59 protein-coding genes, 1 tRNA gene and 1 riboswitch (1 of these 61 cut by a window edge) are annotated in these 57313 nt (G+C 47.1%); of the genes, 22 read left to right on the top strand and 38 right to left on the bottom strand.

The annotated features are described in order from the left end of the window. Window positions 1-184, top strand: partial view of a hypothetical protein gene (locus BLV22_RS00305; protein WP_091610098.1) — the 3' portion only. Its footprint begins 128 nt before the window's first position; only the last 184 of its 312 coding nucleotides appear in the window; its start codon lies off the left edge, out of view; it ends in the stop codon at window positions 182-184. 36 nt (window positions 185-220) lie between these two features. On the opposite strand, the gene BLV22_RS00300 is transcribed toward BLV22_RS00305, so the two are convergent. The 3 genes from BLV22_RS00300 to BLV22_RS00285 all read right to left on the bottom strand — a co-directional run bounded on the left by BLV22_RS00300 (window position 221) and on the right by BLV22_RS00285 (window position 1632). Continuing rightward, window positions 221-442, bottom strand: a complete 222-nt coding sequence (locus BLV22_RS00300; protein WP_091610097.1) for a hypothetical protein — start codon at window positions 440-442, stop codon at window positions 221-223. Between the two features lie 115 nt (window positions 443-557). Beyond that, complete coding sequence (locus tag BLV22_RS00295; protein ID WP_091610096.1) at window positions 558-956, bottom strand: DUF3942 family protein; 399 nt, start codon at window positions 954-956, stop codon at window positions 558-560. Between the two features lie 448 nt (window positions 957-1404). Then, window positions 1405-1632, bottom strand: coding sequence for a hypothetical protein (locus BLV22_RS00285; protein ID WP_091610092.1), 228 nt, complete (start codon window positions 1630-1632; stop codon window positions 1405-1407). Between the two features lie 142 nt (window positions 1633-1774). On the opposite strand from BLV22_RS00285, the gene BLV22_RS00280 reads away from it, so the two are divergent. Next, window positions 1775-2692, top strand: coding sequence for an aldo/keto reductase (locus BLV22_RS00280; RefSeq protein WP_091610091.1), 918 nt, complete (start codon window positions 1775-1777; stop codon window positions 2690-2692). 45 nt (window positions 2693-2737) lie between these two features. Here BLV22_RS00280 and BLV22_RS00275 read toward each other — a convergent pair whose 3' ends face one another. The 10 genes from BLV22_RS00275 to BLV22_RS00230 form a co-directional block, all read right to left on the bottom strand. Next, a complete protein-coding gene (locus BLV22_RS00275) occupies window positions 2738-4003 on the bottom strand; it encodes an L-lactate MFS transporter (RefSeq protein ID WP_091610089.1) in 1266 nt (421 codons plus the stop codon). A gap of 143 nt (window positions 4004-4146) precedes the next feature. After that, window positions 4147-5202, bottom strand: coding sequence for a Gfo/Idh/MocA family protein (locus tag BLV22_RS00270; protein ID WP_091610087.1), 1056 nt, complete (start codon window positions 5200-5202; stop codon window positions 4147-4149). Further along, window positions 5202-5939 carry a ThuA domain-containing protein gene (locus BLV22_RS00265; RefSeq protein ID WP_091610085.1) on the bottom strand — a complete coding sequence of 246 codons (738 nt, stop codon included), beginning with the start codon at window positions 5937-5939 and terminating at the stop codon, window positions 5202-5204. The genes BLV22_RS00270 and BLV22_RS00265 overlap by 1 nt, the downstream gene beginning before the upstream one ends. A 186-nt stretch (window positions 5940-6125) precedes the next feature. Continuing rightward, window positions 6126-7604: a xylulokinase gene (gene xylB, locus BLV22_RS00260; protein WP_091610083.1), complete on the bottom strand. Its 1479-nt coding sequence runs from the start codon at window positions 7602-7604 to the stop codon at window positions 6126-6128. Between the two features lie 16 nt (window positions 7605-7620). Next, a complete protein-coding gene (gene xylA / locus BLV22_RS00255; RefSeq protein ID WP_091610081.1) occupies window positions 7621-8955 on the bottom strand; it encodes a xylose isomerase in 1335 nt (444 codons plus the stop codon). Between the two features lie 44 nt (window positions 8956-8999). After that, window positions 9000-9821 carry a carbohydrate ABC transporter permease gene (locus BLV22_RS00250; protein ID WP_079476017.1) on the bottom strand — a complete coding sequence of 274 codons (822 nt, stop codon included), beginning with the start codon at window positions 9819-9821 and terminating at the stop codon, window positions 9000-9002. A 19-nt stretch (window positions 9822-9840) separates the two neighbouring features. Then, window positions 9841-10719: a carbohydrate ABC transporter permease gene (locus tag BLV22_RS00245; RefSeq protein ID WP_091610079.1), complete on the bottom strand. Its 879-nt coding sequence runs from the start codon at window positions 10717-10719 to the stop codon at window positions 9841-9843. A gap of 96 nt (window positions 10720-10815) precedes the next feature. Next, window positions 10816-12129 carry an extracellular solute-binding protein gene (locus BLV22_RS00240; protein WP_091610078.1) on the bottom strand — a complete coding sequence of 438 codons (1314 nt, stop codon included), beginning with the start codon at window positions 12127-12129 and terminating at the stop codon, window positions 10816-10818. A 64-nt stretch (window positions 12130-12193) separates the two neighbouring features. Further along, window positions 12194-12787 (bottom strand): YesL family protein, encoded by a 594-nt coding sequence (locus tag BLV22_RS00235; protein ID WP_091610076.1) that lies wholly within the window; start codon window positions 12785-12787, stop codon window positions 12194-12196. A 24-nt stretch (window positions 12788-12811) separates the two neighbouring features. Next, window positions 12812-13984, bottom strand: coding sequence for an ROK family transcriptional regulator (locus BLV22_RS00230; protein ID WP_091610075.1), 1173 nt, complete (start codon window positions 13982-13984; stop codon window positions 12812-12814). Between the two features lie 248 nt (window positions 13985-14232). Between BLV22_RS00230 and BLV22_RS00225 the strand changes: the two genes are divergently transcribed. Continuing rightward, window positions 14233-15855, top strand: a complete 1623-nt coding sequence (locus BLV22_RS00225; protein WP_091610073.1) for a glycoside hydrolase family 43 protein — start codon at window positions 14233-14235, stop codon at window positions 15853-15855. 51 nt (window positions 15856-15906) lie between these two features. Here the strand turns inward: BLV22_RS00225 and xylE are convergent, their stop codons facing one another. Continuing rightward, window positions 15907-17286 (bottom strand): D-xylose transporter XylE, encoded by a 1380-nt coding sequence (xylE, locus tag BLV22_RS00220; protein ID WP_091610071.1) that lies wholly within the window; start codon window positions 17284-17286, stop codon window positions 15907-15909. A gap of 210 nt (window positions 17287-17496) precedes the next feature. Between xylE and BLV22_RS00215 the strand changes: the two genes are divergently transcribed. The 3 genes from BLV22_RS00215 (at window position 17497) to BLV22_RS00205 (ending at window position 18808) form a co-directional block, all read left to right on the top strand. Then, entirely contained in the window at window positions 17497-17943 is a 447-nt protein-coding gene (locus BLV22_RS00215; RefSeq protein ID WP_091610069.1) for a hypothetical protein, read from the top strand. A gap of 149 nt (window positions 17944-18092) precedes the next feature. Next, a complete protein-coding gene (locus tag BLV22_RS00210; RefSeq protein ID WP_143030934.1) occupies window positions 18093-18410 on the top strand; it encodes a class I SAM-dependent methyltransferase in 318 nt (105 codons plus the stop codon). A 215-nt stretch (window positions 18411-18625) separates the two neighbouring features. Next, on the top strand, window positions 18626-18808 hold the full coding sequence (locus BLV22_RS00205) for a hypothetical protein (RefSeq protein WP_091610065.1): 183 nt from the start codon (window positions 18626-18628) through the stop codon (window positions 18806-18808). A gap of 28 nt (window positions 18809-18836) precedes the next feature. Here BLV22_RS00205 and BLV22_RS00200 read toward each other — a convergent pair whose 3' ends face one another. Further along, on the bottom strand, window positions 18837-19529 hold the full coding sequence (locus BLV22_RS00200; protein WP_091610064.1) for a Na-translocating system protein MpsC family protein: 693 nt from the start codon (window positions 19527-19529) through the stop codon (window positions 18837-18839). 308 nt (window positions 19530-19837) lie between these two features. On the opposite strand from BLV22_RS00200, the gene fdhF reads away from it, so the two are divergent. The 3 genes from fdhF (at window position 19838) to BLV22_RS00185 (ending at window position 24127) form a co-directional block, all read left to right on the top strand. Continuing rightward, on the top strand, window positions 19838-22792 hold the full coding sequence (gene fdhF, locus BLV22_RS00195) for a formate dehydrogenase subunit alpha (RefSeq protein WP_091610062.1): 2955 nt from the start codon (window positions 19838-19840) through the stop codon (window positions 22790-22792). Next, a complete protein-coding gene (locus tag BLV22_RS00190; RefSeq protein ID WP_091610061.1) occupies window positions 22792-23328 on the top strand; it encodes a helical membrane plugin domain-containing protein in 537 nt (178 codons plus the stop codon). Before fdhF ends, BLV22_RS00190 begins: the two co-directional genes overlap by 1 nt. A 109-nt stretch (window positions 23329-23437) precedes the next feature. After that, on the top strand, window positions 23438-24127 hold the full coding sequence (locus BLV22_RS00185) for a phosphatase PAP2 family protein (protein ID WP_091610059.1): 690 nt from the start codon (window positions 23438-23440) through the stop codon (window positions 24125-24127). A gap of 45 nt (window positions 24128-24172) precedes the next feature. Here the strand turns inward: BLV22_RS00185 and trhO are convergent, their stop codons facing one another. From trhO to BLV22_RS00170, 3 genes are all read right to left on the bottom strand, one after another. Then, the gene (gene trhO / locus BLV22_RS00180) at window positions 24173-25147 is read right to left on the bottom strand and encodes an oxygen-dependent tRNA uridine(34) hydroxylase TrhO (protein WP_091610056.1); all 975 of its coding nucleotides are present in this window, start codon (window positions 25145-25147) and stop codon (window positions 24173-24175) included. 326 nt (window positions 25148-25473) lie between these two features. Next, the gene (locus tag BLV22_RS00175) at window positions 25474-25734 is read right to left on the bottom strand and encodes a holin (protein WP_091610054.1); all 261 of its coding nucleotides are present in this window, start codon (window positions 25732-25734) and stop codon (window positions 25474-25476) included. A gap of 163 nt (window positions 25735-25897) precedes the next feature. Beyond that, a complete protein-coding gene (locus BLV22_RS00170) occupies window positions 25898-26164 on the bottom strand; it encodes a hypothetical protein (protein WP_091610053.1) in 267 nt (88 codons plus the stop codon). A 239-nt stretch (window positions 26165-26403) separates the two neighbouring features. Between BLV22_RS00170 and BLV22_RS00165 the strand changes: the two genes are divergently transcribed. Together BLV22_RS00165 and BLV22_RS00160 are read left to right on the top strand one after the other, a co-directional pair. Then, window positions 26404-26814 (top strand): RrF2 family transcriptional regulator, encoded by a 411-nt coding sequence (locus BLV22_RS00165; protein WP_091610051.1) that lies wholly within the window; start codon window positions 26404-26406, stop codon window positions 26812-26814. 102 nt (window positions 26815-26916) lie between these two features. Further along, the gene (locus tag BLV22_RS00160) at window positions 26917-27282 is read left to right on the top strand and encodes an IDEAL domain-containing protein (RefSeq protein WP_091610049.1); all 366 of its coding nucleotides are present in this window, start codon (window positions 26917-26919) and stop codon (window positions 27280-27282) included. Between the two features lie 75 nt (window positions 27283-27357). Here BLV22_RS00160 and BLV22_RS00155 read toward each other — a convergent pair whose 3' ends face one another. Then, a complete protein-coding gene (locus BLV22_RS00155) occupies window positions 27358-28185 on the bottom strand; it encodes an STAS domain-containing protein (protein WP_143030933.1) in 828 nt (275 codons plus the stop codon). Between the two features lie 73 nt (window positions 28186-28258). Further along, entirely contained in the window at window positions 28259-29149 is an 891-nt protein-coding gene (locus BLV22_RS00150) for an SDR family oxidoreductase (RefSeq protein ID WP_091610046.1), read from the bottom strand. Window positions 29150-29383: 234 nt separating this feature from the next. Further along, a riboswitch (purine riboswitch) is annotated at window positions 29384-29481 on the top strand. 39 nt (window positions 29482-29520) lie between these two features. Between BLV22_RS00150 and BLV22_RS00145 the strand changes: the two genes are divergently transcribed. Continuing rightward, window positions 29521-30873: a 5'-deoxyadenosine deaminase gene (locus tag BLV22_RS00145; protein WP_091610044.1), complete on the top strand. Its 1353-nt coding sequence runs from the start codon at window positions 29521-29523 to the stop codon at window positions 30871-30873. Window positions 30874-30958: 85 nt separating this feature from the next. Next, window positions 30959-31444 (top strand): macro domain-containing protein, encoded by a 486-nt coding sequence (locus tag BLV22_RS00140; RefSeq protein WP_091610043.1) that lies wholly within the window; start codon window positions 30959-30961, stop codon window positions 31442-31444. Between the two features lie 63 nt (window positions 31445-31507). Here the strand turns inward: BLV22_RS00140 and BLV22_RS00135 are convergent, their stop codons facing one another. Further along, on the bottom strand, window positions 31508-31729 hold the full coding sequence (locus BLV22_RS00135) for a hypothetical protein (protein WP_091610041.1): 222 nt from the start codon (window positions 31727-31729) through the stop codon (window positions 31508-31510). A 213-nt stretch (window positions 31730-31942) separates the two neighbouring features. Between BLV22_RS00135 and BLV22_RS00130 the strand changes: the two genes are divergently transcribed. From BLV22_RS00130 to BLV22_RS00110, 5 genes are all read left to right on the top strand, one after another. Continuing rightward, complete coding sequence (locus BLV22_RS00130) at window positions 31943-32584, top strand: methyl-accepting chemotaxis protein (RefSeq protein WP_176967574.1); 642 nt, start codon at window positions 31943-31945, stop codon at window positions 32582-32584. A 57-nt stretch (window positions 32585-32641) separates the two neighbouring features. Further along, entirely contained in the window at window positions 32642-33616 is a 975-nt protein-coding gene (locus tag BLV22_RS00125; RefSeq protein WP_091610038.1) for a DUF4003 family protein, read from the top strand. A gap of 200 nt (window positions 33617-33816) precedes the next feature. Then, window positions 33817-35019 (top strand): DUF1565 domain-containing protein, encoded by a 1203-nt coding sequence (locus BLV22_RS00120; RefSeq protein ID WP_176967573.1) that lies wholly within the window; start codon window positions 33817-33819, stop codon window positions 35017-35019. Between the two features lie 83 nt (window positions 35020-35102). Then, window positions 35103-35993: a YihY/virulence factor BrkB family protein gene (locus BLV22_RS00115; protein ID WP_342706667.1), complete on the top strand. Its 891-nt coding sequence runs from the start codon at window positions 35103-35105 to the stop codon at window positions 35991-35993. A gap of 82 nt (window positions 35994-36075) precedes the next feature. Next, entirely contained in the window at window positions 36076-36849 is a 774-nt protein-coding gene (locus BLV22_RS00110; protein WP_091610035.1) for a Cof-type HAD-IIB family hydrolase, read from the top strand. Between the two features lie 140 nt (window positions 36850-36989). Here the strand turns inward: BLV22_RS00110 and BLV22_RS00105 are convergent, their stop codons facing one another. The 15 genes from BLV22_RS00105 to BLV22_RS00035 form a co-directional block, all read right to left on the bottom strand. Continuing rightward, window positions 36990-37808, bottom strand: a complete 819-nt coding sequence (locus BLV22_RS00105; protein WP_091610034.1) for a glycerophosphodiester phosphodiesterase — start codon at window positions 37806-37808, stop codon at window positions 36990-36992. A gap of 283 nt (window positions 37809-38091) precedes the next feature. Then, window positions 38092-38340 (bottom strand): hypothetical protein, encoded by a 249-nt coding sequence (locus BLV22_RS00100; protein ID WP_091610032.1) that lies wholly within the window; start codon window positions 38338-38340, stop codon window positions 38092-38094. Between the two features lie 197 nt (window positions 38341-38537). Then, window positions 38538-38705, bottom strand: a complete 168-nt coding sequence (locus tag BLV22_RS14860) for a hypothetical protein (RefSeq protein WP_176967572.1) — start codon at window positions 38703-38705, stop codon at window positions 38538-38540. Window positions 38706-38880: 175 nt separating this feature from the next. After that, window positions 38881-38955 (bottom strand) — tRNA-Arg (locus BLV22_RS00090). A gap of 156 nt (window positions 38956-39111) precedes the next feature. Further along, entirely contained in the window at window positions 39112-39579 is a 468-nt protein-coding gene (locus BLV22_RS00085; RefSeq protein ID WP_091610029.1) for a hypothetical protein, read from the bottom strand. Between the two features lie 117 nt (window positions 39580-39696). Next, window positions 39697-40953, bottom strand: a complete 1257-nt coding sequence (locus tag BLV22_RS00080; protein ID WP_091610027.1) for a Glu/Leu/Phe/Val family dehydrogenase — start codon at window positions 40951-40953, stop codon at window positions 39697-39699. A 14-nt stretch (window positions 40954-40967) separates the two neighbouring features. After that, the gene (locus BLV22_RS00075) at window positions 40968-41522 is read right to left on the bottom strand and encodes a cysteine hydrolase family protein (RefSeq protein WP_091610025.1); all 555 of its coding nucleotides are present in this window, start codon (window positions 41520-41522) and stop codon (window positions 40968-40970) included. After that, window positions 41522-42829, bottom strand: a complete 1308-nt coding sequence (locus BLV22_RS00070) for an ArgE/DapE family deacylase (RefSeq protein WP_091610023.1) — start codon at window positions 42827-42829, stop codon at window positions 41522-41524. Before BLV22_RS00070 ends, BLV22_RS00075 begins: the two co-directional genes overlap by 1 nt. Window positions 42830-42986: 157 nt before the next feature. Continuing rightward, window positions 42987-43682, bottom strand: coding sequence for a M50 family metallopeptidase (locus BLV22_RS00065; RefSeq protein ID WP_091610021.1), 696 nt, complete (start codon window positions 43680-43682; stop codon window positions 42987-42989). Continuing rightward, complete coding sequence (locus BLV22_RS00060; protein ID WP_245723983.1) at window positions 43679-44161, bottom strand: DUF6884 domain-containing protein; 483 nt, start codon at window positions 44159-44161, stop codon at window positions 43679-43681. Before BLV22_RS00060 ends, BLV22_RS00065 begins: the two co-directional genes overlap by 4 nt. A 5-nt stretch (window positions 44162-44166) precedes the next feature. Continuing rightward, window positions 44167-47244 carry an efflux RND transporter permease subunit gene (locus tag BLV22_RS00055; RefSeq protein ID WP_176967571.1) on the bottom strand — a complete coding sequence of 1026 codons (3078 nt, stop codon included), beginning with the start codon at window positions 47242-47244 and terminating at the stop codon, window positions 44167-44169. A gap of 83 nt (window positions 47245-47327) precedes the next feature. Beyond that, window positions 47328-47897, bottom strand: coding sequence for a TetR/AcrR family transcriptional regulator (locus BLV22_RS00050; RefSeq protein WP_091610017.1), 570 nt, complete (start codon window positions 47895-47897; stop codon window positions 47328-47330). Window positions 47898-47924: 27 nt separating this feature from the next. Continuing rightward, on the bottom strand, window positions 47925-48662 hold the full coding sequence (locus tag BLV22_RS00045) for a TSUP family transporter (RefSeq protein WP_176967570.1): 738 nt from the start codon (window positions 48660-48662) through the stop codon (window positions 47925-47927). Window positions 48663-48742: 80 nt separating this feature from the next. After that, window positions 48743-49342 carry a hypothetical protein gene (locus BLV22_RS00040; protein WP_091610013.1) on the bottom strand — a complete coding sequence of 200 codons (600 nt, stop codon included), beginning with the start codon at window positions 49340-49342 and terminating at the stop codon, window positions 48743-48745. Then, a complete protein-coding gene (locus BLV22_RS00035; RefSeq protein ID WP_245723982.1) occupies window positions 49339-51360 on the bottom strand; it encodes a thioredoxin domain-containing protein in 2022 nt (673 codons plus the stop codon). Before BLV22_RS00035 ends, BLV22_RS00040 begins: the two co-directional genes overlap by 4 nt. A 157-nt stretch (window positions 51361-51517) precedes the next feature. Here BLV22_RS00035 and map point away from each other — a divergent pair, with 157 nt between their 5' ends. Then, complete coding sequence (map, locus tag BLV22_RS00030) at window positions 51518-52258, top strand: type I methionyl aminopeptidase (RefSeq protein WP_091610009.1); 741 nt, start codon at window positions 51518-51520, stop codon at window positions 52256-52258. Between the two features lie 114 nt (window positions 52259-52372). Then, a complete protein-coding gene (locus BLV22_RS00025; RefSeq protein ID WP_091610007.1) occupies window positions 52373-54031 on the top strand; it encodes an alpha-keto acid decarboxylase family protein in 1659 nt (552 codons plus the stop codon). A gap of 52 nt (window positions 54032-54083) precedes the next feature. On the opposite strand, the gene BLV22_RS00020 is transcribed toward BLV22_RS00025, so the two are convergent. Beyond that, window positions 54084-54509: a MaoC family dehydratase gene (locus BLV22_RS00020; RefSeq protein ID WP_091610005.1), complete on the bottom strand. Its 426-nt coding sequence runs from the start codon at window positions 54507-54509 to the stop codon at window positions 54084-54086. A 391-nt stretch (window positions 54510-54900) separates the two neighbouring features. On the opposite strand from BLV22_RS00020, the gene BLV22_RS00015 reads away from it, so the two are divergent. Together BLV22_RS00015 and BLV22_RS00010 are read left to right on the top strand one after the other, a co-directional pair. Then, complete coding sequence (locus BLV22_RS00015; protein WP_091610004.1) at window positions 54901-55728, top strand: manganese catalase; 828 nt, start codon at window positions 54901-54903, stop codon at window positions 55726-55728. 136 nt (window positions 55729-55864) lie between these two features. Continuing rightward, on the top strand, window positions 55865-56353 hold the full coding sequence (locus tag BLV22_RS00010; RefSeq protein ID WP_091610002.1) for a hypothetical protein: 489 nt from the start codon (window positions 55865-55867) through the stop codon (window positions 56351-56353). Between the two features lie 208 nt (window positions 56354-56561). On the opposite strand, the gene BLV22_RS00005 is transcribed toward BLV22_RS00010, so the two are convergent. Then, window positions 56562-57011: a hypothetical protein gene (locus tag BLV22_RS00005; protein WP_245723981.1), complete on the bottom strand. Its 450-nt coding sequence runs from the start codon at window positions 57009-57011 to the stop codon at window positions 56562-56564. Between the last annotated feature and the right edge of the window lie 302 nt (window positions 57012-57313).

Raw genomic sequence — 57313 nt, 5'->3', positions numbered from 1 at the left:
AGCAGTAGTGTCAGCGGAGAACTGCAGTATTGAAGAAGCGGGTGTTTACTTCTATCAGGAAAAAGCCCAGAATACCTCCGGCGGCAGCCGCACCCTCTTTATTCCTATGCGTTTTATTCTAACAGCAGTGGAGCACTCCGAATCCCGGGGGCCTATCGGCTATACAGATCCAAATACTCTTTAGAACAGCCAAAGGCAGAAAGCTGCGCGCTTCTGCCTTTTACCGCAGAACGTATATATGCCGTCCAAGCTGGATAATCTCTTCATTTTCAGGAAAATACACCCGCTCAAACGTCGGATGAAAACCGCTGTTCTGCATGGAGTGTATATCAGCAACCCATCCCCCTTCCCCCGGCCAAACAAGACAATGCAGCATGTGCCCTTCACTACAGATAATTACCTGCACCTGGCGAATCTGCCGGTCAATATAAACGACCCCCATGGCGTATACCCCCTTAATGACAATATACCCATTCGTGGTGAATCAAGACTTATTTCCCGAGGAATTATTTAATATTTTTCCAAAATAAAAAAAGCGCCGCAACGGGCGCTTTTTTCTATAGTCCGAGTATATCTCCAAATGTATCCCGTAGGTGGTCCCTGACGATATCCATATTAAATTCCTGCTGCTTTTCCTGGCTGTACATTCTGCCATTCTGGACGTATATGACATCGAGTTCTTTCGTCGTATCATCTGTACTCTGCGTTACTTCAATGTGGCAATTGTCGCCGTCTGTTCGGGTTTCAAAAAGCACTTCGCGGTTATCGATGGTCATATAGCTGCGGTGCTTTGAACCGTAGCTGCTGAACGAGTCATTTTTCACTTCGCCGATCTCTTTATTCAAATTATTAAAGTACTTGGCAATTTCCCAGTTTACTTCGTTCATAATATTTGCGTCTTTATCTTCTTCTAAATACTCTTTTGCTTTAGCTACGAACTCATCTTCGAAACTCATTGCCATCACCCTCTTCTTTAAAGTAATTCTCTATTTTACAGATTATACGGGATCTCCACTACCACCACGGAAAAATTATGTAAAAATTATTTATTAAAAAAGAGTTATGTTAACTGCTCACAAAGACAGTTAACATAATTCACTTCACTTCTACTACATACACACCAGCGTCAACATATCGGATAAGCATCAACTGTCCGTTGCCTACCATCGAATCAATAGTTTTCAAAGCAAACGAACTGTCAATGCTGTTTCTATCTTTTAATATAGCGGCGACATCTTTATTAGTCAGTGGCTTTTCATTGTCCTGAATAATATTCTTTATTGTTTTAGCCCCTCTGGTTTGTAATATAATGTTCACCCCTTTGTTTATCATTAATATCCTATTTCCGAAAAGTCTGCAGGGTAATCATCAAATTATTACATTTTTGAATCCATGGGTATAGAATTACTGGTCGCTCTCGTGCAGGTGGCTTTCTTTTCCCTGTTTAACCTGTAATTTCCCTCTTCGTATAGCTTCCGTTATGATTAAACACAGCGCTCCCGCCAAAACATGAATGAATGCCCATACATAGCTTTGCAGTACGAGTCCGACAATAATTCCGAGGCCGATATTCCATATGCCGATAATAAGCCAGAATAAGATAAAATAACTGTTTATTGTTCTTCGTTTCATTTCTGACACCCTTTAATGTTTTTCTACAAATTACCATATTTATGTGTAAAAGTCATTTTTCATGTTTTTTGACAGCGTTATCATGCCCGTTGCACACCCGTCATGTTACACTATTCTTATCCTGAAAAAAAGAGGTGCTCAGATGAAGCAAATGCAGTTAGGCAGCAGTTCTCTTCACGTATCCAATATAGCACTCGGGTGTATGCGTATGAATGAGCTTTCCATTAGTGATGCTGAAAAAGTTTTCCGTACCGCTCTTGATGCTGGCGTGAACTTTTTTGATCATGCCGACATTTACGGTGGCGGGGATTCTGAAGATATTTTTGCCAGGGCAGCCGGTATGAACGATGACCTCCGTGAAAAAGTGATTCTTCAGTCCAAAGCAGGCATCCGCGGGAATTCTTTCGATTTTTCCAAATCGCATATTTTAAACACCGTCGATGAAAGCCTGAATCGTCTTCAGACAGATTATCTGGATGTACTGCTTCTTCACCGCCCCGATGCGCTCATGGAGCCTGAAGAGGTAGCGGAAGCGTTCGACAGTCTCCAGGCCTCTGGAAAAGTCCGGCATTTTGGTGTCAGCAACCAGCATCCAATGCAGATTGAGCTTTTAAAGCAGCACGTTAAGCAGGATCTGATTGCCAACCAGCTGCAGTTTGGTCTGATGCACTCCCTCATGATAGACCAGGGATTGAATGTAAATATGAAAAATGATGCAGCGGTCATGCGTGAAGGCGGGCTTCTTGAATACAGCCAGTTGAACAACATGACCGTCCAGGCCTGGTCTCCGTTTCAGTACGGCATGATGGAAGGCGTTTTTGTCGGCAATGACAAATTTCCGGAAGTAAATAAAAAACTCAGCGAATTGGCCGGGCGCTACCACATTACTGAGTCGGCGGTGGCGGCGGCCTGGATTCTGCGGCACCCAGCACGCATTCAAACCGTTATAGGAACGATGAATCCCGAACGGCTGGCAGGCATCGCCAAAGCTTCTGAAATCACTTTGACACGTGAAGAATGGTACGATCTTTATCAGAAGGCCGGCAATGAACTCCCATAAGAATAAAGACCCCTTTCTCCATTATTAAGAGAAAGGGGTCTTTCTTTATGCTTTCGCTGCTTCTGTGCTTTCCTGTTCTTTGTTCTTTCTGACTTTTTTAATATTAAATCGCATTATGATCATAGCTGCCAGGGCAACTACGAGAAGAATATTAAAAAGGGTAAACGATAAGGCGTAGCTTCCTGTAGCCGAAACAATGCTTGAAACAGCTGTCGGTCCGGCCACCCCAGCAAGAGCCCAGGCGGTTAAAAGGAAGCCGTGTATGGCGCCGAGCTGTCTCGTGCCAAACAGGTCACCGATATACGCCGGCAGACAGGCAAAACCGCCGCCGTAGCACGTAATAATAATGAATAAGAGAATCGCGAGCAGCACGACGTTAGTCGTTAACGGGAGCAGGAAAAAGGCTACAATTTGGATAACAAAGAATATTGTAAAAGTATTCGTTCTTCCAAGATAGTCCGAGAGCGATGCCCAGACAATCCGTCCGCCTCCGTTGAAAAAGCCCATTACGCCGACGATAGTAGCTGCTACAGCCGCGCTTGTTCCAGTGATGGACTGGGTCATATTCGATGCAACTGCGAGCAGCATGATTCCTGAAGAAATGTTAATAAACATCACGATCCACAGCAGGTAAAACCGCATCGTCCGGAGTGCTTCTTTCGCTGAAAGCTGCGCCAGATCCCCGCCTTTTTGGTTCGTTTTGAGATCTTCTTTATTATAACCTTTAGGCATCCAGTCTTTTGGCGGCTTTTTCATGTAGCTTGCCCCTGCAAGCATAAGAACGAAGTACGAAGCGCCCAGGATGTAAAACGCTCCCGGGATCGATACAGCGTTCATCAGCCATTCAGCTACGGGGCTTGTGATCAGTGCCCCGGCGCCAAATCCCAATACGGCCATGCCAGTAGCCAACCCTCTGCGGTCTGGAAACCACATCACGAGTGTAGAAACCGGGGATATGTACCCGATACCAAGACCAATGCCGCCGAGAACACCATAAGAACCAATAAATAATGGCAGACTTTCAAGCTGGACCGCAAGCCCGGCCCCCATTGTCCCGGCACCAAACAGCACGGCTGCAATGGCAGCTGAGATTTTCGGCCCATATTTTTCCACAAAGAACCCTAGTGAAGCGGCCGACATCCCCAAAAAGAAAATTGCAATAGTAAATGCGAGTGTTACGTCGGAAATGTTCCAGCCAAGTGACTCATTCAGCGGGTTCTGATACACACTGTATGCATACACCGAACCGATCGATAAATGAATCGCTATGGCTGATAACGCCATCAACCAACGATTTCGATCTGCTTCCATAATTAGTAAGTCCCCCTTCTGTAATAATACAATCCTCCCTTTCCCTCTCTGTGTGCATTCAAACGGCCATTCCTAAAAAAATTGTAAAAATTCTTTATTAAGAATGGCTTTAAAATAATGAAAAAAGCACCCGGATGGATGCTTTAAACTTCGTCGGCATATACATTGTCCAGACGAACACTTTTTCCAGTTCTGCTGCTTTCATAAACAGCTTCAATAATCCGGGTGACACGCAGAGCCTGCTCGGGCTTAACGACGACCTCTGCCTGCCCCAGGCATGCCTCTATGAAGTTTTTCGCCTGCAGCACGTCTTCGCGCTCGGAGTTTGTTAAGTGCGGCTCCGTACTCATCATCGAACCGAATTTTGACTGGTAAAGCTCGAGCGGAAAGACCTGTAGGCCCCCATCCACCCCGGATATGCTCAATTCTTCTTTATCTTCTTTGATATTCGCTGCCCAGGATGACTCCAGGAGCAGCGTCATACCGTTTTCAAACGTAATATAGCCGGTCACATGGTCCTCTACGGAGAAGCTTTCGGCGTCGATAGCTCCCCATTCATTAATCTGGCCGGGGGTTTTACTCAAACGGTCGTATGTTCTTCCGTTCACTTCCACCGGCTGTGGGTCATCCAGGAGCCAGAGAGCCAGATCCAGCAGGTGACAGCCGTAATCAATCAGGCTGCCTCCGCCCTGTAGTTCTTTATTCGTAAATACGCCCCATCCGGGCACTTTCCGTCTTCGCATCGCCTGAAGACGCACAACCAGCGGATCGCCAATTTCACCCTCCACCACCATCTGTCTGGCTGTACTCGACTCCTTCATGTAACGGTAGTGATAACCAATCGTTAACACAGCCCCTGAACGCCTGGATGCATCAATCATGTCTCTGCATTCGGACGTAGTCATCGCCATCGGCTTTTCACAAAGTACGTGTACTCCTGCTTCCAGTGCCTGCACGGCTAGTTCTGCGTGAAATTTATTCGGCGTACAAATGATGACTGCTTCAACATGAGCTAGTAATTCTTCCACAGTGCCGTATACAGCCGGGATATCAAATGCTTCTGCAGCAGCTCCTGCTTTACTGAGGTCTGTATCAAACACAGCAGCTATTTGCGCGTTTTCAATTTGCTGAAAAGCGGGCAGGTGTCTGCCCCGGGCAATGCCGCCTGCACCAATAATGCCTACCTGAAGCTTCCCCATTAGTTCTTCCCCTCCGTATCTTTACTCGAAATGGCTTCAAGAGGCCTGGCATTACCGTATACAGGAACCGGGGTATTTTTCGGGGCCGACCACCGGACAGCGTTTTTAATCACCGTCTGAATGTCTTTGTTGTAATATGTTGGGTACGTTTCATGCCCCGGACGGAAATAAAAAACCTTTCCCCTCCCCCGGGTGAATGTTGCCCCGCTGCGAAATACTTCTCCACCCTCAAACCAGCTGATAAAAACAAGCTCATCCGGTGCGGGAATATCAAAGTGTTCCCCGTACATTTCCTCTTTCGGCATTTCAATATACTCTCCGATCCCTTCTGTAATCGGATGGCCCGGCTCCACGACCCAGAGCCGTTCACGCTCGTCTGCTTCCCGCCACTTCAAGTCACAGCCTGTGCCCATCAACGTACGGAATATTTTTGACAGATGACCGGAATGAAGCACAATCAGCCCCATCCCGTCCAGCACACGGTCCTGAATGCGCGTGACAATGGCATCCTCGACTTCGTCGTGGGCAATATGGCCCCACCAGAGCAGCACATCGGTGTCGTTTAACACTTCTTCCGTAAGACCATGCTCCGGCTCATCAAGTGTTGCCGTCCGTACGACATTCGCTTCTTCTTCCAGAAATTCAGCCAATGCTCCGTGAATCCCCTTTGGATACACCTTTGCAACTTCCGGATTCTTATTTTCGTGTCTGTTTTCGTTCCAAATGGTAATGTTCATGCCATTCCTCCTTTAGTTGTTAAACGCTTACTGAATACGTTACCAACACTAGCTAAAAATTTTTGATCTGATTCACCATTATTAAACCGCTTCCATTTCATAGTAATCCAAAACGTTTCGGGCCGCAATCATCAATTGATTTTTTATTAAAACAGGCAAAAGCCTTTTCGGGCTTTTGCCTGCAAATCAGGACCTTTTTAACGGCGAAGTCTGCGCATAAATTTTCTTATATGCCTGAAATGATTGTTCATATATCAGCGACTGGTCAGGGTCAGGGTTAAACGTTTCGCCCTCTTTGACAAATGTTTTTTTGCATTCCTCAAGCGTAGCAAACCATCCTGTGCCATAGGCTGCAAGCATTGCTGCCCCGAGCCCCGGCCCCTGTTCATGAGCGAGTTTACGCACGGGGCATCCAAATGCATCCGCCTGCATCTGAAGCCAGAAGGAGCTTTTCGCTCCCCCTCCAATGGAGACCAGGGAATCTATCTGAAAGCCCTGCTGAAGGATGATTTCGTGAGATTCCTTTAGGGAATACGTGATCCCTTCCATCACGGCCCGGACGATATGTCCTCTCGTATGGCGGATATCGAGGCCGATGAAGCTGCCCCTGATCCCTGCGTCCATATACGGCGTTCTTTCACCGGTCAGAAACGGGGTGAACAATAAATGATCTGCACCTGCCGGCACCTGTGATGCCCGTTCAACCAGCTGTTCAATCGTTTCGTCAAAAAACAAATTGTCCTTTACCCACTGCAGACTGTTCCCGGCAGAAAGAGTGACTCCCATATAATAATACTGATCCTTTGACGCGTGATTAAAATAATGCAGGCGTCCATCCGGCACTGCTTCGCCGTGATCCGGCACCAGGAGCACTCCGGAAGTTCCTATACTTAAAAGGCCTTCCCCCGGTTCAGTAATTCCGCTTCCTAAAGCACCACAGGCGTTATCAGCCCCTCCGGCTATAACGTTCACTCCTTCGTGCAGTCCCGTCTGTACTGCCGCTTCCTTCGTCAGGGTCCCCGCACTTTCATGGGATTCTATCAGCGGCGGGCAGAACGAGGCGGAGATATTAAAACCTTCCTGCATCGTCCGGCTCCACGTTTTTCCTTTCACATCCAGCAGAAGCGTCCCGGCTGCATCGGACAGCTCCATCTGCATACTGCCTGTCAGCCGGTACCGGACGTAGTCTTTTGGCAGCAGAAAAGATGCTGCCCTGCTCCAAACCTCCGGCTCATTTTCCTGCACCCAGAGCATTTTCGGAAGAGTAAAGCCTTCGAGAACTGTGTTCTGCGTCGCCTCAATCAGCTCGTTCTCTCCGATCGTACGACGAATCGTTTCGCACTGCTCCGACGTTCTTGTGTCGTTCCAGAGTATAGCCGGACGCAGCGGCCGGCCGTTCTCGTCCAGGAGCACCAGGCCGTGCATCTGACCGGAGAAGCTGAGGCTTTCCACTTCCTCTGCCTTTATGCCTGTCTCCTCGAGCAGTGCCTGAATCGATGCTTTCGTCTGCTCCACCCATTCATCGGGGTTCTGCTCAGAATGCCCTGCTGCCGGCTGCTGGACAGACAGCGATTTTGATACAGACGCTGTGACGTCACCACTGCGGTTCACAAGAAGCGATTTCACTGCACTCGTTCCTAGATCGACTCCGATTACGTAAGTCATGCCAGCACCTCTTTGCTTAAACTTTTACTTTATTGTTTGCGTTTAAAATATACTGATTCAGTTTTGCCTTGATAAGCTCCTGTTTACCCGACTGGTGTTCGATCGGCTCCTGGAGTTCAAGTGCATAGGCTTCGAGCTCTTTGAAGTTTGTTTTGCCGGCAAGAATATCGCTTCCAACGCCTTTATCAAAGCTGCTGTAGCGCTCCTCCACAATGTTTTCAAATACGCGGTCTTCGATTAGCTGGGAGGCTGCCTTTAATCCATACGCAAAGGTGTCCATTCCCGCAATATGCGCATGAAACAGGTCTTCCGGCTTATGAGACGGGCGCCGTACCTTAGCATCAAAGTTTAAGCCGCCGGTTCCGAGGCCGTCGTTTTTCAGAATTTCATACATCGCGAGAGTAGCATCGTAAATGTCGGTTGGGAACTCGTCAGTGTCCCAGCCGAGCAGCAGATCGCCCTGGTTTGCGTCCACCGAGCCAAGAATGCCCATTTCTCTCGCATAGCGGAGCTCATGTTCGAACGTATGGCCGGCGAGCGTAGCATGGTTGGATTCGATGTTCATTTTAAAATGACTGTCGAGATCATACTTTTGCAGGAATGCGTAGGCTGTGGCGACATCAAAGTCGTACTGGTGCTTCATCGGCTCCCGTGGCTTTGGCTCGATCAGCATCTGCCCTTCAAAGCCTATTTCTTTGGCATAATCCACCGCCATATGATAAAAACGTGCCAGATTATCCATTTCGCGCTTCATATCGGTATTGAGAAGGGTTTCGTACCCTTCCCGGCCGCCCCAGAACACGTAGTTCTGCGCACCCAGCTCTTTAGCTACCTCAAGCTGTTTTTTTACTTTTGCCGCAGCATAGGCATAGACATCCGCATTGTTTGTCGTCGCTGCCCCGTGCATGAACCGGCGGTCCACAAACATATTCGCCGTATTCCACAGAAGACCGATGCCGTGTTCTTTCATATTATCCTTCAGCATCGCAGTGATTGTATCAATATTTTGATATGTTTCTTTTAAAGAATTACCTTCCGGGGCAATATCAACGTCATGAAACGCAAACCGGGTGATCCCCAGCTTATTCAAAAATTCAAAGTTCGCCTCCACCCGTGCTTTCGCGAGATCCATGCCGCTGTATTTCTGATAGGAACGCTCCATCGTTGGTCCGCCAAACGGATCCTCCCCGCCGAAAGTATGTGTATGCCAGTAAGCTACTGAAAAGCGAAGCCATTCGTCCATCGATTTTCCCATGACAGTCGCGTCCTTGTCATAGTGCTTAAAAGAAAAGTCATTAGTCGAAGCTGCACCCTCGAAGTTGATAGTTGGTACGTTGTTAAATACAGTCATTATTCATCCTCCTAATTGTTAGTTAAAATCATTACTGCAATGTATCAGCCTTTAACAGCACTTGAAGAGATGCCCTCCACCACTTTGTTACTGAAAAACAGAAAAGCCAGAAGAACCGGAATAATACTGATAACAAGTGTCGCTCCGATAGAACCCCAATCTGTCATATACTGGCCGATAAAGTTCTGGATGCCGACGGTCAGCGTTTTGTATTCATCCGAGCTGATAAATGTATTTACAAATACAAATTCATTCCAGTTATAGATCATATTAATGATAACTGTTGTAGCCATTACCGGTGTCGTCATCGGCAGGATGATCGTGAAAAACAACCGGTTGATCGAAGAGCCGTCCATAACTGCCGCTTCTTCAATTTCTCTCGGCAAAGTATAGTAGAAGCCGAGCAGAATCATAATCGTAATCGGCAGATTGTACGTTGTGTAAGTGAGAACAATTGATAATGGATTGTCGATTAAATTCACGCTGAGAAACATACTGAACAACGGAATCAGCGCAGAGTGAATAGGGATCATCAACCCGACCATAAACAGCCCCAGCACAAATTTATTCAGCTTCCAGTTCATGCGTGTAATCGCAAATGTCGCCATACTGGCAAAAAGTACTGTTAATACAATCGCAAGACCCGTAATCCAGACACTGTTGAAAAAATACAGCCCTATACCGCCCTGCCAGACGTTCAGGTAATTTCCAAACTGTGGATCACTCGGGAGCGCAAACGGAGAACCTGAAAAGATCTGGGCATTATCCTTAAGAGAGAACAACACCAGCCACAGCAGCGGAAAGATCTGGAATGCCGCTACCAGTGCCAAACATGTGTACAACAAAATATATCCAATTCGTCCCAAAACATTCACCTCATTTCAACTAGTACTGAATATCTTCCTTGGATGCAGTTAATTTTCTGATGATAACCGTAACGACGAGTGTGATAATCAGCAGTAAAAAGCCGATGGCACTGCCGTAACCGAAGTTATTCGTACTAAACGCAAGATCATACATGTACGATGCCATTACTTCACTCGAACCACTAGGGCCTCCTCCGGTCATCACGTAGATAAGGTCGAAATATTTCAGCGACCCGACGATGGCCAGAACAACCGTTACTTTTACTACGCCCATGATTAATGGAAGTTTAATCTTATAAGCAATCTGCAGAGGATTGGCCCCGTCAATTCTCGCCGATTCAATTAAAGATTCCGGGATATTTTTCAGTGCCGCATAGTATATAAGAATATAAAAGCCTGCGTACTGCCAGAGAATCGGTATGAATATGGCATACAGCACCACATCCGGGTTTGCCAGCCAAGCCGGCGGGTTTTCAATGCCAATACCGCGGAGAATCGTATTCAGGATACCGTTCGCCGGGTTGTACACTTTAATCCACAGCTGCGCGATTGCGACAGACGACAAAAGCATCGGAATCAAATAAATTTTTCTTAATAAATCCGCTCCTTTGATTTTGGAAGCCAAAATCATGGATACTGCCAAGTAAATCACCAGGCTTAAAGTTGAAAACAAAGCCAGCAGCAGAGAGTGCCATGCGCTGTCCCAGAAAGCCCCGTCCTGAATGGCATTGATGTAGTTCTCCATGCCAATAAAAGTCATTGAGCCGATACCGTTCCAGTCCATGAGACCGTAATAGCCGGTCAGTATAAGTGGAACTATAATAAGTACGGCAATGAGAAATAAAGCTGGGAATATGTAAAGCGTAATCATGAGTTTGTTCGACATAACTTTATTCATTTCACTTGCCCCCAAGCTCTGCATTTACGTCCAGAATGCATTCATGAATGATATAAAGGGCACACCCGATAGGAATGCCCTTTATTCATTTTATATTTACTCGTCTTCTTCTATTGCTTCGTCATGCATTTCAGCAAATTCTTCCGGAGTAATTTCTTCACCGAATAATGACTGAATTGCTGTCAGGTGAGTCTCGGCAACATCCGGGCTCATCTGCACATCCGCAAACAATGTCAGGTTGTCAGCGTTGTTTAAGTCCTCCAGTACTTCAAGGTACATATCCGGAAGATCCACGTTATCCGTGTTTACTTTCGTAGCCGGTATAACGCCTGCATCGCTCACGGATTTTTCGCCCCACTCTTCAGAGAAGTATTTAACAAAGTCTTTAGATTCTTCTTTTACATCAGACTCTTCAGAAACAAACAACCCTACGCCAGGTCCGCCTACATAGCTGTTCTGATTGCCTTTACCTTCCACTGTCGGGAAGTCAAAGTAGTCAACTGCATCACGGAAGTCCTGAGATACGCTTTCGTCTGTCGTGTAGTTTGGAAGATCCCATGTAGCAATTAAGTACATTGCTGCCTGTTCACTCATAAACATGCTTTTTGCTTCCTGGTCGGAAAGACCGTTAAATCCTTGAGTGAAAGCTCCGCTTGAAGCCAGGTTCTGTGTTTTTTCCGCCGCATTTACCAATGGCTCTTCCGTAAAGGATGCTTCTCCATTGATTGCCTGATTTAATAGATTGTCTTCACCAAGCCGGTCTGCCATATACATGTACCAGAGTGAACCGGTCCACCTGTCCTGGTTCCCTAACGCAATCGGAGCCACGTCGTTTTCCTGAAGTGTACTTACTATTTCTTCAAGCTCTTCGTATGTTTCCGGCTCTTCTAAATTGTATTCATCAAATATCGCACTGTTATAGAAAACCTGGGCTACGTTCAGTTCAAGCGGCAGTCCATAAGTACTTCCGTCCATTTCATATGCTTCCGTAGTACCTTCCACATATGAATCCCGCAGGCCGTCTTCATCAAGCACATCATCGAGCGGCGCAAACATTTCACCTTCAACGTAAGGCTCGAGGAAACCGCCTGGCCAGGTCATGCCCACATCCGGCAGTTCACCCGATGTAGAAGTTACCTGCAGCTTTTCCTTGTACTGTTCATTACTCAGCACCTCGAGTTCCACCTTAGTATCCGGATTCTGCTCTTCGTAATCAGCTATGATTTCATTTACAATATCGTAATGGTCTTTGGAACTTCCTTCCGGCCATAAATGCATAAATTCAATCGTTTTTTGCTCCCCGTCCCCGCCGCCATCGCCAGAGCCTGAAGATTCCGAGTTACAGCCTGTTATTACCATAGCTGTTGCGCACCCCGCCGCCAAAAACGTAACCGCTTTCATTTTTTTCATTATTTCCTCCCCCTTTTCATAATATTACGGTAACACCCTCTACATAATTTGTCCAGTAAACAAACTAAGTTTTTATAATTTTTTTGAAAATATTTTTATTGACGACTGTAGCAACAAACGCCGTAGCGCTTATCCCAAATATAAAGCCGAGTGCCGGCACCATGTAAAAAATAATCCCCAGAAGAAATAAGCTTAACGTTAAAAGGAATAAGTGGCCGGGATGGGTCAGCATAATAAAAAATGCATTTTTAAAAACATTTCTTAGTTTATCGTCAAAATGAGCAAAGGAGGGAAAAAGAAATAACAGAAAAACAAACACAAACAGGATATACACAAACAACGGTATGTGCAGCCAGTTCAGCGTGTCACTTGCTGCGATGAACTGAATATCAAGAACAACAAGCACGAATAAAAAAAGGACCACGGCCCCAAGTTTATTAGACTGAATAAATTCCTGTTTATATACTTTCCAGAAATAAGCAAAAACCGGCAGGTCCTTTTCTCCGCTCACCCATTTACGCACTACTGCAAACAAAGCATTTGTAGCCGGGAATACACCGGCGGCCACAGCACCCATCAGCGTGAAAAACACCCAGAGCAGCTGAACGTATGCGAAATTCATCACCCACGTCAACGCTTGATAAATTTTACTGTTCATTTTCGAACAGCCCCCTTTCCATACTTATACAACCGTGACTCTGCTGGTCGAAAAAAATGTTTCAATCGAAAAAGCCGCAGAGCCCAGAGCACAGGAATATATACTGTTTTCAGAAAAGGACAGCGTGAACGAATCCTGAAATTCCTCATGGAGACGCTGCTGAAACACTCTTTCAATAGGGTTGCGAAGCCACTGCTCCAATTCTGCAAAGCGGTTGCCTATAATGATTTTTTCCGGGTTGAATATGTTGATGATATTCGTCAATCCAATACCAATATATTCCCCCACCTGATCAAAAGCGTTTAGCACTTCCAGGTTTCTTTCCTTTGCCTTTGCGATCAGGCAGTCGATCGTCACTTCTTCCTGAGCCGAAAAGAGATGCGCTGTTTTTTCCACCAGAGCGCCTTCCGAGCTGTACAGCTCCCAGCAGCCTTTATTGCCGCACCGGCATTTTCTTCCGTTTGGTTCAATAGTGAAATGACCGACTTCTCCGGAGATACCGCTGCCGCCCTTATATAATTGGTCATTAATAAAAATGCCTGCACCGACACCAACGCCAATACTTACATAGATAAAGTTCGAAACGCCCTGGCCGGCTCCGTACCGTTTTTCACCGTGCGAACCAGCCTTTGCTTCATTTTCAATGAATACCGGCAGCTCGTATTTTCTTTCCAGATGCTGTTTTAAGTGCACATTTTTCCACTCCAGGTTCGGCGCGAATAAAATGGTGCCTTCGTTGTCGATCAGCCCCGGAACACCAACACCGATTCCCACTATGCCATAGGCACTTTTCGGCGCCTGGGCCATAAGGTCCTCAATGACTTCCTCCACCTTATTAAACACAGCCCCTTCATCAATAGAAAGCAGCGGCTCATTAATTTTAGCAACGATCGCCCCCTGCAGGTCTGTCAGTATACCAAGAACATAATTGACTCCAAGATCAATCCCAATTGCATAGCCGGCTTTATTGTTAAAAAAAAGCATGGTCGGCTTTCTTCCTCCATTGGAAAGCCCTGCCCCCATTTCCTCCACGAGTCTTCCTTCCAGCAGATCGGCTACCAGGCTTGAAACCGTAGCTTTATTCAGCCCGGTGTCTTTTGAAATCTGCGCCCTGGAAATTGGGCTTTTCTGCTGAACGGTCGTCAGCACGATTGATTTATTTATTTGCTTTACCAGAGTTTGGTCTCCCGTGCGCATATTATCTTCTCCTACTTCTCAATTTTGATCGGTTTACGTACATAATAGCATACATTTTCTTGTGGTCATCATATAGTTTCCTGATTAAACAAAGTCAAAGGTATTTATATACAATAATCTATATTTTCATCCATATTTTTGCTTTAAAGCAAATTGGCAGTTGAGCAGAATAAGGAATTAAGTTATATTTAGTTTATTGCTTATACAATCTATTTTGAAAGCGTTATCAAACCAAGGAGGCTGCTATCGTGAATGATCAAATTACTAATCCAATTTTAACTGGCTTTAACCCTGACCCGAGTATTTGCAGGGCCGGAGAGAATTATTATATTGCCACCTCCACGTTTGAATGGTTCCCCGGGGTGCAGATCCATCACTCAAAGGATTTAAAAAACTGGGAAGTCGTCAAACATCCTCTCGAACGGACATCCCAGCTGAATATGGCAGGCAATCCGGATTCGGGAGGCGTCTGGGCACCCGCACTCTCCTGGCACGATAACCAGTTCTGGTTGATTTATTCAGATATTAAACAAATCGACGGTATCTGGAAAGACGGTCATAATTACCTCGTCACCTGCGATACGATTGACGGTGAATGGAGCGAACCTGTGTATTTGAACAGCTCCGGGTTTGATCCCTCCCTTTACCATGATGACGACGGCAGAAAATATCTGCTGAATATGGTCTGGGATTACCGGCCTGGCAATCACCGCTTTTACGGTATCGCTCTGCAGGAATACGACGCCGAAGCGGAAACACTGATCGGTAAACGGCAGATCATTTTTACCGGTACAGATATCAAACTGACCGAGGGGCCGCATATATATAAAATCAATGGATGGTATTACCTGCTTACCGCGGAAGGCGGCACTACCTTTGACCATGCAGCTACCATCGCACGATCCAAATCATTATTCGGCCCTTACGAGGTCCACCCGGAAAACCCGTTTATTACGTCCTGGCCCTATCCGAGAAATCCTCTGCAGAAAGCGGGGCACGGGTCTCTTGTAGAAACGCAGAACGGCGAATGGTATTTTGTGCACCTGACCGGGAGGCCGTTAAAAGAAGACCAAAAACCTTTACTGGACCCGCGGGGCTTCTGCCCACTCGGGAGAGAAACCGCTATTCAAAAGGTTTATTGGGAAAAAGAATGGCCTTACATAGCCGGCGGCAATGAGCCTTCGCTATACGTGGATGGCCCTGGTCTTTCGGACGAGCCTCAACATTCACCGTCCCCTTTTTACAGTCATTTTGACACCGGCACTCTGGATAAGAGCTTCCAGACACTTCGGGTGCCTCTAGGAGAAAACACGTTATCGTTTAAAGACCGCCCAGGCTATTTACGACTGTACGGCAAAGATTCCCTGACGTCTAAATTCACCCAGGCGTTTGCGGCAAGAAGGTGGCAGCATTTTTATTTTGATGCCGAAACCGCCTTTCAATTTGATCCGGATCATTTTCAGCAGTCCGCAGGCATGGTCTGCTATTACAATACACAAAACTGGGTTTATTTTCACGTTACACACGATGAAAGTAAAGGAAAAATTTTAACCCTTCTAACTAATGACCATTTTCAATTTGACACGCCGCTCCAGGACAATGATATTGAGGTTGACCGCAATGTAGAAACGATTTACCTTAAGGTTTCAGTGCGTATGGACAAGTACTGGTTTTCCTACTCCTTTGATGGCAGCACGTGGACTGTAGTGGATGTTTCTTTTCCTTCCGCTAAACTATCGGATGACCATATCCAGGGCGACGGCTTCTTTACAGGCGCTTTTGTCGGTATGCAGTGCCAGGACAGTTTTTCTTCCAAGCCTGCAGATTTTGAGTATTTTCATTATGTTCCCAAGGAAGAGAACGAAGCATAATAACAGAAGGCCCGGCTGCGATTAGTGCAGCCGGGCCTCTTCTTTACTCGCTTACTTTTTTAATCCCATTTCTATCTCTTCAAGCGTTTTTCCTTTCGTTTCAGGTACAAATTTCCATACGAACAGAGCGGACAATATACTCATAAGACCGTAAAATCCATACGTTAATCCGCCGCTGAACTCGATCATGGCTGGATACGTGGAAGAAATAAAATAGTTAGCTGCCCATTGGGCTGCCACCGCAATAGCGAGAGCCTGACCGCGGATTTTATTCGGAAATATTTCGGATAAAAGCACCCATACCACCGGTCCCCACGACATCATAAAGGAAGCCGTATAGATGATAATAAATACAAGCGTCGCTATACCAATAGTGCCGGAAAAAGCGAGAGCCGAAACACCGAACATGCCTATGGTCATTCCAATAGACCCGATGATCAACAGTGGTTTCCGTCCGAATTTATCTACTGTCATGATAGCAATGACTGTAAATATTAAATTGACGGCCCCCATAATAATGGTCTGGAATAAAGAAGCGTCTCTTGCAGCTCCCATACTTTCAAATATTCTCGGTGCATAATACAGTGCAACGTTAATGCCGACAAACTGCTGGAAAATCGACAAGAGAATACCAATAATAATAATCAGCTTTCCGTAGGCAAACAACTTCTCTTTTCTTTTATCAAACGATTGATTAATCTCGTAAAACGTAGCCTTTGCCATTGTCTGGTCGTAGATTCTTGATAAAATCTTCATCGCTTTGTCATCCCGGTTTTTGGAAACCAAATACCGCGGTGTCTCAGGAACAGTTAACAGGAATAATAAAAACAAAGCAGCTGGTATGGCTTCAGAGGCAAACATATACCTCCAGCCGAGAGTGTCCACCCATTCTGCGGTTTCTCCGCGGGCAATTCCCCAGTTAACAAAGTATACGACGAACTGACCGAAAATAATCGCAAACTGGTTAAGTGACACAAGTCTTCCCCTAATATTAGGCGGCGCCATTTCACCAATGTACATAGGTGCGACCGCTGAGGCCAGCCCCACTCCAATCCCGCCGATAATCCGGTAAATATTAAATACAATCAAAAGAGCAACGGAAGGATCCCCGGCTTCAAAAAATAACAGCTCCGGATAGGCTGACCCTAATGCGGAAAGAAGAAACAAAACCGCCGCTATAATCAATGTAAACTTTCTTCCTATCCGGTTTGCAAAAAATCCTGAAATCAATCCACCGATAATACACCCGATAAGTGCACTTGAAACCGTCAGACCGTGAATAAACGGACTCAAGTTCAGATTGTCGGCAAAGTAGGTCTGCAGCGACCCTTCCGCCCCGGAAATTACGGCCGTATCATAACCAAACAACAAGCCGCCAAGTGTAGCTACCATTGTAACCAGTACTACATAGATTGTTCGTTTAGAATTCATATGTCCGAGTAGTTCTACTACTCTTCCCTCCTTTATGTAAGCGATCACAAGCCAGATTAACACTCTTTGTTTGTTTAATCAATAAACTTTATAAGCGAAAAAGTCTTTTAGGAATGAATAAAAAATTTCTTCTGAACTAAAAAAGACGTTCCTTTAAAGGCTTATCCGGGAATATGAATAAACAGCCAATACTTGAGGAGGAAATCAATAGTGAGTCTTTTTTCATCTATTAAAAAACGTGTGACCGACGCGAAAGAAAACGGAGTAACCATCCCAGTAACGGAAAAAATGTTTTTGAAGGTGCTTCAAGTTAAAAAAATGGACAATGTGGATATTTCCGCAGTTCATATCCAGGACCAGGTCCTGCGTATTGAAGGCGTTAAAAATGACAGCAGCCAAAGCCGCTTCAGCATGCTGCTTGAACCTTCCCACGCTTCAGAGCGGACCCTTTACTTCACGTTAAAATCCATCTCCCCTTTAGAAGCGGACGATGTCTTTAGGGAAATCTTCGACCGCCCGCCTTATTTTTCTGCTCAGGAGCAGCAGGCAGGCTTTCACCTGGAAGTATTTGAGCCTATGAAAAAAGTTCCTTATGGAAAAATAGACTCCTACTACTTTGAGCAGAACAAATTAAAAGTCGTCATGAAATGGAAATAAAATAACTTTTTACCGATTCAAAAAATTAAAATTGAGAATCACTTTCTCTATAGGACTTTTTACTTCCGGCTTCGGCTGGGAGTATTTTTTAAGTAGAAATTACCTATTTTTTCATGCATAATGAAAGAAAAATGAATGGGGCGAAATTCATGGAATATCAAGAAGCTTCTTTCGGCCGGTACCGTATTCTCCAGAATGGTTCTATTGAAGTTATTGCAGAAATAAAAAGCCGTTTTGAACATCCCCGCTGGGAAAATATGTGGTATTTATCAGAAACAAAGAGGATCTGCCGGGAGTTGGAAACGCTTGGGATCATCTCGGAGTGCGACAGCTTTGAAATTGTCGACCGGAACCAGTTTAAGATCTTTTGGAAAAAAGACCGTATTGCCTGGGGCTATATTGATGAAGACGAAACATCCTTCCGTCTTAGGTTCACCGGATTAGTCGATACCCCGGCTACCGAATAGCATTGCTGCCTGGCTTTATCATGGTTGCAATTAAGCTCTATATCCTTTAGGGTATACATACGAAGAAATTACTTAAGAGCAATTAAATAAACGGTGGAAATGGATAGACAATGGCGCTATTTCCCATAAGCCAAAAAGAGACAAGAGGTACCTGCCTCCTGTTTATCTTTTTGGCTTTTTTTATTTATTTTATGAAAGGAGCATCCTTTTAATTTATGAAATTTTTAATTGATCACGACGGCCAGAAGATTCACAAATCTGTATTTGTCAATGACCACTGCATGACCAACAGCAAACCTTCCGATTGGGAGAGTCTGGTGGAAGAAACTGCCCTGCAGTCATTCACCCAAAAGAACTACTCTTACTGCGTGCACTGCTTTCAGGCATACGCCGGCTGATGCTGCAGGAGGAAGGACTATGTATCCTCTAGCCGGACCCGCTCATAATAAAGACAATAACGCTGCGGTCCCGTTCAAAGTCCCAGTCAACAAACACATCAGCAATGTTTATTCCGGCAATGGAGATAAACGACTTTCCTTCTATTAACAGCCTTTTTTCCAGCTTGCGTTTAGTCACCTTCAGCTGCTCTTCATATCCCTGCTGCACTAACTCTTTTTCAATGTTAATCAGCAGCCCTTCCCGGATCACGAGAACAGTCTTATTATTTAACATTCCTGAAAAGACTTTGTCGGGTTCTTTTTCCGCTTCTGCAGTGACCTGCCGCACCCGCTCTTCAAGCTTCTTTTTACCTGCATATTCTTTAAATGGGTTTTCGCCGTCATATGCATTTTCGTCGATCCCGACAAATATACTCGATTCCTTATTAAAATCACTGTCGTGATAAAAGTTTTTAAACTCCTGACCGGTGACCGACTGCACGTATCCGTTAATTTCCGGTACAATTTTGTGCATCATGCTCTCACGCAGACGGAAAACAGCCTGTTCCCCATCCTGCTCGAGAATCACCCGTTCCATTGGGCTTAGGAAATGCCGGAGATAAATGGTGATGAACGGTCCCTGCATGACGACATGGGCTGCTTCCGGGCCTTTGCCGAATCTTTCCCGAAGCAGTCTGCCGGCGAAGCTTGCGATATCCTTTTCGTTCTCAGTGGGCCTCATTTTATCAGTGTCCTTTGATTAAATTATTATTCACATATTTACTATCCAAAAGCATTATAATCTAGTTTTGATTTAATCACAAATGCTAATCGGGTTAATAGAGAAGATTGATAATTATTAAAATATTGTTTTAAGTTTTTAGTTTCGTGGAAACGTGTAGTTAAACCTTTATGATTTTTTACATTTCCCTCTACAATCCCTAGAATAAAGGTGCACTCCCTTGACTCTTACATAAGCGAGTGCCGCATTCATCCACTGTCCACTACTTTTTTATTCCTTTAGTCCAACTTTATTTCCAAAATGGAAGGATGATTATTTTGTCGATTATTCGAGTAACGATGAATGGCACCGAGCGCAAAGTATCGGATGACTCTACAATCCTCGACTACACCCGCGGCACCAATGAAGAAGTGCCAAATGTCTGTTATCACCCGAGCTTAGGCGCAATTGAAACCTGTGACACCTGTATGGTAAAGGTAAACGGAGAAATTGTCCGTGCCTGTTCCACCGAATTTAAAGAAGATGATGTCATCGAAACCCTCACCCCCGACGTCGATCAGGCACAAAAAATTGCGATGGACCGTATTCTGCATAACCACGAGCTTTACTGCACCGTATGTGACTACAACAACGGCGGCTGTGAAATCCATAATACGGTGGAAGCGATGCGTGTCGAACACCAGAGCATTCCTTTTGAAACAAAACCGTATGAAAAAGATTATACAAACCCTCACTACCGCTATGACCCGGATCAGTGTATCCTCTGCGGACGCTGTGTGGAAGCCTGTCAGGACGTCCAGGTGACCGAGACCCTTTCCATCGACTGGGAGCGTGAACGCCCCCGCGTTATATGGGACAACGATGTTCCTATCGGCGAATCCTCCTGTGTATCCTGTGGCCACTGTTCGACCGTCTGTCCATGCAACGCTTTAATTGAAACAAACATGGAGGGCGAAGCCGGCTACATGACCGGTATTAAAGAAGATACCCTCCGTCCGATGATCGACATCACCAAGGACGTGGAAACCGGCTACAGCTCGATTCTGGCTCTTTCCAATATGGAGTCCAAAATGCGCGACGACCGCATTGAAAAAACGAAAACAGTTTGTACTTATTGCGGGGTCGGCTGTAGCTTTGATGTCTGGACGAAGGACCGCGACATCCTGAAAATTGAACCGCAGGCAGAAGCACCTGCAAATGGCATTTCCACCTGTGTGAAAGGGAAATTCGGCTGGGATTTTGTAAACAGCGAAGAGCGCCTGCAGAACCCGCTCGTCCGTGAAAACGGCCAGTTTGTCGAGACCACCTGGGATCATGCTTTAAACGTTATCCAGGATAACTTCACATCCATTAAGAAAGAAAGCGGCAACGACGCTCTCGCGTTTATCAGCTCTTCAAAGACAACGAACGAAGAGTCCTATCTTATGCAGAAGCTCTCCCGCGCCGTCATGGGCACGAACAATATTGACAACTGTTCCCGGTACTGCCAGACACCGGCCACCCAGGGGCTCTTCCGCACAGTCGGTTACGGCGGGGACACCGGTACAATAGAAGATATTAAAAATGCGGAGCTTATTATTACCGTCGGGACAAACACATCCGAATCCCATCCGGTTCTTGCCACGCGTATTAAAAGTTCCCATAAGCTGCGTAACCAGAAGCTGATCGTCTCCGACATCAGAAAACACGAAATGGCGGAGCGCTCGGACATGTTTATTCAGCCGAAACCAGGCTCGGACCTTGTATGGCTGAACGCAGTAGCGAAATACATCATCGACCAGGGCTGGGAGGATACAGAGTTCATCAATGAACGCGTGGATTACTACGACGACTTTGTTAAAGAACTCGAAATGTACACCATCGATTACGCCGTAGAACAGACCGGTCTCTCCCGCGAGGAATTGATTGGCATTGCCGAGAGCATTCACGAAGCAGATACTACTTGTGCCCTGTGGGCGATGGGTGTTACCCAGCACTCCGGCGGCGCAGATACTAGTACTGCAATATCGAATCTTCTGCTTGTTTCCGGCAACTACGGCCGTCACGGCACCGGCTCCTACCCGCTTCGCGGACATAATAACGTCCAGGGCGCAACAGACTTCGGCAGCGCACCGAATCTGCTTCCCGGCTATCAATCCGTGGAAAACGAAGAAGTCCGCCGCAAATTTGAGCAGGGCTGGAACACAGAGCTTTCCAGTGAAGTCGGCATGACGAACCACGAAATGGTGGATGCAATGCATGAAGGCCGACTGCGAAGCCTGTATTTGAAAGGCGAGGAAATGGCGCTTGTAGACTCCAACATTAACTACGTGCAGCAGGGCTTTGAAAAACTTGATTTCTTCGTGGTCCAGGACATTTTCTTATCCGAAACCGCCAAGTTTGCGGATGTTGTACTTCCGGCAAGCCCGAGTCTGGAAAAAGACGGGACGTTTGTAAACACCGAGCGCCGCTTCCAGCGTTTGTACAAAGCGCTTGATCCACTCGGCAACTCCAAGCCGGACTGGGAGATTCTTCAACTTGTAGCCAACCGGATGGGCGCAGACTGGAACTACAGCCATCCTTCTGAAATTATGGCAGAAGCTGCTTCGCTCTCCCCGTTCTTCGAAGGAGTTTCCTACGAACGGCTTGAAGGATATAATTCTCTCGTATGGCCTGTGACAAAAGAAGGCAAGGATGAACCGCTTCTTTACGAATCCCGTTTTCAGTTCCCGAACGGAAAAGCGAGATTCTATCCGGTTCATTGGACAGAGCCGCAAGTCTTTGGCGAGCAGTACGATCTGCACGTGAACAACGGCCGGATGCTTGAGCACTTCCACGAAGGCAATATGACGTACAAAACGGAAGGCATCACGCTGAAAACACCCGACAACTTTGTCGAGATTTCTCCGGAACTCGCCGAAGAGCGCGGTCTCGAAAGCGGAGCACTTGTACGATTGAAATCGCCGTACGGGGCTGTACGCATCCAGGCGCTTGTCACTGATCGTGTGAAGGAAAAACAGCTTTACATTCCAATGAATAATTCCGGCGAATCGGCCATCAACCGCCTCACGAGCAGCGAAGCGGATAAAGACACAGATACACCGGCCTACAAAGAAACACAGGTATTCATGGAAATACTCAGTACGGACGGAGAATCGCCGATGCCGAAAAACAATTTCCGCTACGGAAATCCTAATCCGCAGAACGGTGTGGAAGTTGAACGGAAATGGAAACGCAATGACTACATCTTCCCTGGCGACATGGTGAGAAAGGAGAACCGCTAATGGCTGAGCGCATCACTCATATTGAGAAGCTGAAATTTTCCGAAGAAGAAATCAAACAGCGGGACATGGAAGAGCTCCAGTCCCAGCTGCTTGATAACAAAGAAAGCCTGGAAAAGATGATGCGAACCGCGAACCTTCTTGATGAATCGGGCCTGCTTGATATGGCAAATGGACTTCTCAGTGAAGGCGATAAGGTGTTACACGTGGCGGTAAACGCGATGAATACCGAAGGAAGCACCAACATGCTTAAAAATCTGCTTCTTCTTGCTGGTGAAGCCGGCAAGCTCGATATCGAAAGCATGCAGCCGCTCCTGTTGAAATTAAATAAAGGACTTGAGCGTGTAGCAAAACTCGAGGAAGAGAAAGAACAGGAAAAACAGACCGTGAACATTTTCCAGTTGTTAAAACTCCTCCGGGACCCGGAAGTAAATCATACGCTCTCACTTGGTATTGCTTTTATGCGCGGTATGGGCGAAACCGGCAAGCCTGAAATGGAAGAAGAACAGAAAGAACGGAAACCAAATACGAAAGTTTAACCGGCAATACCAAACATGCTCCAGGCTGCCCCGTGCAGCCTGGTTTTTTGTTTCAAACCTTAGTCCGCCAGGGAATAGGTATAAAAATAAATTAAGGGAGTAAATGTCATTGTCTTTCAAAGGTCTTCAACTGTCCGACGTCCCAAAAAGCTCCTGGATACTTATCATTGCCGGTCTGCTTACGCTGTTTACGACAGCTTTTCTATTTTTGGAGATGGGTGAAGAAGTACTCGAACAGGAAACATTTATGATCGACCAAACCGCTCAAAATATTGTATCAGCGCTCAACACTGATGTCCTGCAGTCTATAATGGGATTGATTACGGAGGCCGGATCGGTGTCCTGGCTGACAGCCGGTGCCGCTGTTATCACAGTATATCTGTTGTTTTTTTCGTCTTTCAGCAGATGGAATGCGGTTTATTTTGCCGTAAATATGATCGGCATCAGTATCATCACCACTGTTTTTAAAAATTTCTTCTCCCGGCAGCGTCCAGAAGTGCTCGCAGCCTACGATGGGACCGGATACAGCTTCCCGAGTGGTCACGCTACTGGAGCCGTTACTTTTTACGGTTTTCTTGCCTACCTTGTTATCCGAAGTACACTGGCTGCTGTATGGAAGTGGCTGCTCGGCACATTGCTGACGCTGGCTGCCCTGCTTGTCGCTGTCAGCCGTATGTTTCTGGACGTCCATTACTTTACAGATGTACTCGCCGGGATTTCAGTCGGCTTATTTTGGCTCCTCATTTGCATTATCGCCCTGGAGCTTACACTTTGGAACAAATACCGCAGACAAATCTAAATGAAGCCTCCGGCAGAGGATGCCGGAGGCTTCATTTATTTGCATTTATGCGTTCTGCATTTGTTCTGCTTTTCTCGCTTCGATTTTTTCCTGCACGTCCTCTGCCGTCAGCCCATGCTCTTCCATGTAACGGTTTCTTGGATGAGTCATGCATTCTGTTGTGCAGCTTCTCATATATTTATGCTCATTTTCCTCGGAGCAGATGATTTGATTGTTGCAGTCAGGATCTGCACAGTTAACGTATCGTTCACACGGTTCCCCGTCAAAATGGTCCCTGCCGATTACGCGGTGCTCGACCTGATTGATCGGCACACTGATACGCTGGTCAAACACATAACATTTTCCGTCCCACAGCTCCCCTTTCACTTCAGGATCCTTGCCGTAGGAAACGATGCCGCCATGCAGCTGCGCCACATCGTCAAACCCTTCTTCTTTCAAAAATCCGGAAAACTTCTCACAGCGGATGCCTCCGGTACAATAGGTTAATATTTTTTTACCTTCAAGCTTTTCCCGGTTTTCCCTAACCCAATCCGGCAGCTCCCGGAAGGCGTTAATGTCTGGACGAATGGCTCCCCGGAAATGCCCAAGATCATATTCATAGTCATTCCGGGCATCAAGAACAATGGTTTCATCGCTTTGAAGCGCTTCGTAAAACTCTTTCGGGCTCAAATGTTCACCAGTCTGTTCATTTGGATTAATGTCATCTTCGAGATACAGCGACACAAGCTCTGAACGCGGACGCACATGCATTTTTTTGAATGCGTGCCCATCGGCATAATCCACTTTAAATTCGGTGTCTTTAAACCGCTCATCACCTGTCAGTTCCTGCATGTATGCCTCTGTCTGTTCTACAGTGCCGGAAACTGTACCATTGATGCCTTCCTCTGCAACAATGATCCGCCCCTTCAGACCAAGCTCTTTGCAGAAAGCCAGATGCTCTGCAGCAAAGGTCTCAGGGTCTTCCACGTACGTGTAATTGTAATACAATAACACCCGGTACGATTGATTTTCTTCAGTCATTTGTTCTCACCTATCCGGAATATATTTGCAAGATACATTCCTGACTCCCTGTCTTGCAATCAGGAAGCCTTGTCACACAACGATTCTGTTCTCATTTTCTTAGCAGCTATGCGCAAAACACCCACGCAGCACCCGCGAAATTCAAAAAAGCATAACAAAACCTCAATAAAAATCCCCTGCTGCAAGCGGGGGATTCTTGTTGTGCGCAGACACATTATATAAAAATTTTCCTGCCCCCGCAAATGAAAAAGTTTTCTGAACAAAAGGAGATAATTGTTTCTCCCTTCTTCTATCTTCGTCCTCTCTCAGTTTTTCCGTAAGATATTTTACTTTTTTCTGCTTTGCTGAACATTTTCGAAAATCCCGGTTCCGCCCAATCCTGCAAGCGCTCCTGCCCATACACGCTCTGCCAGTGCAACGCTCGTAAACGGAAAGGGGACAAGTGCCAGACCTACCCCGAGCCCGAGGGTGAGAAGAGGTATATACTTTTTCGAAAGCGGGAGCGCCTGCTTTAACAGCTGCATCAGCGCCGTACTCGCCGTGCCGATGAACGACATGTACATCAGAAATTCCGGACTCACTTCCATTTTCGCGCCTCCCTCTGGTTTTCAATCTTCCTACAAAAGGCATGTATGCTTCTATTATTAAACCATCTTTTTAAGTTAAATTTTTAAACAATAAAAAAGGGACCGGAATTACCGGACCCTTCATATAAATATTCAATTTGTCGTTTTATCTTCCGCTTCCTCTTTATTCAGTCAGCGGCTCCCGCGCAGGCATGGCCCCTGCTTCGATATATTCAGCCATCCCACGAACTATTTCCTCTGCTCCGTATTTCTTTGCCTCTAATGGAAACATCTCTTCGACAGTATCCAAATAAAAGGAAAGGTCTTTATTACGGAGAAAATGGGAATAGTATTCGCGTTCGCTCTGGAATTCGTGTCTTGATCTCGTTTGAGCAACAGACTGCATTTCAATGTCCGCTAAAGTACGGACCACCTCTTCAAATGTTTTCATGTCTTCACTCCTTTTCATAGGATCAATGACACGGAAAAATACAATGCATGTATAGAATTATATTATAACACGAACAGGCTTATGAAGCATCACGAGTTGTCCAAAGCGGTGATATTCTTCCTCCCCGTCGAGCAGCTTCCTCCTATTTTCCGCAGGGTATCAATAGTTGACAAATAAAACTGTAATATTTATAATTACAGTATAAACATTAATAATTCTTTTTACCCGGAGAGATAAAAATGAACAGTCACTTTTCTTTAGCTGTACACAGTTTGACCCTGCTCGCCCACCAGCCGGAGAACGCTGCCTCAAGCACTTTCATTGCTGAAAGTGCCTCCGTTCATCCAGTCCGGATACGAAAGGTGTTAAGCATGTTAAAGCAGCATGGCTTGATCCAGTCCAAGGAAGGAGCAGGCGGAGGCTTTGTCCTTTCCCGTCCGCCCGAGTCTGTCACCCTGTGGGATGTATACCAGGTCACGTCGAAAGGAACTCTGCAGCCCCGGTGTCCGGATGAAAATCCTGACTGCTCCGTTGGGGCTAACATGAAAACTGTCTTGGGCAGTGTTTTTTCGGAAGGCGAATACGTCTTTGGAGAACACCTTGATCAGTTTACTATTGCTGACATGCTGAAAAAATGTATCACAAATTAACTGAGCAATGTTTTTGCAATCAAAAACAGGGAAATGTATAGTTATAGATAATTCAGATTACAACACTATTAATTAATAGGTAATCCTTAGGAGGTTACGCGAATGTTACCAACAAACGATATTATTTCGGTAGGAGATTGGGTTCGAGGAACCACCATTTATGGTGAATTGGTTGTAGGCTATGTAGAAGCAATTGAAGAATCTTATCAAACAATTAAAGTAAAAGTCATTTCCTCTGATAATCAGGATATTATGGAAAAATCGGCTGAACTGCTGCTCCATAAAGTAAGCAAGCTGAATACCGTGCAGCCCGTTTCAGAAGATGAGCTGTATGACCTGATTGATCTTGCACTGGTCACCAATGACAAACAGTGGTTCCTGGAGCTCACTGCCGAATTGAATAATAAAACAAATGTCCGGTCATCCAATGATTCTTCCTATGCGCTCTCGAATTACAGCGAGTACTAAGAACCTCCGGCATTTTCACTACAAAAGCCCTTTGCAGGTTCAATGCAAAGGGCTTTTTCTGTATCTGTCCACTTGTTATTTTTTAATTTGAATATTCATCTTCTGTTCGAGGGCCTGCTGCAGATGAGCAAAGGTTTTTACTTTACTGAAATCAATCCCGAGCCGAACAGCCGTTTCTGCGATTTCCGGGCGAATGCCGGTAATAATAATCTCTGTTCCGATTAAACTCAGGCCGTGATGCAGGTTGAACAACTGCTTAGCCACCATTGTATCGATGATCGGAACCCCTGACATATCAATAATCAGTACATCGAGTTCAAGCTTTGCCACCTCTGTAAGAGTCACATCTTCAATCATCTTCGCCCGGTGCGTATCAATATCTCCGACAAGCGGGAGGACACCAATATCCCCTATTAATTTAATGATCGGCACACTCAGCTCCACCATCATCTGCTGCTGCGCCTCCAGCTGGGCTTCGTTCATCTGATAGTAGTACTGGTTCACAAGCTCGAGCCCCTTTTCAAATACCGACTGAATCTTCTCTGCCCACTCGGCCACCTGCAGCGGGGAAATCTCGTCTTCCCGTTCTTTAAAATAGGTGGAGAGGCGATTCCATAGATCGACACGTCCGACTCTGAAAAACTCTACCGAGTAAAACCTCGGCCCCTGGTTTTCAAGCCCGTCCATCGCCGTAAGCTGCGCCCAGTCAGTAAGTGACGGCTCTTCCCCTATCACTGCCTTTGCCGTTTCCTGAATGAAGCCCTTGAGTCTTCCCCGGAAGGCTTCCCTCCGTTCGGCATCGTTTGGGTAAATGGCTTCCGACTGCGCTTCAATATCTTCCATCCATGTAGTCACGATCTCTTCCGCATGGTTTAACATGAAATTGTACAGTTGTTTACTCAACGCCAATAATCCTTTCTGTTATTTCCTGTATTTAATATATTTTAAAATACGTAATCAAAAAAATAAAGCTGTCTTATTTATTTTCGCGTCTTAACCTATTGATCCACTCCGTCTCCAGCAGTCGTTCAACATTCGTCTGCTCCATGCTCCATTCCCATACCTTTTCCTGGAGCTCCCTGTCGCGGGCATGCGGGGCGGTATCTTCTTCAAAAGAATCAATAAAGTACCTGCCGTGCACACCTTCCACTTCAGAAGAAGCGGCAAGATACACTGAGGTTTCCGCTCCTTCCGCAGCTGTGCGCAGCATCGGCCGGATAGCCTGATGAATACGGCGCCCGAAGCCTGTAGAACGGTCCACTCCAAGCATAGTACTTACCCCGCCGGGATGCAGGGCATTAACACGAATATTTGTTCCTTCGAGACGGGAAGCAAGGGCATATGTAAATAAAACATTCGCCAGTTTTGACTGGGCGTACCCTTTCCATGTGCCATATCCCCTGTTTAAATGTGGATCCGGAAAATGAATACTTCCATATTTGTGGGCTCCTGACGAAACGTTCACGATACGTGCCTCTTCTGCAGAACATTCAAGAAGAGGAAGAAGCTGCAGTGTCAGGGCGAAGTGCCCCAGATGATTCACGCCGATCATACTTTCAAACCCATCTTCGGTAAGTTCTCTTTTCAGCGATACGACGCCGGCATTGTTGACCAGCACATCCACGCAGGGAACGATATGTTCGAGCTGGCGCACAAAGGTATGTATGTCCTGAAGAGAAGACAGATCACAGCGCATCACCCGCACACGTGAAGCTCCGGTGCTGGCCTTTATCTGCCTCATGGCTTCTCCCCCGCGCTTTTCGTCACGGACGGCCATGATGATATTAAATCCTTTCACGGCAAGCTGCTTCGCCGTTTCGAATCCCATTCCTGTGTTTGCTCCGGTAATAATGGCTGTTTTCTCCATAATTTACTCTCCTCTGGAATAGTATTGTTGCTTTTCCTATACCCATTGCTGCGATTGTTCACTCTTTGTACCGTACATTTCCTGAAAATTCTCTTTCTTTTTTGGAGTAAACAGGAATATTCATAAAGGATAAAAGGAATAGAAGCTAGAGGGCCAGACGTATACCGACCAGTAAATCTTTTGTCATATTATCTTCCAACGCTATTGAAGTTTTTTTCATCCCCGGGTACGATGCAGATATTACCACTTACCCTTCGTATATATTCAACAATTGGGTTGAACGTTTCTACTGGAAACCGTAATTTCCAACTACGAAGAATGCCTTTTGCGGGCGTTCTTCGTTTTTTTATGCATACAAAGGAGTGTTTATAATGACAACGATCTTAATACGGCAGGCTGAAATCATGACTATGAACAAAAACAATGACATTGTGCACGGAGATATACGAATTGAAAATGAATACATTAAAGAAATCCACCCTTCTTTAACTCCCCACCCGGGTGAAAAAGTGATCGAAGCCCAGGGGCGAACCGTGCTTCCCGGCTTTATCCATACCCATATCCACCTTTGCCAGGCGCTGTTTCGCAGTCAGGCGGATGACCTTGAACTGATGGATTGGCTGAAAGAACGCATATGGCCGATGGAAGCTGCCCACACTCCCGATTCTATTTACACCTCAGCGATGCTCGGTATCGGCGAGTTGATCCGCAGCGGTACGACAACGATCGTCGACATGGAAACAGTCCACCACACAAACGCGGCCTTCGAAGCTATAGAAGCGTCCGGCATCCGGGCTCTATCCGGTAAAGTAATGATGGATAAAGGGGATGAACTGCCTGCCCCCCTGCTTGAAACCACGAGCCAGTCCATCCAGGAAAGCGCCGATTTGTATGAAAAATGGAATGGGCGGGACAATGGCAGAATACGATACGCGTTTTCACCCCGGTTTGTTGTCTCCTGCTCTGAACCGCTTCTGCGCGAAGTTTCCCGGCTGTCCAGTCATTACGGAGCTTACGTGCACACCCACGCTTCAGAAAGCCAGGGAGAAATAAAAATTGTTGAAGCTGATACCGGCATGCGCAATGTGAAATATTTAGACCATCTCGGCCTTGTCCACCCACGCCTTATTCTCGCCCACTGTGTGTGGCTCGATGACCATGAAAAGCAGATTATTAAACAAAAGGGAGCTCATATCAGCCACTGCCCAAGCTCCAATATGAAACTTGCTTCCGGATTCGCAGAGATCCCGGACCTGCTTGATCATCATCACAATGTCAGCCTCGGCGCCGACGGCTCCCCGTGCAACAACACGCTCGACATGTTTCAGGAAATGAGGATGGCAGGTCTCATTCACAAACCCTCCTATGGTCCAACAGCCATGGATGCCAGACAGGTTCTTCGCATGGCGACCATCGAAGGCGCGAAAGCGGTTGGTCTTGACCAGGAAATTGGAAGTATTGAAATTGGCAAAAAGGCGGATTTGTCTATCCTCAATCTTTATGATTTTCATACGTATCCGGGTGAAGGAGCAGATCCATACTCCCGTATCGTGTACGCTGCTTCCAAAGATCAGGTGGAAACAACTATCGTGAACGGACGGATTGTAATGGAAGAACGCAATATGCAGACCATGAATAAAGACAAGGTGCTTGGCGATGCGAACAAAGAAGCAAAGCAGTTATTCCACCGGGCTTCCCGGTATATGTCTAATTCTTTTGCATAAATTATGAGCAATCTCCTCCCTGCCGGCTGGAAATTCTGATATGCTGATGACGGAATAATAGCGCAGAAGGAAAGGGAGAGAAAATATGCTTAGTGCAAAACGAGGAGATATTACCACTGTCACCAATGTCGATTATATTTGCAATGCTGCCAACGGGCAGGGAACGATGGGCGGCGGCGTCGCCGCTGCCATTAAAAAAGCTGGTGGAGAGACTATTGAGCAGGAAGCAGCAGCCTACTGCAAAAAGTACGAGCCGAAGCGCGGCGAGCTTTACACGACTACGGCTGCCAGTCTTCCGTATGAAGCCGTCCTTCATTTAGTAACGATGGAAACCCCGGAGGAAAAGTCGAACTACGACGTAGTTTATTCCTGTCTGCAGTCGTTAATACACTACTGCCAGGAGAATCACATCTACCGGGTCGCCCTCCCGGCGCTTGGTACCGCCACCGGCGGCCTTGACCCAGACACCGTCGCGATTTACTACCGGGAGCTGCTGCACAACGTACGGGAAATTCAATTTATCGCTGTCGATATGGACGAAACGTTCATTCAGGCGCTCGAAGCCGAATAGACAGATGCAAGCCCCGGGATAAAAACCCCGGGGCTTTTCATATCATTATTTCAGGCCTCCCCTCTACTTATCCATATTTTCTGCTTCCTGCCGGCCTGCAGTCTGCACCGCATGGACGACAGCAATTGCAGCCACAAAAATAGACGGCACGTACACTGTAACGAGCAGGCTCACATACAGGACAAAAAACACTGCAGCCCAGAGGTATTTTTTAACATACACCTGTCCCGCCCCGGGAATGAAAAGAGACAACAGCCCCGCTATCCACATCTTTTTGTTTCTCATGTTCTATCCCTGCTTCCTGAAAATTTTTAGTTCTTTATGAATATTAATATTTCTTCTGCCGATATAAGAATTACTGTCTTACATACTTTTATTACATCGGGAGGCTATTAATATGCTGTTTTCAGCAAAACCATCATCTGCACCAACTTCACAATTTCCAGGGGACACCCATTCCGGCAGCCGAAGGAGGTTTTTAACCGGACAAATACTTCTGTGGCTTCGCTTACTGCTACGTCCAACAGGGGCGTTACCATTTCAAAAGAAAACGTCCAGAGCAGCTCCGAGGCCGCTTCTCAATCCGAGGAAGGCAAGCACGAGCTCGAACAGCACGGAAAGCATATGAAAAGCCTCCAGGAACTCATGGATTTTATGCGCACCGAAACGGGTGAACTTAAAGCAAGTGCAGCTAAAATTGATGATATCACAAACATCGTCACAGGGATTGCTGAGCAGACGAATCTTTTGGCCCTGAACGCTTCAATTGAATCTGCCCGGGCCGGGGAGCACGGCCGCGGATTCGCGGTGGTAGCCACAGAAGTCCGCAAGCTTTCCGGTGAGACAAAAAAATCAGTGGACACGGTATCTGAACTAGTCCGGAAAACAAATGACCAAATACAGCTTGTGAGCACTCACATTGAAAACGCGGACAATCAGATCAGTGATGACACAAAACGGGTCCATGAAATCAACAGCATGTTTGACGGTATCGTGCAGGAAATGGCAAAAAGCCGAAAGCAGAGCAATGAGGCTGAGGCAGAAGTTCATTCGCTTATCCAAGGGCTGCGCGAAGTCGAGCAGGCCATTTCACAGGTGGGAAGTTCTGTTTCCTCTCTCCATGATCTGACGCAGGAATAATAACCCCCGGTTCTCGTGCTATACTTATACTATAGCCAGAGAAAAGGAGGCCCTCAGATGGAAACTCAGGAACAGCTTACAGATATTACAAAACAGTATTTGCACACCTATGAGGCGTTAAAGAAAAAATATCCGTGGCACCATTCAGACGCCCGCATGTTCATGCTGATGGCATCGATGTACTCCCTGCACCAAAAGTCGTTTGACATTGATCGGTTTGACCGTCTCCAGCAGACGATTAAAAAGAAAAACAGCTGGTTTTCACCGCTGCGGTCCCACCAGCGCTTTCCAATCGCTGGTATGCTTGACTGTTTGTCCAGTCAGCCCGAAGACAGCTGGACCGGTTTTAAACAGCTCTACAGCCAGTTGGTTCAGGGACCGTGGGGGCGCGGCACTTCTACGTACGCCGCCGCTTTATCGTATTACACATTCTTCCGGGACGACTTTTCAGCTGTGCCGGCATTTACTGCCTGGTACGAATTTCTGCAGGAATCCTTTCCGGATTTAACGAGTGCGGATTATTACCCTCTGCATGCGCTTTATATTCATCAGTTCCCTGGGAATAAGGAACAGATGATTGAGCATATGAACAACGCCCATCATCAGCTGTTGGAGCGGGACTTTAAAAAAGGAAATCAAATCCAGTATCTATCTTTTTTAGCTGCTCTGAATCTTGAAAATATAAACGAAAATGCATACTTTGAACGTTTTGACGACATCCTTGACCAGTGGCAGGCCGGTCAGTGGCACGTACGCCCGTTCTATTACTCGCTCCTGGGAGTACTTGGGTTTACACCTTCTTTTTCATCCATTATTGATGATGCCCGGAGTGTGCATGCCCTGCTGGCTGAACAGAGTGAGTTCCGGCGATTTCAGCATTTTGCGGTTCATATCTCCATACAGATTGCTGTGGCCCATCACGCTTCTAACCAAGGCGGCAGCCTCACTGCAGCATTAATCGACACGCAGCGGGCTGTGGCCCTGCAGGCCCTGAATTCTTCAACCTCTGCTTCAGCGGCGATAACGCTGTAAAGTAACCTGAAGGCGCACAATACTTGTGCGTCTTCTTCCATTTTATAACTGTTGCAATTATTACAATTGTGCTACGATAGTTTCTGCTTATTTACATACGCTCAACGTCTCATCAGTTCACAGGGAGGGGGATTCAGTTGCCACGTTTTTATTCTGTTATTATAATGCTTTTTTTCTTACTATTTATAAGCGGATGCGGCATGCTTCCTTTTTCTGCTGATTCCGGAGAGAGCGATGAGGGAATATTTGTCTCCCCTTCAGGAAATGATGAGCAAAACGGCACCATTGATGCGCCTTTTCAATCTGTTCAAAAAGCTGCTGATACCGCGGAAGCCGGAGATACTATTTATTTACGCGAAGGCACCTACCACGAAAACGTGAAAGTGAGCCAGCAGGGCGAAGAACAGCTTCCCATTATCATCCGCCCGTTTGAAAATGAAAACGTTGATTTAAAAGCAGCTGGTGAAAAGCCGTTTTTCTCTTTAAAAGATACCGAATACATAACGATTAAAAAATTCACCTTTCATCAGGAAAATACGGCCTCTATGATCGCTTCCTCCGGAGAAACCCGGGCCCTTCAAATACTTGATAACCGCTTTTTATCATCTCAAAAAGCGGAAGAAGAACCTGGATCAGCAGTCCACATAGCCAGTTCGGACGCAGACAGCATTCACGAGGACACGATTATAAGCGGCAACACTGTCGAAAGATGGAAGCATTCCCCCGCCTTTTCACTCCTCGGCAACATTACATCGTTTACGGTCTCCCATAACCGCTTTGAAAAGGCTTCGGGAACTTCTCTCGACCTTCAGGCAGTGCCCGGGGAAGTGAACGGCCGTGTGCCGTCCGAGGGCAACGTAAAAAACAATATTATCAATTCTTCGAGCGGAAGCCCCGGCCCGGGCATCGCTATCGAGGGTGCCCATACGATCGCTTTTTCACATAACACTATCCGTGGGGGTTCGGTTGGCACATTTATCCGCAATACCTCCTTTGCGGAAACGGAGGATCTTTCGTTTAAAAACAACGTGTGGCAGGAACAAACGTCGGCCGGAACGGCTCTGGTTCAGGGACCTGCCGAACGCCCTATCAGCCGTATTTCTTTTTCAAAGAATGTCTGGGAAAACGCGCAAGGCAGCCGGGACTCCGCCCAACTGCGTATACAGTCCTCCATACGGCATTTAAGCGTCATTAACAACGAATTTAAAGGAAATACGTTTAATGGATTTTATATTGATGCCACCGAAGATATCAGCACCTATGTTACCCTGAAGGATAATTCATTCCCTTCTTCTTCCAAAGCCGAATGGAAATGGGAGGGGCGTAAATTCCGGGATCTCGTTACATTCCAGCAATATATCGAACAGGATGCCCCGGCCTCTTCTTTCGGAGAAACTGAGTAGAAGATCCGGCCGCTGCGGGGGTCCAATGATCATAACCTGTGCAGCAGCTGTGCACAGGTTTTTTCCTTTCTATCCCTAACCTTTTGTATAATGACAGGAGAACAGTCCGAAGGAGTGGTAGTATCAAAAGCATAACTGCTTTTATTCAAAATCTTTTTTCAGAATTAATGAAGGATAACGCTGCCGGCCTTGCTGCTCAGCAGGCATTTTATTACCTTTTATCCATTTTTCCGCTGCTTATTTTGTTTCTATCGCTTCTTCCCTACTTTAATATCGATGCCGACCGGGCTGTTTCACTTTTGTACCAGTTCGTCCCTGCAGAGGCTGCTTCCCTGTTTCAGGATACGATTGAAGATACAATAAACAGCTCGAGCAACGGGCTGCTTACCATCGGGGTCATTGGCACGATATGGACAGCCTCCAACGGGCTGAATGCTTTTATCAAGGCGGTGAACGGGGCTTATGATGTTACCGAAACACGCTCCTTTTTCAAGGTGCGGCTGTTGTCTGTCGGTTTAACCTTTGGATTAATGCTTTCCGTTATTATCGCGCTCTTTCTTCCCGTATTCGGCAATTTGATTTTGTCAGCGGTGCAATCATTTATTTATGTCCCGGAGGATACTGTTTTTCTTGTTCAGCTCCTGCGCTGGCTTATTACTATTTCGATCACTTCGGTCATTCTCGCCATGCTCTACCATCTTGCACCGAACAATAATATGCCTTTTTGGTCTGTTCTGCCGGGAGCAATGACAGCGACACTGCTCTGGCAAGTAATTTCGCTGGGGTTTTCCTTTTATGTCAACAACTTTGCCAACTATGCCTCCACGTACGGCAGCCTTGGCGGCGTTATCGTGTTAATGCTGTGGCTGTTTCTCGTTGGACTGATTCTTGTTATTGGCGGAGAAATTAATGCTCTTGTCTACCACCGGAGGCAAAGAAAGCATCCGGCTCCACTGCTTCATGATTACTATTAATCCCTTTTGACTCTGCATTGGTAGAACGCAGATGATTGTAGTATACTAAACGGGCAAAAGCGTAGAAAAGGAGATCCCATACATGAGTAAAAAAATGATTTTTTTCGATATCGACGGAACACTGTACGATGAAAACAAACAGCTGCCTGCTTCCACCAGAGATGCTATCCACAGGCTCCGGAGCAAAGGCCATGACATCGCGATATCCACCGGAAGAGCCCCTTATTTGTTCGACGATCTCCGGGAAGAACTCGATATCCACACGTTTATTTCATTTAACGGTCAATTTGTGAAATACAATGGAAATGCTATTTATCAAAATACGATTCCCACTACCACACTTCAGTCTCTGCAGTCCTTCGCTTCTGAAAAAGGACATCCGATTGTATTTATGGGCAGCAGTGCCATGAAAGCTAATATTGAGTTTCACCATGATATTCATGAAAGTATTACAACACTCGGCGTAGAGCATCCGGAATTTGATGCTTCGTTTGCAGAACAGAACAATATTTACCAGGCACTTCTGTTTGCCCGGGAGGATGAGGGTGGCCGTTATGCAGACCAGATGCAGGATCTGCGGTTTGTGCGCTGGCATCCTTATTCACTCGATGTTATTCCTCCAGGGGGATCTAAAGCAAACGGCATCAAAAACCTAATCGCTGAAGCCGGCATCAAGCTTGAGGACTGCTATGCCTTTGGCGATAATTACAATGATGTAGAAATGCTTCAGTATGTACCAAACAGCGTTGCCATGGGTAACGCCCCTGATGAGGTTAAAAGCTATGCCCGCCATATCACGGCCGACGTGGGTGATGACGGCATTGCGCGCGGTCTCGAAAAAGTAGGACTGCTCTAGCAAACCAGCTGCCTTCGCATAGTATAATGCATAATTAAGAAGCCCCTTTATAAAAAGGCGGCTTTTTTACTGTATAAATTAATACATAGTAAAACGATTTCGGTAAATGAAATTTAAAATGGATGCAAAAAAAGGAAACCTTATTCTTTGGAAGGTTCCTTTTGATTCGACGGTGCTGATAGTTTTGATGGTTCTGTTTGTTCCGTAGGCTCCGGTTCTTCTGGTGGTGCTTGTTCAGGGGGGTGCAAATACTGCTGGAGAGCCTTGGGTTTATTTGTAATAATTCCCGTGACGCCGGCATCTATTGCTTTTTTCCACCCGCTTTTTTTATCAATAGTATAAGGAATGACTTCAAGCTCTGCGTTAATAGCGTCATCAATCCAGGATTTATCTATCGTGCGGTAATGAGGATGAAGCTCCGTAGCCCCGACGATTTTAGCGTATTCACATGGGCGGTACAGGTGTACCGCGTAAAGAATAGCGATATTGACCTCTTCCGACAGCTCCCGTGTATAGGCCATCGATCGGTGGTTAAAGCTTGATACTGTAGCTGATTGTATTTTTTCATAGTCATTCAGCAGGTTAATTACAGCTTCTTCAAGCCCTTTATGAGCAATATTGGAATTTTTTAATTCAAGCACCAGCTTCGTCTCTTCAGTGCTTGTTTCCTGCAGCAGACGTTCCAAACTGACGATTTTTTCCTTCCGGTATCGTTTATGCATCCACGCCCCGGCGCTTAAATCCTGCAGTTCTCTGTATGTATATTCATGAACACTTCCGGAAGCGCCAGTCGTTCTTTTCAACAGCGTATCATGGATCAGTACCGGAACCCCGTCTTTTGACAGCTGTACGTCTGTTTCAATTGCATCCGCCCCGTCTGTAACAGCCTGACGGAAAGCCGACATGGTGTTTTCCGGGCGGCGGTCTGAAGCCCCCCGGTGCGCTATAATTGAAGTCAAAATATCTTTCCTCCCTGCACATAACCGTACAAAACCCGCTCTTTGAGAGCAGGTCCCGGCCGATGCCCTACTGTCGGTTATTATCGTTCTCTTCTGCTTTTTCGCCTGCTTTTCATAAACCCCATCTGCAGTCTAAGCTTGTCTTAATTATATACTCACATTACGGGCTTTGAAAATCAACCATTAACGTTTTCTCTAAAAAAACAGAAAGGCGTTCGAACCGGCTTTTCATACTTTCTTCCAGTAAAGCAGAACAGACAGCTGCAGTTACAGCAGATTTATTTTAATTATTTTTCTGCGTTTTTTGAGACAGAATATATCTTTCACTGATACCAAAGAAACGCACTTCCCCACTGCTGTTGGACGAAACGGAAGATGATCCCGAAGACACGTTTGTTTCTTTTGATAAGCTATTGACTTCTTCGTGCATCTGAATCGTCTGAATGCTCGATTCTGTATCATACCAATGGTATCCGAACAGACCGGCAATCCCCATACCGACCACCGTAATAATTGTATAAAATTTCCCCATGTCCCCCACTCCAATTGTGTTTCATATGATAAATAATGATATGACTGCAGCCCCCTGCCGCAGATCCATTTATTTTATATAAGCTCTAGTTATTACCCTATATTATACACCTCAAAGATGATACAGGGTTTAATCATTTTCGTTTATTTATGAGCTTAGCCCTACGAAATACAAAAAAACTCCGCCAGGGCGAAGTTTTATAACAGCATGGATGTATTTAATAGTACAAGCGCAAGCAGCGAGCTTCCGTATAACAGGGAACACAGCTGCCTGTTTTCTTTTGTGTCTGTATTAGTGGTCCACAGGCCATAAAAAAGATAAGTGAGCACGGCAAACAACATCAGGGATAAAATAATAATAATCATTTTAACTCCCTTCCCGTTTTTTGTCAGAATCTTTAATTTAATTTTAATCCATGCGTTCGCGCATTTCAAATCTTTTTCACTATTAGACACATATTTTCTCTAAGGCAACTTTTATAACGAACCCGGATTAAACAACAAACCCCCGGGCGCCGGCCCGGGGGTTACTTATATATTATGGCGCCCTAGGCAGGATTCGAACCTGCGACCTACAGCTTAGGAGGCTGTTGCTCTTCCCCTGAGCTACTAGGGCTTATGTGAATTAATATGAATACATGGGTTTTTACTGCAACGAACAAAGCCAAATGTAAGAATACGTGTAAATATGCCTGTTGTCAAGATTTCCTTTCGAAAGCACCTGATGAAAGAAAGCACCCAACCATCAAGTTGGATGCTTTGTGCTGTTTTGTTATTTCGTTACTTTATATTCACGGAGCATGTGGGCAAATATCTGCTCTATATGTTTTTTCTCAAGCTTTGTGCAATCTTTTGGCTTTTTTCCGGCTTCGGCAATTACCCATTGGTTGCTGCGCGTGTCGATCAGATACAGTTTATCGTTTGGAAGGAACACCTGGCTGAGCGATTTCTTTTTAGGTTCATCCAGTGTCAAATCAACCATGACATCGATATTACGGTCAAAGTGACCGCTGACGGATCCTTTTAATTCAGACTCCAGAAGTTCAATGGTGAACGTTTCATCCCTGAACCGTTTTCTGTAGTCTTCTTTTTCCAGCTCGCCCTGTTCCACAATTTCCATTAATATTTCGTCGAAATCTCCCCAGAGCTTATCAATACACTTGCTGATACGTTTCATTTTTTCTGCTGTACTGTCTTCTGTGTCGTTTTTATGAAAATCAAATTCTTTTGACCAATCCATCTAATCCCTCCTAGAACTCTTAACAGTTTTCCTTCCCGTTTCCGGAAAAGCTCACACTAGCATTTTATCTTGTTGGAGCCCCTGTGACTATAGATTCATGCAGAATTTGTTAATTTTTTAGATCCAGCCCCGATACTTCATAGCTTCCTGCAGCCGGTCCATGGCAAAAATCATGGCACCGTTTCTGTTGGTCGTCTTGTGTTCGTAGGCTGATTTTTCCGTTTGTTCGTATGCTTCGAGTATAAATGCCTTCATCCGTTCATTAATCACATCTTCAGACCAATAGTAGTTCATGTGGTTCTGAACGGATTCCAGATACGACACGATAACACCACCGGCATTCACTAAAATATCCGGGTATACTGCCTGCCCCTGGTCCTTTAAAATATGATCGGCTTCCGGTGTCGTCGGTCCGTTTGCAAGCTCCATAATTTTCGGGGCTTTTATCCGGCCAGCATTCTCTTCTGTAATAACGCCTTCCATGGCAGCCGGTATCAAAATATCAGTATCAGTATAAAGAATATCCATGGTATTTTCCAGCATATTGTTTTCTCCGTAATCCTGAAGGCCGTTCTCCCCCGCTTTTGCCTGCTGGGCTCTCGGAATATCAAGACCGTTCTTTTCATAAAGGGCGGCTTTGGAATCGCTGACACTCACAATTTTACATCCTAAATCGTACAGCAGTCTCGCGGCGATCTGTCCGGCGTTGCCAAAACCCTGAACGGCTACACGTACATCTTCGGCACGTTTGTTTTCCTGCTCAAGCATTTTTTCGATAATGTACACAGCGCCTTGGGCCGTTGCTGATTCCCTTGCTTTTGAACCGCCGACAAGAGGCGGCTTGCCGGTGATAACACCGGGCTCGTGACCGCCGGCCATCCGGGAATACGTATCCATCATGACGCTCATGATCTTCGGATCCGTATACACATCCGGGGCCGGCACATCTTTATTGGGTCCAAGAAGGTCAAACAGTGCCTCAGTGTAGCCTCTGCTTACCTGGCGAAGCTCCCGGTCACTCAGCATGGAAGGATCACAGACGACCCCTCCCTTTGCTCCGCCGTGTGGAATCTGCACAAGCGCACACTTAAACGTCATCCAGGCGGCCAGCGCCTCCGTTTCCTCTTCATCTGTCTGTGGATGAAAGCGAAGCCCGCCCTTTACCGGACCGAGCACATCATTGTGCTGCGTGCGGTAACCGGTAAACATCTGAGTATGTCCGTCGTCCATTTCCACCGGGAACTGGACCTCCACTTTTCTTTTCGGGTATTTCAGTATTGTCTCTACAGTGTTTGGCAGTTGAATAAGCCGGGACGCTTCAGCGATCTGCTGATGCACAACGCCGAGCGGTCCCTGGTTGTTTTGTCCGGTCATGATGTTCTTCCTTTCTATCGGACTGATGCCCCTAAAATGTTTTCTGCGTGTTTTAGCGCAAACGCGTGTCCTGCTTCGTCAAAGCTTGCTACAGCGTCCTGATGAATGACGATATCAAAGCCTTTATTGTAGGCATCCACTGCTGTATGAAGAATGCAGATGTCGGTACAGACCCCCGCAAGGTGAAGCTCAGTAATACCCCGTTCCCTTAATTTTAGTTCCAGGTTTGTTCCTGCAAATGCACTATACCTTGTTTTGTCCACCTGCCAAACATTCGGCTGGTGTCGTATAGATTCATACAGGCTCTGAATGCTTCGATACAGATCCCTTCCCTTTGTATCAGCTATGTTGTGGGGAGGAAACAGCTTCGTTTCCGGATGATAATCGTCCCCTTCTTCATGGCGGTCGAGCGCAAATACGACAAAATCACCGGCGGCCTGATACGTTTCAATTAATTGATAAATGGCACTTTCGATTTTCTGTCCCGGCTCCCCGCAGGTGAGTGCCCCCTCCTCTGCCACAAAGTCCATCGTGTAGTCAATCACAATCAAGGCACGCGAATAGCTCATCAGCTTTCCCCTTCCTTTTTATAAATGCCGCACCAGCGGATTAAAAAGTCTGCGTACACCTTCGTTACGTTTTTTACACTTTCAAGGTCCACCCATTCATCCGGTTCGTGCATTTTTGCACCTGATGGTCCATAGCATGTAACCGGAGTATCATAATAAAGGCCGTAATACCGGGCATCCGTCGTTACCGGAATCGCCTGTCTGCCGCATTGTTTTCCGGTCACCAGTTCATGGGCTTCATCGAGTTTGGCAAACAGCGGGTCTTCCTCGGGCATCACCATCCCCTCCGCATGAAAGCCGAAGGATTCAAAGGCCGGGGGATGCTCACGGAGCCACTCATCATCTTTCGTTTTATCCAGAATCCAGTCGATTAAATCCTGTTTGCCTTCGGCCGGATCTTTCCCCGGATAAACCGCAGACCGCACCTCAAGTGTGGCTTCTACAGGAATATTGGAGGCAAAGTCCCCGCTGTGCATCGTTCCCACCTCCACGTCTATCGGTTCTTCCATATGGGCAAATTCCGGCGGCTTTTGTTCATCCCGGTTGACGTATTCCCGGTAGCTCTGCAGAGCCTCAATCACGCTCTGCGCTTTTTCGATGGCATTCGCTCCGACACCGGTCTGATCCGACTGGAGGTTGCTGCTCGTATCAATATGAATGCGGAGCCAGATGCTTCCGAGCTGGGCGGTGGACGGACACTGCCCGAACGGTTCCGGAATGAGAACGGCATCGGCCAGATGCCCGGCGTTCGCTGCAGCGAGCGTCCCGTTGCCTGTCGCTTCTTCTTCGATAACTGTTTTGATGGAAAAATCAGATGCCGGTTCGTAGCCTGCCTCCCGTATGGCTTTATAGGCATAAATCATTGCCGCAACGCCGCTTTTCATGTCGAGCACCCCGCGTCCGTAAAGACGGTCTCCAATTCGCTGTGCCCCCCACGGATCCACGCTCCATTTGTGCTTTGGTTCCGGACTTACAACGTCCACATGGCCCTGAAACAGCAGACTGCTGCCTTCAGACTCCCGGGAATTGCGCGGTGCTTTCGCCACTACTACCGGCCGGCCCGCGTAGGACCACTCACTTGGGGAGTAGCCCGGAAGAGAGCTGATTTCTTTTTCATCGACATCCACTGTTTCCACGTCCATCTGCAGCTCGTTCTGAAAAAAATTCTTTAAGTATAATTGAAGCGATCCTTCATATTCGATCGTGCTCGGAAACCGGGCGATCGTCTGTAAAAACTCTATTTCCTCTTCCCACAGCTTATCAACTGAAGCTAATACTTTTTGACTCGGATTGATGGTCTCGGTCACTCGCTCTCCCTCATTTCTAAAAAAACTCTTTTTCTCTCTTCAACTCTTCCCATTTTCACTTCAAAGTATGCTTCCGGTTTTAAAGTATTCCTTTTTATACAAACAGCTTCGGGCTGTAAATGCCGCCCATTTCTGCATATAAAAAAAGAGAAAACGACTAAGCGTTTTCCCCATGAATCAATGCGGTACTGTCCCACTGCAGCCAAAAACCAGCTGAAAACCATGCGGCAGCAAGCGCCAGTGTAAAAAAGAGCACGCCCCATACCTGCGCGGGGATGCGGCTTACCCGGTGCATCCCGGTAGCATCTCCGGCATCCGCCGGAGCCTTCAGACTCCGCTGCAGAATAATCCAGGCCGACCGGACCGACTGAATAACCAGCAGTAAGCCGAGGATGAACATAATCCACATCATAAGCATGACCATATTTTCAATGAGCAGATACAAGCCTCCACCTGAAGCTGCCAGTCCCCAGATAATTCCGGCAGGGTTACGCACCCAGAGAAGCGTGTTCCAAATGAGCAGGCCTACGAGGCCAATCATGAGTCCGCTGTACCATCCGGAAGTAAATATCCAGCTGTAAAGAAGAGCCATCCCGCTTGCAAAAGGGTAACCGGCGAAGGTTGTAAGCGCCTGGCCAAGCTTCCCTTTATAGCCGGTTTCAGCAAGCCCTTCCCTCGTATAAAATAAAGAGATCGACCGCACTTTCCCGCCGGTGGCAATCGCCATGAAGGCATGCCCATTTTCGTGCACCATTGTTTGAAACAACGATAGATAGGTGCCGAGCATGGGGGTATACGTAAGCGCCGTTAACACGACCGCTGCTGTCAGAAAAAACAGGACCGTTTCCATCATGACTCTTCTTCCCGGGCATGAAGGGGCAGCGGGCGGTGACTTGCTACCGCCTGCTTTAACGCCTGCTGCATGTATCCCATCCCGCGGTATTCCCGGAGCGGGAAAACGGTTCTTTCCATCGGCAGTATCCTGGTGACGACCGGGTCGTATTTTTTGCCGAGCAGTACTACATACCGGTCGTACTCATTCATCTGCTTTTCCTGCCACTGCCGCATACAGAAAGACCATGAGGCCTCCTCCTGCTGTCTTTTTCCAAATGTAACATCGTAATTTGTATCAATAAGCTCCTGCGGATACATAAAACCGTGTTTGCCGGAGAGCACGACCCACTGGTCAGTGAATGCCTCTGCGTAAGCCCGGCACAGCTGATGAAACGTACTCTGGTACACGTGCTTTACAGGAAGCGGCCCGAGATCCGGCTCCGTGTCCCAGGCTTTTTTCGCTCCACAGGGAATAATCGCGAGCTGTTTCAATGCCATTCACCTTATTTCTTAGATTTTCGTACGCGTCGTTTTTGGTCGCTTTCCGTTTTCCAAGTATACAGCGCCGGCACCAATAAAAGCGTCAGCACTGTGGAAAAGACAAGGCCGGTCACAATCGCTGTTCCGAGCGGCTGAAAAAGCGGATTGTCCCCAAGAGCGATCGGAAGAAGGCCGGCAATCGACGTCAGACTTGTCAAAAGAATCGGCCGGAACCTTTCTTCCCCGGCTGCTACGACGGCTTCTTTCACGCCTTCACCTCTCCGTATGCGCTGTTCCATAAATTCTATCATAACGACCGCGTTCCGTACGACGATACCGGCGAGGCTGACTGCCCCCATCATCGACATGAATCCGAGTCCTGTCTGGGTAAGGAACAAACCGAGAATGACCCCCGCGATTGCCACATACACTGCACTCAAAACGATAAACGGAATACGCAGGGAGTAGAACTGCAGCGCAAACAATATGAGCAGCAGGAAAACCACTACAATGAATATCTGTCCAATATCAATAAAAACATCATTTCGCTCGGACGTTTCGCCCCCTACCTGGACGTTGACGCCGCCGTATTCATTTTCAATTGATTCGAGAGAATCCCCGGCCGCTTCTAAAATCTCGTCCTCGGAAGCATCTCCCGGATAAGCCCGGATCGTAATGGTACGCTCCGTGTTTTCGTGCGGGATGGCGGAAGTCGTCGTCTCTTCTGCGCCCTGTCCCAGGTCATTTAACGTGACTGCTTCCCCGCCTTCGTCTCTGGCCATAATGATTTGGTCCAGGTCGCTGTTTGTCACCTGCTCCCCGTTATCATACATTATCTGGACCGGCACAACTTCATTATCCGCATTCCACTGGCCAAACGGCAATCCTTCCCCGAGCAGGCGGAGTTCTGTACTTATGGCCTCGTTGGTTACACCTGTACCCTCCAGGGCTTCCCTGTCCTGCTCGAACCGCCACTCATTTATGTCCTGATTGGCGTTCGAAACCGCTAAGTCAACACCTTCTGTTTCTGCAAACAACGATTCAACCTCCGCTGCAGCAGAAAACAGTTCATCCGTTTCTTCTCCGGAGAGTTCGACTGCAATCGGGGCTCCCACCGGAGGACCGGATTCGACGATCGACCCCTGGGCTTCAACGTTGTCAAAGGTGTTTCGAATCTCTCCCGGCCATATTTCGCTTCCTTCCCTCGCTGGAATTTCTTCAGGGTTTACGTAAACGAGAAAATTCATATCATTCGGCCCGGCAGCGCCGCTTCCCGATCCACCCGAAAATACGGTAGGAATTTCCGTCCCTGCATATGAAGATACCGACGTTACTCCTTCTCGTCCCTCCAACCATCTGCTGACTTCTTCCGCCTCGGCTTCCGTTTCTTCAAGCGGGGTATTTTCCGGCACAGAGGCTTCGATAAATACTTCCTCCCGTTCCGTATCCGGGAAAAATTCGAGCGGTGTGTAAGGTACGAGTGCAAATGCCGAGCTTCCGAGTATCAGGCCGGTAAGCGACACAATAACCGGTCGCTTCACGACACGCGTCAGCACGCGTTTGCTGTACCATCTCGCTGAGCGGTCAAGAAACGCGCCCAGAAAGCCCGGCGACGGGCGCTTGTCCTTCTTTTTTCTTCTTTTTTCTACAATGCCCCGGTAAATAGGGATAAAAAAGATCGCAAGCAGCGTAGACGAAATCAATACCGTAATCAGTACTACAGGCAGCGGTCGGATAAATGAACCAGCCGCGCCCGGAAGAAATAAAAGTGGGAAAAAAGTGAATACGACGGCAAGCGTCGATACGATAACCGAGACAAGCACTTCCCGCACCCCGTTGCTGGCTGCGTCAATTGGACTGTCGCCCATCCGGAGCCGGCGGTCAATGTTGTCATTTACAACAATCGCATCATCCACAAGAATCCCGAGCGAAATAATAAAAGCAATTAAAGAAATTTGATTCAAGCCGACATCCGTAAACGGAAGAGGAATCATCCCGATCGCAAGCGCCGCCGGGATCGATATGGCTACCGACAGCGCGGTCCGGATCCGCAGACCGATGGAGCATACGATTAATACTGATACAAATGCCACTACAAACGATATCGCCAGACTTGAAAATAAATCCTCCACGACCTCGCCCTGCGTATAGAGCTGGGTCAGCTCCATCCCTTCAGGCAGCTGCTGTTCAAAATCCGCTATCACTTCATCTAAATTGCTTTGCGCCTGTGGCACGCTCGCGTTTTCCGCGAGAAAGAATGTTACCGACAGGGCCGACTGCTGATTATACTCCACCTGTTCCTCTCTAGGAGCGTATGTGTTTTCTACTGTTGCAACATCGCCAAGCATGATGCTTTCACCATTACTCTGCTGCCCCGAACTTATTTCAACGTTTTCCCAGTCTTCCGTGTTTTCAAGTGCTTCAAGCTCTACCTGATACAGCTCTCCATCCCGCTGCCATTCACCGGGCGGAACGACTTCCGAGGCCGAAGAGAGCGCCCCGATAACCTGGCCGGACTGCAGCCCTTCCTCCTCCAGTGCTTCACTGTCGAGACGGACCTGCAGTTCACGCTCCACGTCGCCAGTGATTTCCAGACTATCGATGTCAGGTATCCCGGTGAACCGCTGCTCCCAGCCCTCAATCAGCTGTACCGCCTCCGGAACCGATTCTTCCTCTACCGTCAGCTGATAGATAGCGAGTCCCTGCTGGCTCAGTTCACTGTTGATGGTCGGCTCTTCTGCATCATCCGGAAACGAGGCGCTTACCTGCGACAGCCTCTGCTCGAGACTGTTCCACACCTGCTCCGGATTCTCAGTGTTCTCATCAAGCTCTACAGTGATGGACGACAGCCCGGGCGAAGAGACCGAAGAAATCGATACTGTGGCCGATTCGTTATCAAGCTCTTCTTCAAGCTGGTTCGTGACCGTCGTTTCCACTTCTTCGGCCGAGGCTCCGGGGTACACCGTAGTCACCTGTCCCACCGGTGGATTTGTTGATGGAATTTCTTTTTGTGGCAGCTGGAAAAAAGACAGCGTACCGACGATAACAAGCATTACAATAAACAATAAAATCAGCTTCGGTTTTGCAATTATTTTTTTCACGTTTCTCCCCCCATTATCAGTATCCCCAGTATACTTTGTTTTGAACGAAAATGACACTAGTGTCATTTAAATTTAAAAATTATTTATGGGTGCTTGATGCCGTTCAAGAAAATATTATAAATAGTCTCCACCCATTCCTCCTCGCTCAGGGACGGATCCGGCGCCTGCACGGCCACCATCAGCATCCGCGTGATTCCATGCGTAGGAAGATCGCCGCGGATGGCTCCTTCCCTTTTGCCGGCTTCGATCAGTGTATACGCCCGGCTCCCGAGTCGGCCCAGGTACTGCTGGAGCTGCTCTACGTTTATTTCCACCTGGGCTGAAGCATGGTGGTCCATGACCGGGAAAATATCAAAGGCCTGATGAACCGATGCCTGCTGCACCCACACCCGGATATAAGCCTTCATCCGTACTGAAAAGTCTGTCTGCAGGTCGGCTTCATCGAGCTGGGCAAATACCTGCTCCAGCTTGTCGAGCATATAGGCCGTCACTAATTCTTCTTTTTTAGCGTAATAGTTGTAAATGGTGCTTCTCGCCACTCCGAGGCGCTCCGACAGGGCTTTGAAATGAAACGAATGGTAACCTTCGTCCATGATTAACTTTTCCGTCTCCTGAAAAAGCGTTCTGCGGTCAATTGTTCGCTGCCTCGGCATCAGGGACTCCTCCTTTCCATTTTAGTTTTAAGCAAAAAACAGCATATTGAGGCCTGCCAGGCCAATAATAACGGCCGTGAGTGTACGAATGTGCTTTTGCGGCAGCTTTTCGAAATAGCGGATGCCAATTCTTGTGCCAAGCAGCACGCACACGATTCCTATCGGAATATAAAGCAGCAGTTCCCCCGAAAAGTCGCCGGCACCCGCGTGGGCAAGGACAGTGAAAAGACTTCCGATTAGAAATGTAATCTGCAGGTTTGCTGTGTAATGATATTTGTTTGCTGTCGTTAATAGAAAATAAACAACAAAAAAAGGACCGCCAACGCCAAACACTCCCCCTACCAGCCCACCGCAAAAGCCAAGCGTCAGGGGAACCATTTTCGACACTGGCCGCAGTTTTTTCTCCGGTTTTTGGGCAAAGGTATACACGACCATACCGAGAAGCACAAGGCCGAGTACTTTTTTTAGAATGTCCATTTCCCCAAAGTTATGTAGTATAAAAAAAGCTGCAAACCTTCCTGCTGCGGTAGCTGCAAGCAGATATCCGAGCTGCGCCCACTGGATATGCTTATACACCTTGCCTATAATGCTCAGTGCGGTGATAACCGACAGAGAAATAACGAGGAGTGAGCTGAACTGCAGCGTAAAGAAAAACGGCACGAAGCTCATCACGAACAGCCCGAAACCAAAGCCGCTGACGCCCTGAATAAAACTTCCGGTAAAAATAATTACTGCGATTAAAACAAATTCCACAATGGCACTCATGTTGTCAGAACCCTTCATTGCATACTTATGCTATTATATCACGCTTTAAATAAAGATAGAAAAAACGGGAGCGACTTTTGTCACGCCCGCTGATTCGCTGCAAAATAAATCATAAACTCATACAGATGCATCGGCCACTCCCGTTTGGGATGTTCTGCCGGCCAGTGCTGTTCAAGGTATTCAGGATACGTCCCGAGCCAGTCGTATGCCACCAGGTCGATCAACTCGGGTGTATGCGACTTCATTCCATTATAGTACCGGTATTTGGCTTCCTTCTCTTCTTCAAGCGGAGATTTCCGCTTCGGCCACCGCCATTTTTTCTTTTCCTCCTGCTGGATGAATACATACCGCTGTGACAGATGAAGCCGAAAATCCTGCAGACGCTTGCGGTAGTAATCGTCGAGCTCATAAAGCTCCGGCCAGGGGTTGCGGAAATAGTGCATCCAGGCCTTCATAAACGGCGCCAGCACGTCTCCTTCCACGATTACCGGTACGCCTTCCTCTTCCCACTGCTTTGCCTCCCGGTTCCGCAGTCGTTCGGCCTCGACCCACTCCCACGGGTCCTCAGGAATCTCATCAAGACGTTCGATCAGCTTTGCCTCGGGAAAATAACGCTTAAGACGTTCGGACAGATCCGGAATCCACGCGTTGTTTTCTGCTTCCACCGTAATAATTGTCATTGTTCGCCCTGCTTCACGCCGAATAAATATTTCATGCTTTCCGTACTGTGTACAGGCGCATGGCAGGAAAAGTCCCGGCAGACATAAATGGTGGTCTTTCCGTCCTGCACCGGATAATCCTCTACAAACGGAGCCGCCCGGCTGAGATCAGTGCCATCTTCGGCGACCACGCTCGTCACTTCCGGATGAAACGCACGCTGAATGTAGGTTTTCACCCGAAACGCTTCGTCATCCTGCGCAGGCCGGATGACTACTTCCTTTCTGTCTCCGTGAAAAAGAACCAGCCCCTGCATGAGATGCCCAAAAGCAGTCGGCACCTGTTCGATCGAAGCCGAAAAAGCTTCCCACGTTTTTTCGGCTGTTCGTTCAAATTCCATATTGCCGGCAAGACGGGCAAGCCTCATCAGCTGTACCGCAGCTACGCTGTTTCCAGAAGGTGCGGCTCCGTCAAACGCTTCCTTCGGCCGGAACAGAAGTGATTCGCCGTCGGAGGCGGTCAGAAAGAACCCACCGTTTTCCTGATCGTAGTAGTACTCAATCATTGTTTCTGCCCAGGCGGCCGTTTTCTCAATATACTCCGGCTTCCACGTCGAGGCGTAAAGCTCTGTGCTTGCCCAGATCATATTGGCATAATCATCCACGTACGCATCATACTGCACGTCGCCATCCTTCCAGCGGGCTTTGAACCGGCCATTTTGATCCTGAAGCCGGGTTTCAATAAAACGGTACGCCTGCTCAGCATATTCCGTCCATTCCTCCTCCTGGAACACCCGCCCTGCTTTAGCCATCGAGGCAATCATCCAGCCATTCCAGGACGTAAGTATTTTTTCATCCCGGAACGGACGCACACGCTTTTCCCGATGTTCATATAAGGCCTGCAGCGCCTCGCGGCGTTCGGCATCGCTCCACCCGGCCGTCGGGCGGTTGATCCGGTTGGGTATGCTTTTTCCTTCAAAGTTTCCGGCGGGGTCGATACCGTACTCAATCGCAAACTGTTCGCCCCGCTCTTCCCCGAGCACGTCTTCAATCTCTTCCGGGGTCCAGACGTAAAATTTGCCTTCTTCCCCTTCGCTGTCGGCATCTTCTCCGCAGAAAAACGCTCCTTGTTCATGCGTAAGATCCCGATGGACGTACTCAATAATTTCCTCCACCACTTCTTTGTATCTTGTCTCACCCGTCAGCTGGTAGGCTTCCGTATAGGCCATCAAAAGCAGCGCGTTGTCGTACAGCATTTTTTCAAAATGGGGCACAAGCCACGCCTCATCCGTGGCGTACCGGGAAAATCCACCGCCAATATGATCTCTGATGCCTCCTGAAGCCATCGCATCGAGCGTCGAGGTGGCCATGTACAGCGCACCCTCACTTTCAAACTGATGATAGTAATGCAGCAGGTACATCACGATATGCGGGCTTGGGAATTTCGGTGCAGAACCGAACCCTCCGTAGGAGGAATCAAACTGCTGCGTAAAGGCGCGGAACGCTGCATGCACGTTATTGATATTCAGCTGTCTCGTTTCAACAGCCCGTGGCTCGAGTGCTTTGGAAATATCATCTCCCACCTGCGCCACCCGTTCAGGATCGTCCCGGTAAATATCTGAAAGCTGGCTAAGAACATCCATAATCCCGGGCATGCTTCCCATTTGATTCCGCGGAATATAGGTCGCCGCATAAAAAGGCTTCTGATCCGGTGTAATGAAGACATTCAGCGGCCAGCCCCCGTGACCGTTCATGGCCTGGCATGCTGACATGTAGATGGCATCCACGTCCGGGCGCTCCTCCCGGTCCACCTTCACCGGAACAAACTTTTCATTTAAGACCGCTGCCACTTCTGCGTTTTCAAAACTCTCCTTTTCCATTACATGACACCAGTGACAAGTCGAGTAGCCAATGGACACCATTAAAGGTTTATTTTCTGCTTCTGCTTTCTCAAAAGCCTCCGTTCCCCATGGATACCAGTCCACCGGATTGCTTTTATGCTGCTGGAGATAGGGCGATTTTTCGTATTGTAGACGGTTCAACCAATCACGTCCTTTCTTATTAGTATTTATTCACGAAAAAGAAGCCGCCCAAACAATGAACACATTTTCATCACGCAGACAGCTTCCCCTTAAATTTTTTATGATAGAATCTAAATGAAATGATCATCATAAAATGCTTAAAAAGTGAGGATACACAATGATTGCAAAAACAGAAGAAGATTTTCAGGGATTACGGGAAATTGGTGAAATTTGCGGAGCGATTCGCGACAAATTAGTCCAGGCAGCTGAGCCGGGGATCACAACAAAGGAACTCGATGGTATTGCAGAAGAGCTTTTTGAACAATCAGGAGCTCAATCTGCCCCAAAGGGAGTGTACGATTTTCCCGGGCAGACGTGCATCAGCATCAATGAAGAAGTCGCGCACGGAATTCCGGGCGAGCGGACCATTCAGGAAGGCGATCTTGTCAATATTGATGTCTCGGGCTCAAAAAACGGTTATTTCGCCGATACTGGAGTTTCCTTTGTGGTCGGTAATGCTGAACCAGTTTTACAGAAAATTTGCGATGCTGCGAAAGAAGCGTTTGACGCGGGCCTTGAGAAGGCAAAGCCGGGATCGAAAAAAAGCGCTCTCGGAAAAGCTGTACACAATGTGGCTAAAAAGCACGGATTGACTGTTATCAAAAATCTTACCGGCCACGGTATTGGGCGCTCGATTCATGAGCCGCCGGAGCATATTTTCAGCTACTTCTCCCGCTGGGACGATGAAATTTTAAAGGACGGTACGGTCATTGCCTTTGAGCCTTTTATCTCTACATCTGAAGAAGAGGTTTTCCAGTCTGACGATGGATGGACGCTTTTGACTGATAACAGTTTTGTGGCTCAATACGAGCATACAATTATTCTTACTAAGGACGGGCCGATTATTACCACATTGTAAAAGCGCGGTTCTTCTGTATTTATTCACTGCTGCAAACAATTGTCCTCCTGGTTTATGTCTAAATTCCTGCTAATACGGGAACAGCCTACTATTATCCAGTTCAGGAGGTACATTATGGCAGCACAACAAACAGTCAGTTCCTTTTTATTCGACTGCCTTGAAAAAGAAGGCATTACAGAAATATTCGGCGTACCGGGCGACTATAACTTCGCCCTGCTGGATGAACTCGAAGCTTACAGCGGCATACGCTTTGTCGATAACCGGAATGAGTTGAATGCCGGCTACGCCGCTGATGGGTATGCGCATGTCAAAGGGCTCAGCGCCTTGATCACCACGTTTGGTGTCGGGGAATTGAGCGCTTCAAACGCTGTCGCCGGCGCCTACAGTGAACACATCCCTTTAATTCAAATTGTCGGGTCCCCGGCTTCTTCCATGCAGGAAAATGGTGTTAAAGCCCATCATACCTTGATGGACGGCGACTACTCGGTATTTCTTCGTATGCATAAGGAAATCACCTGCTACGCAGTGAAAATCACTGCTGAAAACGCCGCCGCAGAAATTCCGAAAGCGATCGCTTCCGCTATCCGCGAACGAAAGCCGGTCTATATTGACGTTCCTCAGGACGTGGCAGCCACCTCCATTGAAATGCCGGGCGTGCAGCAGGAGCTCTCTTATATGAGCGACGAGCTGGTGGTTCAGGAAACAGCCCAGCTGATGAAAGAAACAATCGATCAGGCAGAAAAAGCAGTGCTGCTTGTGGATATTTTTACGTCCCGCTACCATATGGAGAATATTATTTTACAGCTGGCGGAGCACTTAAATATGCCAGTAGCCCAGATGATGCAGGGAAAAAGCGGATTTGATGAGCAGCACCCGCTGTATATCGGCATATACGGCGGTGCCTTTGGCAGCCAGCAGGTGCGTGATTACGTAGAAAATGCCGATTTAATTATTACTGCCGGCCTGCTTGAATCCGACTTTAACATGGCGAAATTCACCGCTGATCTCCCGGTGGAAAAGCGGATTGACATCCAGCCGCGGGATATTTCCATTCAAAACAAAGCCCGTTACAACACCGCGGTCGAAGAAGTAATTGATGCCCTTACCTTGATGGAGTGCCGTACATTTGAAAAACCAGGGTATTTTCCGTCCTTCTATGATTTCCCGTCCGAAAATTATTCTGAAAGGCTGCTGGCGGAAACGTACTACCCTATTATTCAAAAAATGCTCCGGCCCGAGGATATTGTTGTCGTTGAAACCGGCACCTTTTCCTACGGCATGCCGCATGTACGTCTTCCTGAGAATACGCTGTTTATTTCCCAGGGCTCTTGGCAGAGCATCGGATACGCCCTTCCGGCAGCTTTCGGGGCCCAGCTTGCAGCTCCGGAGCGGCGTGTGCTTTTATTTATCGGGGACGGGTCGTTTCAGCTGACAGCCCAGGAGCTGAGCGCAATGGCCGAACAGAATCTGAAGCCGTTGATTTTCTTTTTAAACAATGACGGCTACACTGTAGAACGTTATTTGAATACCGAAAATACGCACGCCCGCTACAATGATATACCGCGCTGGGACTACATTCAGCTTGTAAAAAGCTTTTACCCGGACGCTGAAACGATAAGCGTTTCCACCTCTGCTGACTTCGGGGAGGCTGTTGCACGGATCGACCGGAAAGACACACTCCATTTCATTGAAATGAACGTTGATGACCAGATGGATGCCCCAATCCACTTGAAGCGGCTTCGTGAATTTGCCGAAGGAGGCAGCTCACAGTAAATACGATAAAGCCAGCCCTTTATGACAACGGGCTGGCTTTTTGTATACGGTATTAACGTTTAATCAGGGCCGACAATTCGCTTTCAAATACCTTCGTATTTTTTTGATTGTATGTTGTGAGCATCACCGTAAGAATACCTTCCGTTTCTCTTTTTGCTTCTATCTTCGTCACTTCGGCATATGCCCGCAGTTCGTCTCCCGGATACACCGGCTTCATGAATTTAATGTGATTCATTTCCGTACCGGCTACAACATCGTCTCCGTACATCCCTGTCTCTACCCAGAGTTTAAATGTGATGCTGATCGTGTGAATGCCCGAGGCAATAATACCGTTGAATCTTCCTGCTGCGGCCTTCTCTTCATCTATATGCATATACTGCGGGTCAAATTCACGCGCAAACCGCAGAACGTCCTCCTTCGTCACCCTATATGTATCTGTTTCAAATATCTGTCCCAACGTAAATGTTTCAAGCTTCATTTTTCCCCGCCTTCCTCTGCCTCCCGTATTAAACCATTTATAAAAACAGCATATTTATATTAGCATACTTCCACCTGGCTTATAAAAATCTTCGCAGCCCTAATAATTCTGCAAGCTTTTAAAATAAATGGTACCTCTACGTTTAAACCTTTCACTTATTGGCTATAACATAAGCAGTACAATATATTGCATGGCGGGAATAACCAGATAAAAAGCTGAGTTATGAGCCAGAGAAGGGAGACGCCTCCTTTTTCTGGCTCTTTTTTTATGATTTTGGAAAGAAGGCCGGGCCACCAAGCGTCAGGGCGGTATGTTGTTTTATTCATAAATTGGACGATACACACCTAATTGGACAAACTAACTATTTACTACAAAAAGGAGTTATTCATTTATGTTTTTTCACCGTAAAGAGCTGCAATTTCACGCGAAACCAGATCGTCCGGATCCCGTCTATGCCAAAAAGCTGCAGGAGATTCTCGGCGGCCAGTTCGGTGAAATCTCTGTCGCGATGCAGTACATGTTCCAGGGCTGGAACACCCGTGGCAACGAGCAGTATAAAGATTTGTTGATGGATACCGGCACGGAAGAATTTGGCCATATCGAAATGATCGCGACGATGATCGCCCAGCTGCTCGATGACGCGCCTGTGGAAGAACAGGAAGAAGCAGCGAAAAATCCCATTGTCGAATCCATTATGGGGGACATGAACCCGCAGCATGCGATCGTTTCAGGTCTTGGCGCCGTGCCTAAAGACAGTGACGGTGTCCCCTGGAACGCCGGCTATATTATTGCGAGCGGCAATGTGCTCAGTGATTTCCGGGCCAACCTTAATGCCGAATCGCAGGGACGCGTTCAGGTAGCCCGTTTGTATGAAATGACCGAAGATAAAGGTGTCCGTCAGATGCTTTCCTTCTTACTCGCCCGGGACACGATGCACCAGAACCAGTGGGCCGCAGCGATTAAAGAACTCGAGCAGAAAGAAGGCTTCACGGCACCGTCGACCGTACCTGCCCAATGGGAAGCAACCGAGTTTTCCCATCAGCTGATGAACTTCTCGGAAGGGGAGCAGAGCGCAAATCTCAACTGGCTGAAAGACAAAGCACCGGACGGCCAGTCCTTTGAATATGTATCCGAGCCAAAGGCCCATGGCGGCAAGCCTGAACTGAAGCCTGCTCCTGAATATATGCACAACACCCTGCCAGACATGGATAAGAAATAAACAGAGACAGTAATTCTCTGAACTTGAAGCTCAGCCTGTTTTATAATTTTCGCCGATAAGGAAGAGAGGCACTTCTCTTCCTTATTTATCACCGGATTAATCACCTGTAGATCTTAAATTTAAAAGGAGGGTACCCATGACGAATATGGCTAAACAAAACATCATTCCGATTGCGATTTTGTCCACAGTAATTGTCGGAAGCGGCATTGCCTGGTTTACAGTGAAATCATCCAGTTCAGAAAAAGAAACCGGCGAAAATAAAAACTTAGGGGTCCGTGCCCGGGAGGCCGGTGAAGGCATTGATAAGAAAGAAGTAAAAAACGGACTCCAGCGCTCCCTGGAGCTCATTAAAACGACAGGTGTTCAGATGCAGACAGTTTATGAAAAATACGGCAGAGACCTCATTCAGCAGCTTCAACAGATTCAGCAGGAATCGAAGACAATCGTTGAGACCGCCAAAGAAGCCAGCGAAGAGATTGAGGATACTGTGCAAAAGGAAGGAAAGGAAGCTGTACAGGAGGTGAAGAAAACGAAAGACGAAGCCAAACAAAGCCTCTCCCAGGATGATAAGAATCAGAACAGCTCCTACTCCCATAATCCCCGTGGCCCGTTTGGCTCCAATTAAAATACCCGGCTGCAGGAAATCACCGGATTGGGGAGCCGCTGCTCTCGTGTCCCGCTGGCGCTCAGGTTCGTATTCAAACATATACACAGCAGATGCCTTCTGCTCCTTTTTATTTTACCGGCAAATAGTTTTAACCAGCGCCAATGTTTACACTTCAGTGGACATATTCCCTGTACAAAAGCCATGGCTGCAGACGCCGTGGCTTTTCCTATTTCTTCGTTTCGGCTTCCACCTTTAGAGCTTCAAGGATAAGGCGCTTGAAAAAAGGCGTCATGCTTCTTAACTGGCTGACACTATAAATTCCTACATAGTATTGGATAACCAAGCCATCCACAAAAGCTACCAGCACGGAAGCTCCGTTATTTGTGTGAACGACGGGATACTTTCCGCTTTGGTCAAGCTGCTTCAATTTTTGCTGCAGATGCTCGACCATTTCGTTAAATGAACCGCTGAACGTAGCCCTATAAATCTCATTTCTCGTGTAACGGCTTAAAACACTCTTGATATTTTCTATATTATTTTCGTTGTATGCCCAGGAATCATACAAAAACTGTTCAACAAAGTCCTCAATATTTTTGCTTTCATTGCTTTTCACGGCTTGAACATAGTCCTCTTCCAACTGCTGCAGCAGCTCATCCATATCGTGGTTGTTGCTCATAATAGTATACGCTCCTTTAATGACTTCTCCCCTTCATCTTTGTTTCCCCTAAGAACTGATGATAAGACTGCTTTTTAACTTAAGAATTTTCTTTAATTTCAAGTAAATTTAATTCCTTTTCGTTTTGCTAAAAGAAAAAAGAGTAAGCCCTTATTCCCATAAAGGATTACTCTTTTTGCAAATGGTTACCAGCGGGCGGTGACCACCTTCTTGCGGGTGTAGAACTCCACGCCGTCCTTGCCGTTCGCATGCAGATCACCGTAGAAGGAATCCTTCCAGCCCGAAAACGGGAAGAACGCCAT

It is taken from the genome of Marinococcus luteus (genome assembly GCF_900106595.1).
GTDB classification, from domain to species: Bacteria; Bacillota; Bacilli; order Bacillales; family Marinococcaceae; genus Marinococcus; species Marinococcus luteus.
This window is presented reverse-complemented; position numbering and strand designations above follow the sequence as displayed.

Excerpts from the sequence above, each read along its gene's own strand:
- BLV22_RS00165 (WP_091610051.1), top strand. The coding sequence starts at position 26,404 with ATGAACAGTCACTTTTCTTTAGCTGTACACAGTTTGACCCTGCTCGCC.
- BLV22_RS00075 (WP_091610025.1), bottom strand. The coding sequence starts at position 41,522 with ATGAGCTATTCGCGTGCCTTGATTGTGATTGACTACACGATGGACTTT.
- BLV22_RS00300 (WP_091610097.1), bottom strand. The coding sequence starts at position 442 with ATGGGGGTCGTTTATATTGACCGGCAGATTCGCCAGGTGCAGGTAATT.
- xylA (WP_091610081.1), bottom strand. The coding sequence starts at position 8,955 with ATGACTGTATTTAACAACGTACCAACTATCAACTTCGAGGGTGCAGCT.
- BLV22_RS00005 (WP_245723981.1), bottom strand. The coding sequence starts at position 57,011 with ATGAGCAACAACCACGATATGGATGAGCTGCTGCAGCAGTTGGAAGAG.
- xylE (WP_091610071.1), bottom strand. The coding sequence starts at position 17,286 with ATGAATTCTAAACGAACAATCTATGTAGTACTGGTTACAATGGTAGCT.
- BLV22_RS00160 (WP_091610049.1), top strand. The coding sequence starts at position 26,917 with ATGTTACCAACAAACGATATTATTTCGGTAGGAGATTGGGTTCGAGGA.
- trhO (WP_091610056.1), bottom strand. The coding sequence starts at position 25,147 with ATGACTGAAGAAAATCAATCGTACCGGGTGTTATTGTATTACAATTAC.
- BLV22_RS00140 (WP_091610043.1), top strand. The coding sequence starts at position 30,959 with ATGCTTAGTGCAAAACGAGGAGATATTACCACTGTCACCAATGTCGAT.
- BLV22_RS00015 (WP_091610004.1), top strand. The coding sequence starts at position 54,901 with ATGTTTTTTCACCGTAAAGAGCTGCAATTTCACGCGAAACCAGATCGT.
- BLV22_RS14860 (WP_176967572.1), bottom strand. The coding sequence starts at position 38,705 with ATGATTATTATTATTTTATCCCTGATGTTGTTTGCCGTGCTCACTTAT.
- BLV22_RS00100 (WP_091610032.1), bottom strand. The coding sequence starts at position 38,340 with ATGGGGAAATTTTATACAATTATTACGGTGGTCGGTATGGGGATTGCC.
- BLV22_RS00190 (WP_091610061.1), top strand. The coding sequence starts at position 22,792 with ATGGCTGAGCGCATCACTCATATTGAGAAGCTGAAATTTTCCGAAGAA.
- BLV22_RS00040 (WP_091610013.1), bottom strand. The coding sequence starts at position 49,342 with ATGACAATTATTACGGTGGAAGCAGAAAACAACGCGTGGATTCCGGAT.
- BLV22_RS00045 (WP_176967570.1), bottom strand. The coding sequence starts at position 48,662 with ATGAGTGCCATTGTGGAATTTGTTTTAATCGCAGTAATTATTTTTACC.
- BLV22_RS00150 (WP_091610046.1), bottom strand. The coding sequence starts at position 29,149 with ATGGAGAAAACAGCCATTATTACCGGAGCAAACACAGGAATGGGATTC.
- BLV22_RS00080 (WP_091610027.1), bottom strand. The coding sequence starts at position 40,953 with ATGACCGGACAAAACAACCAGGGACCGCTCGGCGTTGTGCATCAGCAG.
- BLV22_RS00125 (WP_091610038.1), top strand. The coding sequence starts at position 32,642 with ATGGAAACTCAGGAACAGCTTACAGATATTACAAAACAGTATTTGCAC.
- BLV22_RS00010 (WP_091610002.1), top strand. The coding sequence starts at position 55,865 with ATGACGAATATGGCTAAACAAAACATCATTCCGATTGCGATTTTGTCC.
- BLV22_RS00230 (WP_091610075.1), bottom strand. The coding sequence starts at position 13,984 with ATGCGCACGGGAGACCAAACTCTGGTAAAGCAAATAAATAAATCAATC.
- BLV22_RS00145 (WP_091610044.1), top strand. The coding sequence starts at position 29,521 with ATGACAACGATCTTAATACGGCAGGCTGAAATCATGACTATGAACAAA.
- BLV22_RS00020 (WP_091610005.1), bottom strand. The coding sequence starts at position 54,509 with ATGAAGCTTGAAACATTTACGTTGGGACAGATATTTGAAACAGATACA.
- BLV22_RS00275 (WP_091610089.1), bottom strand. The coding sequence starts at position 4,003 with ATGGAAGCAGATCGAAATCGTTGGTTGATGGCGTTATCAGCCATAGCG.
- BLV22_RS00060 (WP_245723983.1), bottom strand. The coding sequence starts at position 44,161 with ATGGCATTGAAACAGCTCGCGATTATTCCCTGTGGAGCGAAAAAAGCC.
- BLV22_RS00240 (WP_091610078.1), bottom strand. The coding sequence starts at position 12,129 with ATGAAAAAAATGAAAGCGGTTACGTTTTTGGCGGCGGGGTGCGCAACA.
- BLV22_RS00200 (WP_091610064.1), bottom strand. The coding sequence starts at position 19,529 with ATGAGGCCCACTGAGAACGAAAAGGATATCGCAAGCTTCGCCGGCAGA.
- BLV22_RS00265 (WP_091610085.1), bottom strand. The coding sequence starts at position 5,939 with ATGAACATTACCATTTGGAACGAAAACAGACACGAAAATAAGAATCCG.
- BLV22_RS00285 (WP_091610092.1), bottom strand. The coding sequence starts at position 1,632 with ATGAAACGAAGAACAATAAACAGTTATTTTATCTTATTCTGGCTTATT.
- BLV22_RS00170 (WP_091610053.1), bottom strand. The coding sequence starts at position 26,164 with ATGAAAACATTTGAAGAGGTGGTCCGTACTTTAGCGGACATTGAAATG.
- BLV22_RS00085 (WP_091610029.1), bottom strand. The coding sequence starts at position 39,579 with ATGGATTGGTCAAAAGAATTTGATTTTCATAAAAACGACACAGAAGAC.
- BLV22_RS00110 (WP_091610035.1), top strand. The coding sequence starts at position 36,076 with ATGAGTAAAAAAATGATTTTTTTCGATATCGACGGAACACTGTACGAT.
- BLV22_RS00280 (WP_091610091.1), top strand. The coding sequence starts at position 1,775 with ATGAAGCAAATGCAGTTAGGCAGCAGTTCTCTTCACGTATCCAATATA.
- fdhF (WP_091610062.1), top strand. The coding sequence starts at position 19,838 with ATGATTATTTTGTCGATTATTCGAGTAACGATGAATGGCACCGAGCGC.
- BLV22_RS00025 (WP_091610007.1), top strand. The coding sequence starts at position 52,373 with ATGGCAGCACAACAAACAGTCAGTTCCTTTTTATTCGACTGCCTTGAA.
- xylB (WP_091610083.1), bottom strand. The coding sequence starts at position 7,604 with ATGACTTACGTAATCGGAGTCGATCTAGGAACGAGTGCAGTGAAATCG.
- BLV22_RS00245 (WP_091610079.1), bottom strand. The coding sequence starts at position 10,719 with ATGAATAAAGTTATGTCGAACAAACTCATGATTACGCTTTACATATTC.
- BLV22_RS00050 (WP_091610017.1), bottom strand. The coding sequence starts at position 47,897 with ATGCCGAGGCAGCGAACAATTGACCGCAGAACGCTTTTTCAGGAGACG.
- BLV22_RS00120 (WP_176967573.1), top strand. The coding sequence starts at position 33,817 with ATGCTTCCTTTTTCTGCTGATTCCGGAGAGAGCGATGAGGGAATATTT.
- BLV22_RS00210 (WP_143030934.1), top strand. The coding sequence starts at position 18,093 with ATGGAATATCAAGAAGCTTCTTTCGGCCGGTACCGTATTCTCCAGAAT.
- BLV22_RS00205 (WP_091610065.1), top strand. The coding sequence starts at position 18,626 with ATGAAATTTTTAATTGATCACGACGGCCAGAAGATTCACAAATCTGTA.
- map (WP_091610009.1), top strand. The coding sequence starts at position 51,518 with ATGATTGCAAAAACAGAAGAAGATTTTCAGGGATTACGGGAAATTGGT.
- BLV22_RS00295 (WP_091610096.1), bottom strand. The coding sequence starts at position 956 with ATGAGTTTCGAAGATGAGTTCGTAGCTAAAGCAAAAGAGTATTTAGAA.
- BLV22_RS00235 (WP_091610076.1), bottom strand. The coding sequence starts at position 12,787 with ATGAACAGTAAAATTTATCAAGCGTTGACGTGGGTGATGAATTTCGCA.
- BLV22_RS00175 (WP_091610054.1), bottom strand. The coding sequence starts at position 25,734 with ATGGAAGTGAGTCCGGAATTTCTGATGTACATGTCGTTCATCGGCACG.
- BLV22_RS00065 (WP_091610021.1), bottom strand. The coding sequence starts at position 43,682 with ATGATGGAAACGGTCCTGTTTTTTCTGACAGCAGCGGTCGTGTTAACG.
- BLV22_RS00270 (WP_091610087.1), bottom strand. The coding sequence starts at position 5,202 with ATGGGGAAGCTTCAGGTAGGCATTATTGGTGCAGGCGGCATTGCCCGG.
- BLV22_RS00135 (WP_091610041.1), bottom strand. The coding sequence starts at position 31,729 with ATGAGAAACAAAAAGATGTGGATAGCGGGGCTGTTGTCTCTTTTCATT.